Source organism: Stenotrophomonas sp., assembly GCF_059505245.1.
Genome location: NZ_JCACKF010000014.1, coordinates 92,195 through 139,874, shown reverse-complemented (window position 1 = coordinate 139,874; position 47,680 = coordinate 92,195). Strand labels below are relative to the sequence as shown.

37 protein-coding genes are annotated in these 47,680 nt (G+C 67.5%); 18 read left to right on the top strand and 19 right to left on the bottom strand.

Annotation, left to right across the window (positions count from 1 at the left end):
* Positions 1-181 precede the first annotated feature (181 nt).
* Genes AC5JLE_RS05835 through AC5JLE_RS05825 form a run of 3 tightly spaced genes read left to right on the top strand, consistent with a single transcriptional unit; the run spans position 182 to position 2,839 of the window.
* Complete coding sequence (locus AC5JLE_RS05835; protein ID WP_032960744.1) at positions 182-1,069, top strand: carbon-nitrogen hydrolase; 888 nt, start codon at positions 182-184, stop codon at positions 1,067-1,069.
* A gap of 14 nt (positions 1,070-1,083) precedes the next feature.
* A complete protein-coding gene (locus tag AC5JLE_RS05830; RefSeq protein ID WP_049447852.1) occupies positions 1,084-1,614 on the top strand; it encodes a GNAT family N-acetyltransferase in 531 nt (176 codons plus the stop codon).
* Between the two features lie 4 nt (positions 1,615-1,618).
* Positions 1,619-2,839 (top strand): TraB/GumN family protein, encoded by a 1,221-nt coding sequence (locus AC5JLE_RS05825; protein ID WP_481445862.1) that lies wholly within the window; start codon positions 1,619-1,621, stop codon positions 2,837-2,839.
* 158 nt (positions 2,840-2,997) lie between these two features.
* On the opposite strand, the gene AC5JLE_RS05820 is transcribed toward AC5JLE_RS05825, so the two are convergent.
* From AC5JLE_RS05820 to AC5JLE_RS05810, 3 genes are read right to left on the bottom strand one after another with little or no spacing between them, the layout of a single operon-like run.
* A complete protein-coding gene (locus tag AC5JLE_RS05820; protein WP_481445863.1) occupies positions 2,998-6,078 on the bottom strand; it encodes an efflux RND transporter permease subunit in 3,081 nt (1,026 codons plus the stop codon).
* Positions 6,075-9,536 (bottom strand): efflux RND transporter permease subunit, encoded by a 3,462-nt coding sequence (locus AC5JLE_RS05815; RefSeq protein WP_238381442.1) that lies wholly within the window; start codon positions 9,534-9,536, stop codon positions 6,075-6,077. The genes AC5JLE_RS05820 and AC5JLE_RS05815 overlap by 4 nt, the downstream gene beginning before the upstream one ends.
* 56 nt (positions 9,537-9,592) lie before the next feature.
* Positions 9,593-10,738: an efflux RND transporter periplasmic adaptor subunit gene (locus tag AC5JLE_RS05810; protein WP_481445864.1), complete on the bottom strand. Its 1,146-nt coding sequence runs from the start codon at positions 10,736-10,738 to the stop codon at positions 9,593-9,595.
* Between the two features lie 205 nt (positions 10,739-10,943).
* On the opposite strand from AC5JLE_RS05810, the gene AC5JLE_RS05805 reads away from it, so the two are divergent.
* Positions 10,944-11,333 carry a c-type cytochrome gene (locus tag AC5JLE_RS05805; RefSeq protein ID WP_014646842.1) on the top strand — a complete coding sequence of 130 codons (390 nt, stop codon included), beginning with the start codon at positions 10,944-10,946 and terminating at the stop codon, positions 11,331-11,333.
* Positions 11,334-11,342: 9 nt separating this feature from the next.
* A complete protein-coding gene (locus tag AC5JLE_RS05800) occupies positions 11,343-11,804 on the top strand; it encodes a c-type cytochrome (RefSeq protein ID WP_005416218.1) in 462 nt (153 codons plus the stop codon).
* Positions 11,805-11,979: 175 nt separating this feature from the next.
* On the opposite strand, the gene AC5JLE_RS05795 is transcribed toward AC5JLE_RS05800, so the two are convergent.
* Together AC5JLE_RS05795 and AC5JLE_RS05790 are read right to left on the bottom strand one after the other, a co-directional pair.
* A complete protein-coding gene (locus tag AC5JLE_RS05795) occupies positions 11,980-13,863 on the bottom strand; it encodes an ATP-binding cassette domain-containing protein (RefSeq protein ID WP_481445865.1) in 1,884 nt (627 codons plus the stop codon).
* Between the two features lie 356 nt (positions 13,864-14,219).
* On the bottom strand, positions 14,220-15,095 hold the full coding sequence (locus tag AC5JLE_RS05790) for a LysR substrate-binding domain-containing protein (RefSeq protein ID WP_496065108.1): 876 nt from the start codon (positions 15,093-15,095) through the stop codon (positions 14,220-14,222).
* A gap of 101 nt (positions 15,096-15,196) precedes the next feature.
* Here AC5JLE_RS05790 and AC5JLE_RS05785 point away from each other — a divergent pair, with 101 nt between their 5' ends.
* A complete protein-coding gene (locus AC5JLE_RS05785; RefSeq protein ID WP_046430181.1) occupies positions 15,197-16,276 on the top strand; it encodes a YeiH family protein in 1,080 nt (359 codons plus the stop codon).
* Positions 16,277-16,459: 183 nt separating this feature from the next.
* A complete protein-coding gene (gene dbpA, locus AC5JLE_RS05780; RefSeq protein WP_032960452.1) occupies positions 16,460-17,836 on the top strand; it encodes an ATP-dependent RNA helicase DbpA in 1,377 nt (458 codons plus the stop codon).
* Positions 17,837-18,010: 174 nt separating this feature from the next.
* On the opposite strand, the gene AC5JLE_RS05775 is transcribed toward dbpA, so the two are convergent.
* The 4 genes from AC5JLE_RS05775 to AC5JLE_RS05760 form a co-directional block, all read right to left on the bottom strand.
* The gene (locus tag AC5JLE_RS05775) at positions 18,011-18,547 is read right to left on the bottom strand and encodes an adenine phosphoribosyltransferase (RefSeq protein ID WP_014646837.1); all 537 of its coding nucleotides are present in this window, start codon (positions 18,545-18,547) and stop codon (positions 18,011-18,013) included.
* Positions 18,548-19,149: 602 nt separating this feature from the next.
* Positions 19,150-20,715 (bottom strand): protein adenylyltransferase SelO, encoded by a 1,566-nt coding sequence (locus tag AC5JLE_RS05770; RefSeq protein WP_496065107.1) that lies wholly within the window; start codon positions 20,713-20,715, stop codon positions 19,150-19,152.
* Positions 20,716-20,747: 32 nt separating this feature from the next.
* Positions 20,748-21,437, bottom strand: a complete 690-nt coding sequence (locus tag AC5JLE_RS05765) for a glutathione S-transferase family protein (RefSeq protein ID WP_111205980.1) — start codon at positions 21,435-21,437, stop codon at positions 20,748-20,750.
* A gap of 189 nt (positions 21,438-21,626) precedes the next feature.
* Positions 21,627-21,836: a cold-shock protein gene (locus AC5JLE_RS05760; protein WP_005416210.1), complete on the bottom strand. Its 210-nt coding sequence runs from the start codon at positions 21,834-21,836 to the stop codon at positions 21,627-21,629.
* 303 nt (positions 21,837-22,139) lie between these two features.
* On the opposite strand from AC5JLE_RS05760, the gene AC5JLE_RS05755 reads away from it, so the two are divergent.
* Positions 22,140-22,628 carry a YaiI/YqxD family protein gene (locus AC5JLE_RS05755; RefSeq protein ID WP_496065106.1) on the top strand — a complete coding sequence of 163 codons (489 nt, stop codon included), beginning with the start codon at positions 22,140-22,142 and terminating at the stop codon, positions 22,626-22,628.
* Positions 22,629-22,641: 13 nt separating this feature from the next.
* Here AC5JLE_RS05755 and AC5JLE_RS05750 read toward each other — a convergent pair whose 3' ends face one another.
* A complete protein-coding gene (locus AC5JLE_RS05750; protein WP_496065105.1) occupies positions 22,642-23,511 on the bottom strand; it encodes a pseudouridine synthase in 870 nt (289 codons plus the stop codon).
* Positions 23,512-23,635: 124 nt separating this feature from the next.
* Between AC5JLE_RS05750 and AC5JLE_RS05745 the strand changes: the two genes are divergently transcribed.
* The 3 genes from AC5JLE_RS05745 (at position 23,636) to AC5JLE_RS05735 (ending at position 27,526) form a co-directional block, all read left to right on the top strand.
* Entirely contained in the window at positions 23,636-24,184 is a 549-nt protein-coding gene (locus AC5JLE_RS05745; protein WP_496065104.1) for a YaeQ family protein, read from the top strand.
* Entirely contained in the window at positions 24,181-25,365 is a 1,185-nt protein-coding gene (locus tag AC5JLE_RS05740) for a BaiN/RdsA family NAD(P)/FAD-dependent oxidoreductase (protein WP_496065103.1), read from the top strand. The genes AC5JLE_RS05745 and AC5JLE_RS05740 overlap by 4 nt, the downstream gene beginning before the upstream one ends.
* A 91-nt stretch (positions 25,366-25,456) precedes the next feature.
* Positions 25,457-27,526 (top strand): EAL domain-containing response regulator, encoded by a 2,070-nt coding sequence (locus tag AC5JLE_RS05735; RefSeq protein ID WP_049404199.1) that lies wholly within the window; start codon positions 25,457-25,459, stop codon positions 27,524-27,526.
* 114 nt (positions 27,527-27,640) lie between these two features.
* Here the strand turns inward: AC5JLE_RS05735 and fabV are convergent, their stop codons facing one another.
* From fabV to queA, 6 genes are all read right to left on the bottom strand, one after another.
* The gene (gene fabV / locus AC5JLE_RS05730; protein WP_041863324.1) at positions 27,641-28,900 is read right to left on the bottom strand and encodes an enoyl-ACP reductase FabV; all 1,260 of its coding nucleotides are present in this window, start codon (positions 28,898-28,900) and stop codon (positions 27,641-27,643) included.
* A 722-nt stretch (positions 28,901-29,622) separates the two neighbouring features.
* Positions 29,623-30,603 carry a protein translocase subunit SecF gene (gene secF / locus AC5JLE_RS05725; RefSeq protein WP_014646828.1) on the bottom strand — a complete coding sequence of 327 codons (981 nt, stop codon included), beginning with the start codon at positions 30,601-30,603 and terminating at the stop codon, positions 29,623-29,625.
* Between the two features lie 16 nt (positions 30,604-30,619).
* Positions 30,620-32,476 (bottom strand): protein translocase subunit SecD, encoded by a 1,857-nt coding sequence (secD, locus tag AC5JLE_RS05720; protein ID WP_075077178.1) that lies wholly within the window; start codon positions 32,474-32,476, stop codon positions 30,620-30,622.
* Positions 32,477-32,537: 61 nt separating this feature from the next.
* Positions 32,538-32,882 (bottom strand): preprotein translocase subunit YajC, encoded by a 345-nt coding sequence (yajC, locus tag AC5JLE_RS05715; protein WP_014036867.1) that lies wholly within the window; start codon positions 32,880-32,882, stop codon positions 32,538-32,540.
* A gap of 133 nt (positions 32,883-33,015) precedes the next feature.
* On the bottom strand, positions 33,016-34,146 hold the full coding sequence (gene tgt, locus AC5JLE_RS05710; RefSeq protein ID WP_014646826.1) for a tRNA guanosine(34) transglycosylase Tgt: 1,131 nt from the start codon (positions 34,144-34,146) through the stop codon (positions 33,016-33,018).
* A 97-nt stretch (positions 34,147-34,243) separates the two neighbouring features.
* Positions 34,244-35,311: a tRNA preQ1(34) S-adenosylmethionine ribosyltransferase-isomerase QueA gene (queA, locus tag AC5JLE_RS05705; RefSeq protein WP_496065102.1), complete on the bottom strand. Its 1,068-nt coding sequence runs from the start codon at positions 35,309-35,311 to the stop codon at positions 34,244-34,246.
* A 209-nt stretch (positions 35,312-35,520) separates the two neighbouring features.
* Here queA and AC5JLE_RS05700 point away from each other — a divergent pair, with 209 nt between their 5' ends.
* Positions 35,521-37,017, top strand: a complete 1,497-nt coding sequence (locus AC5JLE_RS05700) for an aminotransferase class III-fold pyridoxal phosphate-dependent enzyme (protein ID WP_496065101.1) — start codon at positions 35,521-35,523, stop codon at positions 37,015-37,017.
* A 193-nt stretch (positions 37,018-37,210) separates the two neighbouring features.
* Positions 37,211-37,804 (top strand): LOG family protein, encoded by a 594-nt coding sequence (locus AC5JLE_RS05695; protein ID WP_014036864.1) that lies wholly within the window; start codon positions 37,211-37,213, stop codon positions 37,802-37,804.
* 19 nt (positions 37,805-37,823) lie between these two features.
* Here AC5JLE_RS05695 and AC5JLE_RS05690 read toward each other — a convergent pair whose 3' ends face one another.
* Positions 37,824-40,664 carry a bifunctional diguanylate cyclase/phosphodiesterase gene (locus AC5JLE_RS05690; protein WP_069117163.1) on the bottom strand — a complete coding sequence of 947 codons (2,841 nt, stop codon included), beginning with the start codon at positions 40,662-40,664 and terminating at the stop codon, positions 37,824-37,826.
* 247 nt (positions 40,665-40,911) lie between these two features.
* Here AC5JLE_RS05690 and AC5JLE_RS05685 point away from each other — a divergent pair, with 247 nt between their 5' ends.
* The 5 genes from AC5JLE_RS05685 (at position 40,912) to AC5JLE_RS05665 (ending at position 45,092) form a co-directional block, all read left to right on the top strand.
* Positions 40,912-41,430, top strand: coding sequence for an RNA polymerase sigma factor (locus AC5JLE_RS05685; RefSeq protein WP_229653773.1), 519 nt, complete (start codon positions 40,912-40,914; stop codon positions 41,428-41,430).
* Positions 41,427-42,425, top strand: coding sequence for a hypothetical protein (locus tag AC5JLE_RS05680; RefSeq protein WP_496065100.1), 999 nt, complete (start codon positions 41,427-41,429; stop codon positions 42,423-42,425). Before AC5JLE_RS05685 ends, AC5JLE_RS05680 begins: the two co-directional genes overlap by 4 nt.
* Positions 42,426-42,465: 40 nt before the next feature.
* Positions 42,466-43,062, top strand: coding sequence for an IMPACT family protein (locus AC5JLE_RS05675; RefSeq protein WP_032960562.1), 597 nt, complete (start codon positions 42,466-42,468; stop codon positions 43,060-43,062).
* Positions 43,055-44,827, top strand: coding sequence for an ABC transporter transmembrane domain-containing protein (locus AC5JLE_RS05670; protein WP_032960563.1), 1,773 nt, complete (start codon positions 43,055-43,057; stop codon positions 44,825-44,827). The genes AC5JLE_RS05675 and AC5JLE_RS05670 overlap by 8 nt, the downstream gene beginning before the upstream one ends.
* Before the next feature lie 70 nt (positions 44,828-44,897).
* Positions 44,898-45,092, top strand: a complete 195-nt coding sequence (locus tag AC5JLE_RS05665; protein ID WP_014646818.1) for a hypothetical protein — start codon at positions 44,898-44,900, stop codon at positions 45,090-45,092.
* Between the two features lie 219 nt (positions 45,093-45,311).
* Here the strand turns inward: AC5JLE_RS05665 and AC5JLE_RS05660 are convergent, their stop codons facing one another.
* A complete protein-coding gene (locus AC5JLE_RS05660) occupies positions 45,312-46,436 on the bottom strand; it encodes a prephenate dehydrogenase (protein ID WP_100449882.1) in 1,125 nt (374 codons plus the stop codon).
* Entirely contained in the window at positions 46,433-47,341 is a 909-nt protein-coding gene (pdxY, locus tag AC5JLE_RS05655) for a pyridoxal kinase (protein ID WP_043035460.1), read from the bottom strand. The genes AC5JLE_RS05660 and pdxY overlap by 4 nt, the downstream gene beginning before the upstream one ends.
* Positions 47,342-47,680 lie beyond the last annotated feature (339 nt).

The window sequence follows — 47,680 nt, the reverse complement described above, 5'->3', positions numbered from 1 at the left end:
GCCGGGCTGTGGATGGCGGACCGGTGGTGCCGGCCGCGGGCCGCCACCCCTGCAAGCCCTGAGGGATCAACGGGGTTGCCGGCCCGCGGCCGGCACTACCCGCTGCGCCATTCAGCGCGCGACACGCCGTCGCCGCCCATCCGCGCTAACATGCTGGTTTTCCCCCGCAGGAACGCCCCGCATGAACTCGCGCAGCCCCCTTACCGTCGCCCTGATCCAGGAGCGCAACCACGGTGATGCCGCCGCCAACCTGGCGGTGATCGAAGCACGCGTGGCCGAGGCGGCTGCGCAGGGTGCCAAGCTGGTGCTGCTGCAGGAACTGCATAACGGCCCGTACTTCTGCCAGCACGAATCGGTGGACGAGTTCGACCTGGCCGAGCCGATTCCGGGCCCGAGCACCGAGCGCCTCGGCGCGCTGGCGAAGCAGCATGGCGTGGTGCTGGTCGGCTCGCTGTTCGAGCGCCGCGCTGCCGGGCTGTACCACAACACCGCCGTGGTGTTCGAGAAGGACGGTACCCTGCTCGGCAAGTACCGCAAGATGCATATCCCGGACGACCCGGGCTTCTACGAGAAGTTCTACTTCACCCCGGGCGACATCGGCTTCAAGCCGATCGATACCTCGGTGGGCCGCCTGGGCGTGCTGGTGTGCTGGGACCAGTGGTACCCGGAAGCGGCGCGCCTGATGGCGCTGGCCGGCGCCGAGCTGCTGCTGTATCCGACTGCGATCGGTTGGGATCCGGACGACGTGCAGGACGAGAAGACCCGCCAGCGCGACGCCTGGGTGCTGAGCCATCGCGGCCATGCGGTGGCCAACGGCCTGCCGGTGCTGAGCTGCAACCGCGTCGGCCACGAGGCCTCGCCGCTGGGCGCGTCGGGCATCCAGTTCTGGGGCAACAGCCACGTGCTCGGCCCGCAGGGCGAGTTCCTGGCCGAGGCCGGCACCGAGGCCACCGTGCTGCTGTGCGACGTCGACCTGCAGCGCAGCGAGCATGTGCGCCGCATCTGGCCGTTCCTGCGTGATCGCCGCATCGATGCCTACGGCGACCTGCTCAAGCGCTACATCGACTGAGCCGGAGCCCGCGCATGGCCGTCCTCATCCGTGATGCCGGCCCGGCCGACATCGACGCGATCACCGCGATCTATGCGGTGGAAGTGACTGACTTCGTCAACACCTACGAGTACGACATTCCGGACGCGACCGAGATGCTGCGCCGCATGCGCGACATCATCGACCGCGGCTTCCCCTACCTGGTCGCCGAGATTGACGGCCAGGTGGCCGGCTATGCCTACGCCAACACCTACCGCACCCGCGTTGCCTACCAGTGGACCGTGGAAAACTCGGTCTACGTCGATGCCGCGTTCCAGGGCAAGGGCGTCGGCACCGGCCTGCTGCAGGCGTTGATCGACGCCTGCGTGGCGCGTGGCTACCGGCAGATGGTGGCGGTGATCGGCGAACCGACCAATACCGCTTCAATCAAGCTGCACGAACGCTTCGGCTTCGAACTGGTGGGCGTGTTCCGTGGCCTCGGCCGCAAGCATGGCCGCTGGCTGGACACCGTGCAGATGCAGCGCGCGCTCGGCGATGGCGCCGACACCGCACCTTCCAATGAATGAACCCATGACCGAAACCCTTCCCGAGACCGGTGACGACCTGTTCGCCGGCCAGCCGGTGCGCGTCGTCGAACGCGACGGCGTGCGCTACACCTTGCTGGGCACCGCCCACGTCTCCCGCGCCAGCGTCGAGGCCGTGGAAAAAGCCATCGACAGCGGCCGCTTCGATGCAGTGGCCGTCGAGCTGGACCCGCAGCGCCTGCAGGCGCTGAGCGACCCGGACACGCTGGCCAAGCTCGACCTGGTCGAGGTGATCCGCAAAGGCCGCGTCGCCCTGTTCGCCGCCAACCTGGCCCTGTCCGCCTACCAGCGCCGCCTGGCCGAACAGCTCGACATCGAGCCCGGTGCCGAGCTGAAGCGTGCGGTGGAGCTGGCGCGCGAGCGTGACCTGCCGGTGCACCTGATCGACCGCGAGGTCGGCCTGACCTTCCGCCGGGCGTCGCAGCGGCTTGGGTTCTTCGGCAAGCTGAAGCTGGTTGCCGGGCTGGGCGCGGGCCTGTTCTCGTCCGAGGAAGTGGGCGAGAACGAGATCGAAAAGCTCAAGCAGGGCGACATGCTGGAATCGAGCTTCGGTGAGTTCGCCAGCGAGAGCCCGGCGCTGTACGAGACCATCATCGGTGAGCGCGACCGCTACATGGCCACGCGCCTGCGCGAAGCGCACGACCCGCAGCAGCGAGAAGTGCTGGCGGTGGTCGGTGCCGGTCACCTGGCCGGGCTGGCGCGCTACCTGGAAACCGACACCGAGGCACCGGCGCCGCTGCGCGCCGAGCTGGAGGCGGTGCCGAAGAAGCGCAACATCCCGTGGTTCACGCTCGGCATCCTGGCGATCGTGGCGACCGGCATCGGCGTGGGCTTCTACCGCGGCGGCCTGGGCGTGGGCACCGAACTGCTGGCGACCTGGGCAATGTATACCGGCGGCCTGGCGGGCCTGGGCTGCCTGCTGGCAGGCGGTCACCCGCTGAGCATCCTCACCGCGATCGCGGTGGCCCCGTTCAAGCCGTTCCGCCTGAGCATCCCGACCGGCGCATTCTCGGCGCTGGTGGAAGCGCGCCTGCGCAAGCCGGCCTACGAGGACTTCCTGAAGCTGCGCGACGATGCGCAGAGCCTGAAGGGCTGGTACCGCAATCGCGTTACCCGCGTGGTGCTGACCTTCATGCTGACCAACATCGGCAGCATGCTGGGCCTGTGGCTGACCACCTTCAAGGTCTGGGGCAAGGTGGCGGGGTAAGCCTCTCAACCGGCCACAGAATCTGTAGCGCCCGAGCCCATGCTCGGGCGACGCCGCGACGCGGCGAACAGAAAAAAAGGGGGAGACCGCCCCACTACGACCGGCCTCCCCCACACCACAACACGTTGGCGCTCCTTACGGTCGAGCAAGCTCGACCACTACACTGGGGTACCCGCCACCATCTCCAGCCCGCGTGCACGGCGGATCAACCGCGTCACGGCCGAGCGCAGGTCATCCAGCACCGCATAGATGGTCGGCAGGAACAGCAGGCTGACCACCGTCGAGAACGCCAGCCCGCCCGCAATTGCACGCGCCATCGGCGAATACTCCGGACCGTTGCCAAACATCTGCGTATCGGTCAGCGAGATCGGGATCATCGCCAGGATCGCCGTGCCCATGGTCATCATGATCGGGCGCAGGCGTTCGCGTGAGCCTTCCACCAGCGCCTGGGTGCGGCCCATGCCGCTGCGCCGCAGGTTGTTGATGTGCTCGATCATCACGATGCCGTTGTTCACCACCACGCCCATCAGCACCAGGATGCCGATGAAGGACATGATCCCGAACGAGGTGCCGGTGATCCAGAACAGCCAGAACACGCCGAAGATCGAGAACAGCACGCCGCTCATGATCGCCGCCGGGAACAGCAGCGACTCGAACACCGCCGCCATCACCACGTAGATCATCACCAGTGCGATCAGCAGGTTGAACACCATCTGCTGCATGGCCTCGTCGTCGTTGCCGTAGTCGCCGCCGTCGAAGGTGAAGCCATAGCCGGCCGGGAAGTTCATCGGCTTGAGCACGGCTTCGATCGCCTTGCGCCCGTCCGGCGCGGTGACCTTCTCGGCCAGGTTGGCCTTGATGGTCAACGTGGTCTGGCGGTTGGTGCGGCCGATCTGGGTGGCCGACGAACCAACGTCCACGGTGACCAGGCTCAGCAGCGGCACGCTGCGGCCATCGCCGGTGCGCACGCTGAAACCGGCCAGGTCTTCCGGGCTGCTCTGCTCGGCGCCGGCAAAGCGCACCCACACCGGCACTTCGTTGTCACCGCGGCGGAACTCGCGCATCGGCGCGCCGCGCAGCGCCAGGCCGACGAAGCTGGCCACCTGCTCGGCATTGAAGCCGAACGCTGCGGCACGCTCGCGGTCGACGCGCACCTTCAGCTCGCCGCCCTTCTCGCCGTTGTCGATGCGCACGTCACGCAGCTCGGCACGCTGCGCCAGCAACGGCACCACTTCCTGGCCGATCTCCTGCAGCATCGAGCTGGAGTCGCCCACCAGCTGCACCTGCACGCCCTGGTTGCTGCCGCCACCGCCATCGCCACCCTGGTTGCCGACGAAGTAATCGGTGCGGGCCGACTTCGGTAGGCCCTTGCGCAGTTCCTCCTGCAGCGACTTGATGTCCTTGGCGTACTCTTCGTCCAGGGTGACCACCGTGGAGCTGCCTTCCTGCTCGCTGTACCAGGAATACACCTGCTTCACGTGCAGGCGTTCGCGGTTCTGGTCGATCCAGTTCTCCACCCGCGCCACTTCCTCGGACATCTGGCGGTAGGTGTAGGCGCCCTTCCACATGTAGCCGATGAAGATGTCCTTGCCCCCCTCACCACCGAACATGTCGACCTTGGTCAGCTTCATCGGCACCAGGCTGACCAGCACCACCAGCAGGATGCCGAGCAGGCTCCAACCGCGGTGATGCAGTGACCAGTCCAGCAGCTGCGCATAGCGTCGCTGCAGGCGCGCGATCAGGCCGGTCTGCGAGTGCACCAGCTTGGGCGTGGCCATGCGCGCGGACAGCATCGGGATCAGGCTGACCGCGACCAGCCACGAGGCCAGCAGCGAGACCGAGATGGTGATCGCGATCTGCGCCATGAAGATGCTGATGTTGTTGGTCTCGCCGAACAGGTTCGGCACGAACACGATGCAGTGGCACAGCGTGCCGGCGCTGAGCGCGATGGCCACGTTGCGGGTGCCGATGATCGAGGCCAGCCGTGGCTGCCCCGGCATGCGCTCGCGCTCCTGGTAGATGCTCTCCACCACCACCACCGCGTTGTCGACCAGCATGCCGACGGCCAGCAGCAGGCCCATCATGGTCAGGATGTTGAGTGTCACCCCGACGAAGTACATGAAGCCGAGGGTGATGGTGAAGCAGATCGGAATGGCCAGGGTCACCATCAGCGTCGACGGCCAATGGCGCAGGAAGAAGAACAGCACGGTGACCGACAGGATCAGGCCGACCGCGCCGGCCTCGGCCAGCTCCAGCAGCGAGGACGTCACTGCCTTGCCCTGGTTGTCGATCACCTTGATCTGCACGTCGCGCATCGACGGCTGCGCGCGGATCGCCTCGACTTCGGCCAGCGCCGCACGCGAAACGTCCACCAGGTTGGCGCTGCGTTCCTTGAAGATGTCCAGGCCCACCGCCGGGTTGCCGTCCAGGCGGCGCCCGTAGTTCATCCGCGCCGGCTTCAGGCGGACATCGGCGATATCACCCAGGCGCAGTCCCTTGGCGTTGATCACCAGGTCGCGCATCTCCTGAAGGTCGGTGATCTCGCCTACCGGCTGCACGCGCACGCGCTGGCCGTTGTCGTCGATCTGCCCGGCCGAGATCGAGAAGTTCAGCGTGCGCAGGCGCTCGCTCAGCTCGTTGATGCTCAACCCATGCGCGTTGAGCCGGTTCGGATCGATGGCGATCTCCACCTCGTTCGGCGGCGCACCGGTGATATCGACGCGGGCCACACCGGGAATACGCTCGATGCGCCGCTTGAACTCACGATCGAGCATGTCATAGGCGGTGGTCAGGTCGGTGGTGCTGGCCAGCCGCACCTTCAGCACGGGCTGGTCGCTGCTGGACCACTTGAACACGTTGTAGCGCTGCAGGTCGTCGGGCAGGTCGCTGCGGATCGCGTCGATACGCTCGCGCGCGTCCGACGCGGCAATGGCGATGTCGCGGTCCCAGTCGCTGAACTCGATGTAGATCAGCGCCGCCTCGGAGGTGGCCGACGAGCGCATGCGCTTGATGCCGGTCATCGTCGCCAGCGATTCCTCGACTGGACGGATGATGGTCCGTTCCACTTCTTCCGGGGTCGAGCCGGTGTAGGGAATCTGCACGAACAGGAACGGCGCGGAGATGTCCGGCAACGCCTCCAGCGGCAGCCGGAACGAAGCGATCAGGCCGATCACCACCAGCGACACGAAGCACATGATGGTGGTGACCGGACGGCGGATGGAGAACTCGGCAACACTCATGCCGGTTCCTCCACACCCGCTGTGCCGCCCTCGTCGCCATGCAGGCCTTCACCGGCGTGCTTGCGGCCGCGCTCACGGTAGTAGGCGTCGCCGCGACGATCCATCAGGTCGTACACCACCGGGATCACCAGCAGCGTCAGCAGCGTCGACACCAGCAGGCCACCGATCACGGTGATCGCCATCGGTGCACGCACTTCGGCGCCCTCGCCCATCGCCACCGCCAGCGGCAGGAAGCCGAACAGCGTGCACAGCGTGGTCATGATGATCGGCCGCAGGCGCGAGCGCGCACCCTCCACCAGCGCCTCATGCTTGGCCACGCCGGCCTCGCGCAGCTGGTTGACCTTGTCGATCAGGATGATCGCGTTCTTGGTGACCAGGCCGACCAGCAGGATCAGGCCGATGAACACCACCACCGAAATGGGCTTTCCGGTCAGCATCAGCGCCAGGATCGCGCCGACCAGCGCCAGCGGGATGGTGAACAGGATCACGAACGGGTGCAGCAGGGATTCGAACTGCGAGGCCATCACCAGGTAGACCAGGAAGATCGCCAGGCCGAAGGCGAAGATCAGCGACTTCGCCGCCTGCGCCAGTTCCTCGCCCTGGCCGCCGATGTGCAGGCCGACGCCCGCGCCCAGCGGCTGCTCGGCCACCATCTGCTGCACTTCGCGCATGGCGGCGCCGAGGTCGATGTCGCGCAGGTTGGCCGATACCACCGCGACCCGGGTCTGGTCGGCACGATGGATCTCGCTGGGGCCGGTGGTGGCGACCACGTCGGCCACCGCGTCCAGGGTCACCGGGCGGGTGCTGCCCGGATTGACGATCAGCCGGCGGATGCTCTCCACGCTGGCGCGGTCACCTTCCTGGGCGCGCACCAGCACGTCGATCTTGCGGTCACGGAAGCTGTAGCGGGTGGCGACGTCGCCACGCACCTTCTTCACCACCACGTCGGCGATCTGGCGGGTGGTCAGGCCCAGCGCACCGGCGCGCTCCTGGTCGAAGCGGATCTGGATTTCCGGGAAGCCCTCTTCCACCGTCGACTTCACGTCGGCGTAGTGGGCATTGCCGCGCAGCATCGCCGCCAGGCGCTGGCCGGCCACTTCCAGGGTCGCCATGTCCTGCCCGCGCAGTTCGATTTCCAGCGGCGTGGAAAAGCTGAACAACGCCGGCCGCGCGAAGTCGACCTGGGCACCCGGGTGCTGGCTCATGGTGCCGCGCAGGCGCTCGGTGATCGCCGCTTCAGTGTGCGCATTGCCGCCACCTTCCATCACCACGGTCAGCTTGCCGATGTTCTCGCCGCTTTCGGTCGGGCTGGCATCCAGCCGGGTGCCGCTGCCACTGACGCCATACAGCGAGGCCACACCTTCGCCCTTGCCATGCGCCAGCTGCAGCTCGCGCACCAGCGCATCGGTCTGCTTGAGCGGCGTGCCGGCCGGCAGCTTCACCGTCATTTCGAAACGGTCCTGCGCCAGCTGCGGGATCAGGTCGGCGCCAAGCATCGGCACCAGCGCCATGGTCGCCACGAAAATGATGGCTGCCACGCCCAGCACCTTGCCGGGATGCGCCAGCGCACTCGGCAGCAGGCGCAGGTAGCCTCGCTCGGCGCCTGCATAGGGCTTCATCGCCAGGTCGCTGGCCTTGCGCATCACCGGGCCGACCACCGCCACCACGCCGCGCCACAGGCGCACCACGAGCCAGGCCAGCGCATAGAAGCTCCAGCGCACGCTGGCGAGCACGCCACGGCGGCCCAGTGCAACCGGCTTCTGCCAACGCTTCTGCGGCTGCCATGCTGCGTTCGGCGCCTCTTCCGGGAACGCCAGCGGCGGCCGCCCCTTCAGCGAGCTCAGCATCGGGATCAGGGTCATCGACACCAGCAGCGAGATCGCGATGGCGATCGCCACGGTCAGCGCCTGGTCGCGGAACAGCTGCCCGGCGATGCCATCGACGAACACCAGCGGCAGGAACACCGCGATGGTGGTCAGGGTCGAGGCGACCACGGCCATGCTCACTTCACGGGTGCCGGCGATCGCCGCCTGCAGGATGCCCAGGCCACGCTCACGGGCCTTGGCGATGCTCTCCAGCACCACGATCGAGTCATCCACCACCAGGCCGGTGGCCAATGCCAGGCCACCCAGCGACATCACGTTCAAGCTCAGGCCGAGCTGGCCCATGAAGAAGAACGTGGCGATGATCGAGACCGGCAGCGACAGGCTGATCACGAACGTGCTCCAGCCGTCGCGCAGGAACAGGAAGATGATCAGGATCGCCAACAGGCCACCGATCACGGCATCCTTCTTGACGTCGGCAATGGCGTGCTCGATGAAGCGCGACTGGTCCTCGATGGTGGTCAGCTCGACATCGGACGGGAACGTGCCCTTGATCTGCTCCAGGCGCTTGCGCAGCGCTTCAGCGGTGGACACGGTGTTGGCGTCGCCTTCCTTGTAGATGGCCAGCTCGACCGACTCCTTGCCGCCCAGGCGGATGATCGCTTCGCGCTCCTTGTAGCCCTGGCGCACGGTGGCCACGTCCTTCAGGCGCACCGGCACGCCGTTGGCAACCACGCTGGAGCCACCACCGGACGACGCGCTCTGTGCCGCCGACGCCGCCGCGATGGCGGCCGCCGAACCGGTCGACGCGGCGATGTTGAACATCTGCTGCAGCGCCGAGTCCGCGGCGCTGCCATTGGCGGCCTGGGTGGTCACCAGCAGGTTGCGGATCTCCTCCAGGTCGGCGAACTGGTTGACGGTACGCACCAGGAAGCGCTGCGAGCCCTCCTCCAGGCGGCCGCCGGAAATGTTGATGTTCTCGTCCTTCAGGCGCTTGATGACGGTGTCGATCGGCAGGTTCAGCTGGGCAAGCTTCTGCTGGTCGATGTCGACCTGGATCTCGTCCTCCAGGCCGCCGCCCACCTTCACTGCCGCCACACCGGTGACCGGCTCCAGCTTCTTCTTGAGGTCTTCATCGGCATAGCGGCGCAGGCCGGTCAGCTCGCGCACCGCATCGGCATCGCTGGTCGGCGCCGTCTTGTTCGACAGCACCAGGCGCATGATCGGCTCGGTTGACGGATTGAAGCGCAGCAGCACCGGGGCCTTGGCCTCCAGCGGCAGGTTCAGCGCTTCCATCTTGTCGCGCACCTCCAGGCTGGCCTGGTCCATGTTGGTGCCCCAGGCGAATTCCAGCACCACGTCGCTCTGGCCGGTGCGCGAGACCGACTTCAGCTTGCGCAGGTTCTTGACCACGCCGACCGCTTCTTCGACCGGCTGGGTGATCAGGGTTTCGATTTCAGTCGGCGCTGCACCGGTGTATTCGGTGCGCACGGTCAGCGTCGGGTAGCTCAGGTCGGGCAGCAGGTTGACCTTGAGATTGCCCAGCGCGATCAGGCCGAACAGCAGCAGCGTGACCGTGCACATGGCGATGGTCACGCGGCGGCGGGTGGCAAACTCCACCAGGCCGCCGCGCATGCCGCCGGCGGCGCCGTCGCTCGCCGGCGAGGCACCGTGGTCGTGGCCCGGGGCGGTCATTGCTTGCTCCCGGCCTTGTCTGCGGGCTTGGCGGCCGCAGCGACCGTCTTCGCCTTCGGATCGGCAATCACCTGCACCGTGGTGCCGTCGCGCAGGGCGACCTTGCCGGCGGTGACCACCTGATCACCGGCCGCCAGGCCATCACGGATCTCCACCCACGGGCCCTCGGCGTAACCCAGCTTGACCGGAACGCGTGCGACCTTGCCTTCGCGCACGCGGAACACCGCCGGCTCACCGTCGTCGAGCAACGCCAGGCGCGGTACGACCAGCGCATCGGCACGCTGGTCGTAGTCGATGCGGATGCGACCGAACATGCCGGGCTGCAGCGCGTGTGCGGCGCCGTCGAAGGCGCTGACCACGCGAAACGTGCCGCTGCCCGAATCCACCACCGGCGCGATGCGGTCAACGGTGCCGGTGAAGCTCTGCCCCTGCAACGCGTCGGCCGCCAGCGTCACCGGCTGGCCGGCGCGCAGGGTGGCCAGTTCACGCTCGGGCACGTTGAGGGTGGCTTCCAGCCGCGAGTTGTCGACGATGCGGAAGATCGGCGTGTTGATCTGCACGAAGTTGCCGGTCTTGATCGAGCGCGATGCGATCACGCCGGAGATCGGCGCCACCACCGTGGTGTAGGACAGCTCCAGCGTGGCCAGCCGGTACTGCGCGCGGACGTTTTCCAGGTCGTAGCGCAGCTGGTCGACATCGGCGGCGCTGACCATCTGCTGGCCGACCAGCTTCTGTGCGCGCTGGTAATTGTTTTCCAGCTTGCGCATCTGCGCTTCGCTCTGCGCAACGGCCAGCCGTGCACGATCCGGGTCCAGCCGCACCAGCGGTTGGCCGGCGGTGACCCGCTGCCCTTCCTCGACCAGCACCGCCAGCGCCACGCCGGAGGTCTTGGCGACCACCTGCGACTCGGCGCGTGGTTCCAGCGCGGCAGTGCCGGTGTAGCTGGCCGCGACGGCACGATGGCTGGCCACCGCCACTTCGACCGGGACTGCGTCGACCTTCTTCTCCTCCTTGGTCTCGGCAGCCTTGGCTTCGGAATTGGGCCCTGCGGCGCAACCGCCCAGCAGCAGGGAGGTGGAGATCAGCAGTGCGGCAGCGCAGATTCCGCTGCGACGGCCGGACAGGAAGGTTGGGTGCGACATCGTCGGGTCCCTGGAGGATGCGTGGACAGGTGTGGTAGCAAAGTAATGCACCACTTCACGGCAACACCATATCCCAAAGGTCATGGTGTCTTCACCCCGCTGGTCGGCGCACCCCCATTTCAGCTAGATGAAACCTGGGGCTATACTCGGGTCGTTCCGTACCCCACGCCGGAACGACCAGACCCGAATCCCCGGAAACGACACCATGCGCCCGCAGCCGCTCGCCGCTTGTCTCGCTCTGGCCGTCCTCCTGCCCCTTGGGGCCGCCGCACAGCCCGCTCCTGCTCCTGCCACACCCGCCCCGGCCCCGGCTCCCGCCGTTGCGCCAGCGCCCGCCGCACCCACCGGCAACTTCGACAATGGCCGCGTCCTGGCCTACACCTGCCAGGGCTGCCACGGGATCACCGGCTACAAGAACGCCTACCCCAGTTACCGGGTGCCGAAGATCGGCGGCCAGACCCAGCAGTACCTGGCCCAGGCCCTGACCGAGTACCGCCAGGGCAAGCGCCGGCATCCGACGATGCAGGCGCAGTCGATGAGTTTCAGCGAACAGGAGATCGCCGATCTCTCTGTTTACCTGTCCACCGTCAAGTAAGGCCCGCCCATGTCGAAAGCCGCGCATCCGATGCGTCACGCCATCGCCCTGTCCGTTGCCCTGCTGCTGGCCGCCTGCTCACAGTCGCAGGTGGAAAACAGCGAAAAATCGGCCGCCGACCCGGGCCATGCCAGCGGCGAGCACGGCTCATCGTCCTCCGCCGGCCTGCCGGCAGGTCGCGAGGCCGCCGGTGAAGCCCGCGCCAAGGTGAAGGGCAAAGCCACCAATCAGAGCTGCATCGACTGCCATGGGGCCGACGGCAATGCGCCGATCGATCCGACCTATCCGAAGCTGGGTGGGCAGTACGGTGACTACCTGGCGCACGCGCTGCAGGCCTACCGCGCCGGTGACCGCCAGCATGCGCTGATGACGCCGCAGGCGAAGGACCTGAGTGATCAGGACATCGCCGATCTGGCGGCGTACTTCGGCAGCCGGCCGAGCCAGCTGCGGGATCTGCACGGGGTCAAATGACGGCCGCCCCCCCGGTCGGTGCGGACCGTCGGTTGGTAGGTGCGGACCGTCGGTTGGTGGGTGCGGACCGTTGGTCCGCACAGGTGCCGGATATCCACGCATGGCGTGGATCTGCTGAGCCGAGCGTGGGCTCGGCTCTACATCAATCGGCGCGATCGCCGGCGCCGGTCAACGCTCAGCCTTCCAGCTCTTCCCAGCGCGCGTAAGCGGCATCCAGTTCGGCCTGCACCTTGGCCAGCTGCTGGGTGTGCGCCGTCACTTCAGCACTGCTGCGGGTGTAGAACGACGGGTCGTTCATCGCCGAGGTCAGCCCTTCGACATCGCCTTCCAGCTTCTCGATGGTCTTTGGCAGCTGCTCCAGCTCGCGCGCTTCCTTGTACGCCAACTTGCGCTTGGGGGCTGCGGGAGTCGCGGCCGCAGCAGCGGCCGGTGCAGCAGTCGCCGGCTTGGCAGCCGGGGTCGCGGCAGGCGCAGCCACGCTGGCCGCATAGCGCTGCCAGTCGCTGTAGCCACCGACGTACTCGCCGATCACGCCGTCGCCTTCCATCACCAGCGTGGAGGTCACCACGTTGTCGATGAAGTCACGGTCGTGGCTGACCAGCAGCAGCGTACCGGTGTACTCGCCCAGCAGCTCTTCCAGCAGCTCCAGGGTTTCCACGTCGAGGTCGTTGGTCGGTTCGTCCATCACCAGCAGGTTGGACGGCTGCGCGAACAGCTTGGCCAGCAGCAGGCGGTTGCGCTCGCCACCGGACAGGCGGGTGATCGGCGCACGCGCGCGCTCGGGGGTGAACATGAAGTCCTGCAGGTAGGCATGCACGTGCTTGCGCTTGCCGTTGAACTCGAGGAAATCGCGGCCTTCGGCCACGTTCTCGATCGCGCTCCAGTCTTCGCGCAGCACCGCGCGGTACTGGTCGAAATAGGCGATCTGCAGGTTGGTGCCCGCATTGACCTCACCCTTGGCCGGCTGCAGTTCGCCCAGCAGCAGCTTCAGCAGCGTGGTCTTGCCGCTGCCGTTGGGGCCGATCAGGCCGATGCGGTCGCCACGCAGGATGGTGGTGGTGAAATCGCGGACCATGGTGCGCTCGCCGAAGGCGAACGAAATGTCCTTGACGTCGATGACCTTCTTGCCGGAGCTGACGCCCTGCGCGGCTTCCATCTTGACGTTACCGCTGAGGTCGCGGCGCTGCGAGCGTTCGGTGCGCATCGCCTTGAGGCGGCGCACGCGGCCCTCGTCGCGGGTACGACGGGCCTTGATGCCTTGGCGGATCCAGACTTCTTCCTGCGCCAGCAGCTTGTCGAAGCGGGCATTTTCCTGCGCCTGCGCATTGAGGCGTTCCTCGCGGCGGCGCTCGTAGTTGGCCCAGTCGCCCGGCCAGCTGGTGACCTGGCCGCGATCGATCTCGACGATGCGGGTGGCCAGCGCACGCAGGAAGCGGCGGTCATGGGTGACGAACACCACGCTGCCGCTCCAGCCCTTCAGGAACGCTTCGAGCCAGTCGATGGCTTCGATGTCCAGGTGGTTGGTCGGTTCGTCCAGCAGCAGCACGTCCGGGCTGGAGACCAGTGCACGGGCCAGCAGCACGCGGCGCTTCATGCCGCCGGACAGGCGGCCGAATTCGGCATCGCCGTCGAGGTCGAGCTTGGTCAGCGTTTCGCTGACGCGCTGGTCCAGGCCCCAGCCGTTGGCGGCGTCGATCTTGGCCTGCACATTGCCGAGGGCTTCACCATCGAAGACCTCGGCATGGCTGAGATGGTGGAACTCGGCCAGCCACTGGCCCAGTTCACCGAGACCATCGGCAACGACGTCGAACACCGAGCCGGCGGCGCCGTGTGGCACTTCCTGCTCCAGGCGGGTGACGCGCACGCCCTGCTGCACGCGGACTTCGCCGTCATCGGGCTTGTGGTCGCCGGACAGCAGCTTGAGCAGGGTGGATTTGCCGGCGCCGTTGCGGCCGATCAGGGCGATGCGTTCGCCCGGCTCGATCGACAGTTCGGCCTTTTCCAGCAACAACGGGCCGCCGACGCTGAAGTCGACGTTCTGCAGAGTAATCAGAGGCATCCGGATATTGTACGGGTTGGGGGCGTCGGCCGGGTTGCACCCGGCACCCGCGGTAGTGCCGGCCGCTGGCCGGCAACCTCAACGGCAACGTCAAAAGCTGGTTTCCTGTGGGATGGCGGGATGGGTCCGGTCGCGGGGGACGCCGTAAACCCGTCCCTGGGGGCTTGGCCGCGGCATCCATGCCGCGGACACCCCCGCCACCGGACCCATCCCGCCTTCGACAGATTCCTGCAATCTGTCGGAACTACATTCTGCTCTGGTGGGTGTCGACCTTGGTCGACACGGTAGATCCACGCCATGCGTGGATGAGCGCTACAAGAAGGGTCGATGGATGGAGTCGACTGGAAATCTGATGGCTACCCCACCTCCCCCAGCAACGCCTGCAACCCCGGCAGCCATTGCTTGCCGGGGTGGCGCACCAACCACAGGGTGCGCTGCAGGGCCGGCAGCGGAGTCTCGAGCACGCGCAGGCGGCCCAGGGCCAGCGGCTCTTCCAGCGCGTGGCGCGACAGGCAGGCCAGGCCGAGGCCGGCGATGGCGGCCTGCTTGATCGCTTCGGTATTGCCCAGCTGCAGGGTCTGCGCGAAGCCACGCAGGTGCGGCAGCAGGGCCTGTTCCACGGCTTCGCGGGTGCCGGAGCCGGGCTCACGCAGCAGCCAGCGTGCGCGGCGCAGCTCATCCAGCGACCAGCGTGCGCGGACATCGGCGGCAGCCACGATCACCAGTGGGTCCTGCTGCCAGGCGGTCACCTGCAGGCCACGCTCATGGCACGGGCCTTCGATCAGGCCGGCGTCGACGTCCAGGCGCTGTACCGCGGCGACCACGCCGGCACTGTTGTCGATGCGCAGATCGACCTCGGCCTGCGGCGCCTGCCGCAGCAGTTCGGCGATGCGTGGCGGCAGCAGGTAGTTGCCGATGGTGGTACTGGCGGCCAGCACCAGCCGCAGCGGTGCGCCCTGCGACGGGTTGCCGCCGGCGGCCAGCTGCCGCTCCAGATCGGCGGCGTTGACCAGCAAGGTGCGCGCCGGCTCCAGCAGTGCGCGGCCGTGCCCGTTCAGCGCCAGGCGGCGGCCGATGCGGTCGAACAGCGGGGTGCCGAAGTGCGCCTCCAGCTCCTGCAGGGCGGCGCTGCTGGCCGACTGCGAGAGCGCGACGGCCTGGCCGGCGGCAGTGGTGGTGCCATGGTCGGCGATGGCGACGAAGACCTGCAGCTGGCGCAAGGTCAGGCGCATCGAATGTACCCGCTTTATAGGTAGGTTTCACCCATATTATTCGTTTTACAGGTCAGTGACACAGGCGCACGCTTGGCCCATCACTCCAGTCCTGTCGCGCCATGAACGCCACCGCTCTCTCCTCCTGGTCCCTGCCCGCCCTGCGCCAACGCTGGCAGCCGCGCCTGCCCGGCCTGCTGCTGGTGGGCCTGATCGCGGCGGCGTCGCTGTACCTGGCGGAGCTTCCCTGGCTCCAGGCGCATGGCCTGAGCGCGCTGACCGTGGCCATCGTCGCCGGCATCGTGGTCGGCAACACCCTTTACCCGCGGCTGGCGCCGAGCAGCGCGGCCGGTGTCGGCTTCTCCAAGCACTGGCTGCTGCGCGCCGGCATCGTGCTGTACGGCCTGCGCCTGACCTTCCAGGACATCGGCCACGTCGGCGTGGCCGGCGTGCTGATGGACGTGCTGGTGGTCGCCAGCACCTTCGGGCTGGCCTGCTGGCTGGGCATGCGCGTGTTCAAGATGGAGCGCGAAGCGGCGATGCTGATCGGCGCCGGCAGCGCGATCTGCGGCGCGGCGGCGGTGATGGCCGCCGAGCCGGTGGTGCGCGGCCGCGCTGCGCAGGTCACCGTCGCGGTCTCTACGGTGGTGGTGTTCGGCACGCTGGCGATGTTCCTGTACCCGGCGCTGTATGCACTGGTGCAGTCGCACGGCTGGCTGGCAATGGACGCGCGGCAGTACGGCCTGTTCACCGGTGCGACGGTGCATGAAGTGGCACAGGTGGTGGCGGCAGGCCGCGCGGTCAACGAAGCAGCGGCCGACACGGCGGTGATCACCAAGATGGTGCGGGTGATGCTGCTGGCGCCGTTCCTGGTCGCGCTGTCGCTGTGGCTGGCGCGTGGCGGCAAGGCCAGCGCCGACGGCAGCAAGGCGCGCATCGTGGTGCCGTGGTTCGCTTTTGGTTTCGTGGCGGTGGCCGGGTTCAACTCGCTGCATCTGCTGCCGGCGGGCCTGCAGGCGGGGCTGGTGCAGCTGGATACCGTGCTGCTGGCGATGGCGATGGCCGCGCTGGGCCTGACCACCCACGTCTCGGCGCTGCGCCAGGCCGGGCTGAAGCCGCTGCTGCTGGCGCTGATCCTGTTCGCCTGGCTGCTGTTCGGTGGCCTGGCGATCCATCAGGGTGTACTGGCGGTGCTTGGCTGAGCAGGAGCGTGCCGACCCAGGTCGGCATCCACCCGTAGATCCACGCCATGCGTGGATGCCCCCCGGTGTATTCACGCCCTGCGTGGATGACGACTCCGATGGGGTCAGAGCCCTTTCCTGCGGAAAGGGATCCGACCCCATCCGATCAGGCGGGACCGGCCGCGCAGGCAGGTACAATGCGCCATGACTGACTTCTCGACCCTGCCGCTGAGCCCGGCCCTGCAGCCCGGCCTGGATGCCCTCGGCTACACCACCCTCACCCCCGTGCAGGCGCAGAGCCTGCCGGCCATCCTCGATGGCCGTGATGTGATCGCACAGGCACCCACCGGCAGCGGCAAGACCGCCGCCTTCGGCCTTGGCCTGCTGCAGTCCATCGACCCCAGCCTGATCCGCGTGCAGGCGCTGGTGCTGTGCCCGACCCGCGAACTGGCCGACCAGGTCGGCAAGCAGATCCGCAAGCTGGCCACCGGCATCCCCAACCTGAAGCTGTTGCTGCTGGTGGGCGGCGTGCCGCTGGGCCCGCAGCTGGCCTCGCTTGAAGGCCACGATCCGCATGTGGTGGTCGGCACGCCCGGCCGCGTGCAGGAGTTGGCACGCAAGCGCGCGCTGAACCTGGGCGCGGTGCGCACGCTGGTGCTGGACGAGGCCGACCGCATGCTCGACATGGGCTTCGAGGAGCCGATCCGCGAGATCGCCGGCCGCACCCATAGGGACCGCCAGAGCCTGCTGTTCTCCGCCACCTTCCCCGACAGCATCCGCGCCATGGCGCGTGACCTGCTGCGCGACGCGGTGGAAGTGACCGTGGAAGGCGCCGACCAGGCACCGGCCATCCGCCACCTGTTCTGCGAGGTGGAACCGGCGCATCGCCAGAAGGCGCTGGCCGGCCTGCTGCTGAAGTACACGCCGGAATCGGCGGTCGTGTTCTGCAACACCCGCAAGGACGTGGACGAAGTGGCCAACTCGCTGCAGCAGTTCGGCTTCTCCGCACTGGCCCTGCACGGCGACATGGAGCAGCGCGACCGCGAGGAAGTGCTGCTGCTGCTGGCCAACCGCAGCTGCAACGTGCTGGTCGCCAGCGACGTCGCCGCGCGCGGCCTGGACGTGGAAGAGCTGGCGGCGGTGATCAACTACGAACTGCCGACCGACGTGGAGAGCTACCAGCACCGCGTGGGCCGTACCGGGCGCGCCGGTGCCAGCGGCCTGGCGATCAGCCTGGTGGCCGGCCGCGAGAAGACCCGCGCCGACGCCATCGAAGCGCAGATGGGTCAGCCACTGGACTGGCAGAAGACGCCGCTGGCAACCTCGCGCCCGGCCGAACTGCCGCAGGCCGCGATGCGCACGCTGCGCATCGACGGTGGCAAGACCGACAAGCTGCGCCCGGGCGACATCCTCGGTGCGCTGACCGGTGATGCCGGCCTGTCGAGCAAGTTCATCGGCAAGATCGCGATCTTCCCGACCCGCTCCTATGTGGCGATCGCGCGTGAGCAGGCCAACAAGGCCGTGGCCAAGCTGGAAGCCGGCAAGATCAAGGGCCGTCGTTTCCGCGTGCGGATGATGTGATTGAAGCAGCGTTGCCAACCACGGTTGGTAACGATCTGGCCTGGTAGCGGCCAACCTTGGTTGGCCCGTCCATGGCACCCGTCGCGAAAAGTGCTGCCAACCAAGGTTGGCAACTACCGGCTCCCGGCCATTCGCTCTGGTAGATGCCAACCTTGGTTGGCACCTGCCCTCCGATCAGAACACCAGTTCGGTGTGCAGCGGCAGGTCCGTTTCCCAGCGCGCACGGCCACCGAGGCCGTCCAGTTCGACCAGTACACCGGCGCCGACCACTTCAACGCCCAGGCGGCGCACCAGCGACAGCGCAGCGACCAGCGTGCCGCCGGTGGCCAGCACGTCGTCGATGATCACCACGCGGGCGCCGGCCGGCAGCGCATCGGCATGCACTTCGATGCAGTCGCTGCGGTATTCCAGCGTGTATTCTTCGCGCAGGACCTGGCCCGGCAGCTTGCCCGGCTTGCGCACCGGCACGAAGCCGACGCCCAGCTCCAGCGCCATCGCGGCACCGAGGATGAACCCACGCGATTCGATGCCGACCACTGCGTCCAGCTTCTGGTCGCGCCAACGGTCGGCCATCGCGGTGATCGCGCCGCGGAAATCCTCGCCATGGGCGAGCAGCGGCATGATGTCCTTGAACAGGATGCCGGGCTTGGGGAAGTCGGCGATGTCGCGCAGGCGGGAGGCCCACTGCGGAGCGACGATGGCGTCGGTCATGTCACATTGGCTATCTGATGGCGGCATAGGGTACCTGTTCCGGGCGCCGCCTGCCTGCTGGTGGTGTCCGGCCGGGCTGCGCCCGGCATCTGCGGTAGTGCCGGCCGCTGGCCGGCAACCTCAACAGCAACTGCAACTGCAACTGCAACTGCCTGCATCCCGAGGGATGGCGGGGCGGGCCCGGTTGCGGGGGACGCCGTAGATACGTCCGCGTAGGCTCGGTCGCGCCATCCATGGCGTTCACGCCCCCGCAACCGGACCCACCCCGCCTTCGACAGATTCCTGCGACCTGTCGGAATTGCTCATGGGGTCAGATCCGTTTTACGAAGGAAAACGGATCTGACCCCGGAATTTCATTCGATATCTGACAGATGTGTCGACCAAGGTCGACACCTACCAACAGCCGCGGCCATCTGTCAGAGGTGGGGCGGTGTCGGAGTGCGGGGTGTCAGCCGCATGGATGCGGCTGCCAAGCTTACAGGGACGTACTTGCAGCGTCCCCGCACTCCGACACCGCCCCGCCAAACCACGGAATCCGCTTTTGCTCTGGCTGTTGATCTGGCCTCCGCAGGTGCAGGGCGCAGCCCTGCCGAAACCCACCCTCAGGAACTGCAGGACAGCATCGAGCAACCGGCGCGATTGTCGGCCCACGCCGGGCGCTTGCCAGCGAAGTGTTCCAGGCCGGCACGCTCGGTGTACGGGTCGCGCAGCACGTCCTGCAGTGCATGGACGCCGCCGAGATCCCCCTGCTCTGCGCGGTCGATCGCTTCCTGGGCCAGCCAGTTGCGCAGCACGTACAGCGGGTTGGCCGCTGCCATCTTCGGCTGGCGTTCGCTGGCCGCCAGCGGATCGCGGCGCAGGCGCGCTGCGTAGTCCTGCAGCCAGTGCTGCAGCGGTGCCTGCACTGCCTGTCGCCGCGCCTCGTCGTAGTACACCGCGTCCAGAACCGTCGCATCTGCTGCCGCCGGGTCGATGCGCATCAGTGCGCGCCAAGCCAGGGTCATGTCCATTGCGCCCTCCTGCATCAGCTGTTGCCAGCGCTGGTAGAGCTGCAGGTCATCATCGTCGGCAGCAGCCAGCCCCAGCTTCGCTGCAGCATCGCGACGCGTGCAGGCCACGAACGTGGACTGGTAAGCCGCCAGGCCTGCCTGCAGCGGTGCGACATCGGCGAACAGCGGCGACAGCGCCTGCGCCAATCGGCTCAGGTTCCAGTACGCCACCTGCGGCTGGGTGCCGAAGCGGTAGCGGCGCCCCTGGGCGTCGGTGGTGTTCGGCGTCCAGTCCGGATCGAAGTCCTCGACCCAGCCATAGGGGCCGTAATCCAGCGTCACACCGAGCACGGACAGGTTGTCGGTGTTCATCACGCCGTGCACGAAGCCGACACGCATCCAGTGCGCGATCATCTCGGCGGTGCGCACCGCGATCTGCGCGAACCAGTCGCCGTACAGCGCCTCGCCCTGCCCCTGCAGTTCGGGGAAGTCGCGGGCGATGCAGGCATCCACCAGCTGCTGCAGCAGGGCGGTTTCACCGCGCGAGGCCGGCAGTTCGAACGAACCGAAGCGCAGGAACGACGGCGAGACCCGGCATACGATGGCGCCTGGCTCGGCACGCGGATGGCCGTCATAGAACATGTCGCGCACCACGTCCTCACCGGTGCCGACCAGTGACAACGCGCGCGTAGTCGGCACGCCAAGGTGATGCATCGCCTCGCTGCACAGGAATTCGCGGATCGATGAGCGCAGCACTGCCCGTCCATCGGCCCCCCGCGAGTACGGCGTTGGCCCGGCCCCCTTCAACTGCAGCTCCCAGTGCTGGCCATCCGGCGCAACCAGCTCACCCAGCGAAATCGCACGCCCGTCGCCGAGCTGGCCGGCCCAGTGGCCAAACTGATGGCCACCGTAGTTGGCTGCCCACGGCTGCATGCCGGCGTACAGCGCATTGCCGCCGAATACCTGCGCGAAACCTTCGCTTTCGACTTCAGCGGTATCGAAGCCAAGCATTTCGGCGACGTCCGGCGCCCAGGCCAACAGCGTGGGCGCCGTCACCGGCGTCGGCATCACGGGCGACCAGGCGGCGCCCAGCACTTCGCGCCTGCGCGGGCCGGATTCGGGGTCGCCCGGCAGGGTGTGCAGCAGGCGGTTGTCGAAACGGGGAGTGTCGGTATCCATGGTGCTGGAGATGAGGGCGACGGCCGCCCTCCTCAATTGCCGCCGAGCGCCTGCAGGTGGCCGCCGTGGGCCTCGGCACGCTGGTAGGCCGGGCGTTCACCGATACGCTTGAGGAAGCCACGCAGTGCCGGTTTGTCGTCCAGGCCACCACCGCGCGCGGCAGCGGCCTGGATCGGGAAGCTCATCTGGATGTCGGCCGCACTGAAACGCTCGCCGGCAAACCACGGGCTTTCGGCTAGGCGGCGCTCCATCCAGTCCAGGTGCAGGCGCCGCTGCGGGCCGATGAAGCCGCGCTCGGCCTTGTCGGCAATGCTGCGTGCGATCGGGCGCGCGAAGAACGGCATCGGCGCGTTGCGTATGCGGCCCATCACCAGGGTCAGCAGCAACGGTGGCATCGCCGAGCCTTCGGCGTAGTGCAGCCAGTAGCGGTAAGCGATGCGTTCGGCCCCGTCGGCCGGCATTGGTGACGGCGACAGCTGGCGTTGCGTGTCGTAACGGTCAGCGAGGTAGTCGAGGATCGCGCCGGACTCGGCCAGTACCAGCTCACCATCCTGCAGTACCGGCGACTTGCCGAGCGGATGCACGCTGCGCAGTTCCGGCGGCGCCAGCAGCGTCTTCGGATCGCGCGGATAGCGGCGCAGTTCGTAGTCCAATCCCAGCTCCTCCAGCATCCACAGCACGCGCAGCGAACGGGAGTTTTCCAGGTGGTGGACGATGCGCATGGGGGTGATCCCTTGGGGAGACGCGCATCGTACCGCGCCGGCTGCATGTCCTTTGTAGAGTCGAGCCATGCTCGACTGTCTTTGGGCGCAGTCCAGCATGGCTCGACTCTACAAAAAAAACGGCGGGCAATAAAAAACGCCGGAAGCTTTCGCTTCCGGCGTTCTGGCTACCCAACGGTAGCAGACGGATTAGACCGCCTGCACCTGGTCAGCCTGCATGCCCTTCTGACCCTGGACGGCGATGAAGGTAACCTTCTGGCCTTCCTGCAGGGTCTTGAAGCCGGTGCCCTGGATCGCGCGGAAGTGCACGAACAGGTCCGGGCCGCTTTCCGGGGTGATGAAGCCGAAGCCCTTGGCGTCGTTGAACCACTTGACGGTACCGGTCTGACGTTCAGACATTTTTACTAACTCCTGAAACACATGTTGAAAAAAATCGCAGCCACCGGGTATCGGGGCCGAGACTGAGTTGCAGGCGTTGGTAAAGCGGATCGATGAGCGGATCGTGAGATCAACTGCACCAGGCCACGATTCACGGTGACCCTAGCAAACACAGTGGGTCGCACGATACGCGTGTTTTCTGCAAAAAGCGATAGCCCCGACGTTCATGGGAATACGTCACCCGCTAGGCGTGACAAGGGTTGGCAGCCTCTCGCGGCTAACTCCGAGTCCCCATTCAGGTTTTTCCTACCCTACACTGGGTAAATGACTGAAGCTGAAACCCCCGCTGAACACGCCTCTCCCCGCATCTGGGTGGATGCGGACGCCTGTCCCACCGTCATCCGCGACATCCTGTTCCGTGCGGCTGAACGGGTCGGGATCGAACTGACCCTGGTCGCCAACCAGTGCATCCGCACCCCGCCCTCGCGCTGGCTGCGCTCGATCCAGGTGCCGCAGGGGCTGGACGTGGCCGACAGCGCCATCGTCGAGCGGGTCGCCGCGGGGGACCTGGTGGTCACCCAGGACATCCCGCTGGCCGCGCTGGTGCTGGAGAAGCAGGCCGTCGCGCTGAACCCGCGCGGCCAGTTGTACACACCGAACAACATGGCCGAGCGACTGTCGATGCGCAATTTCATGGAGGAACTGCGCGGCGCCGGGGTCCAGACCGGCGGACCGCCGCCCCTGGGCCCCCGCGACCGGCAGCTGTTCGCCGCCGAGCTGGACCGCTGGCTGGCGCGACGCCCGGCCCGCTGAGCGCCTGGCCGCCCTAAGCCGGAAGGCTCAGGCTGCGGCCGCTGTTGAACATCCGTCGTGCACCACTCAACGGGTCATCGAACGCCAGGGCCCGCGCCAGCAGCTGCAGCGGCGCCTCGGCTACGTCCGGTGCCCGTTGCCGAAGCTGCGGGTACAGGTCGTCACCCATGATCGGCGCCCCCAGCATGGCCATGTGCACGCGCAGCTGATGCTTGCGGCCGGTTTCCGGCAGCAGCCGGCAGCGCCAGATCGGCCCTTCGGCCTCGATCAGCTCGATCCGGCTGCGCGCATTGGCCTCGCCGGGCACTTCGGCCATGCGGAAGAACGGCTCGCCCGGCACCAGGCGGCTGTCCCGCTGCAGCGGAAACTCCCGCCCCGGCAGCGCCGGTGCCAAGGCCTCATAGGTCTTTTCGATGCGCCGCTCACGGAACAGGCGCTGGTAAGCATCGCGCGACGCACGCTGGGTCGAGAACAGCACCAACCCGGCCGTCAGCCGATCCAGCCGGTGCAGCGGCACCAGATCGGCATTGCCGGTGCGGGCGACCAGCCGCGCCAGCAGCGTCTCGCGTACATGCCCGCCCGCCGGTGTCACCGGCAGGAAATGCGGCTTGTCGGCCACCAGCAGGTGCGCATCCAGATGGACGATGGTTTCGGTGAAGGGGATCACCGGTTCGCCGGCCACCTCGCGGAAGTACTGGATGTCCAGCCCGACCTGCCAGGGCATGTCCGCGGTGAGCGCCCTGCCCTGTGCGTCCAGCACGCGGCCGCGCGCGAAGCGATCCTGCCATTGCGCGCGCGCGATGCGCGGAAAACGTGCACACAGGCCATCCAGCAGGGTGGCCCAGGGGCCGGGCGGCAGCTGCAACCGGCTGGGCAAGCTCATGGCGTCCACTCCGGCCACGGGAAAGAGCGCAAGAGTGCCACCGTTGACGGTGCGCAGACAGTCCGGCCACGGACACCCCCGGAGCAAACCTCTATCATTGTCCTCTTTAGTCCACGGATCCCCCATGGCTCTTACCGCCACCATCCGCAAGGCCGAACTGCAGATCAGCGACATGGATCGCAGCTACTACGCGACCCACAACCTGACCCTGGCCCAGCATCCGTCCGAGACCGACGAGCGCCTGATGGTGCGCCTGCTCGCCTTCGCGCTGAACGCCGGCGATCGCCTGGAGTTCGGCCGCGGCCTGAGTACCGATGACGAGCCCGATCTGTGGGAACACGACTACACCGGCGACATCCTGCAGTGGATCGACCTGGGCCATCCGGACGAATCGCGCATCCGCAAGGCCAGCAATCGCAGCCGCCAGGTGCAGGTGGTCAACTACGGCGGCAACGCCTCGGAGATCTGGTGGGGCAAGCAGGGCAAGGGCCTGGCGCGCTTCGACAATCTTTCGGTGGTCGCTCTGGACGGCGAATTCGTCGAGCGCTGGGGCCAGCAGATCCAGCGTGCCATGCGTTGGAGCGTGCTGATCCAGGACGGCGAAGTGCAGCTGCTCAACGACCAGATCCAGCTCGACGTGATCCCGGACTGGCGCAAGCGCGCCAAGGCATGAGCACCATCCGTTGCGATGTGGTGGTCATCGGTGCCGGCGCAGCCGGGCTGATGACCGCGATCACTGCCGGCCAGCGCGGCCGCCAGGTGCAGGTGATCGACCATGCCAACAAGGTCGGCAAGAAGATCCTGATGTCCGGCGGTGGCCGCTGCAACTTCACCAACACCGGCACCACCCCGGCCAACTTCCTGTCGGCCAACCCGCACTTCTGCAAGTCGGCGCTGGCCCGCTACACGCCCTGGCATTTCATCGAGCTGGTGCACAAGCACGGCATCGCCTATCACGAAAAGGAACTGGGGCAGCTGTTCTGCGATATCTCGTCCAAGCAGATCGTGAAGATGCTGGTGGACGAGTGCCAGGCGGCCGGCGTACAGATCCGTACCGACTGCAGCGTGCAGCGCATCGAGCACGGCAGCGATGGTTTCCGCGTGCACACCACCCAGGGCCTGTTCCATTGCGCCTCGCTGGTGGTTGCCACCGGTGGCCTGTCGATTCCCAGCATGGGGGCCAGCGGTTTTGGCTATGAGGTGGCCCGCCAGTTCGGCCACCAGGTACTGCCGACCCGCGCCGGGCTGGTGCCGTTGACCCTCAGCGGCAAGCACCAGGAGCGGCTGGCCGACCTCAGCGGCGTCGCACTGCCGATCGAGGCGCGCTGCAACGGAAAGAGTTTCCAGAACTTCATGCTGCTGACCCACCGTGGCGTAAGCGGCCCGGCCATCCTGCAGATTTCGTCGTTCTGGCAGCCCGGCGATGCGCTGGAGCTGGACCTGTTGCCGGGCCAGGATGCCGGCGAGTGGTTGCGCCAGATGAAGCGCGACCGCCCGGCCGCCGAGCTGCGCACGGTGCTGGGCGAGGTACTGCCGAAGCGGCTGGCGCAACGCCTGTGCGAGCACTGGCTGCCCGACCGGCCCGTGCGCCAGCTGGACGAGCCGGTGCTGCGCCAGGCCGCGCAGCTGCTGGGCGCATTCCCGCTGGTGGCCAGCGGCACCGAAGGCTACCGCACCGCCGAGGTCACCCTGGGCGGCGTGGACACCGCCGAAGTGTCATCCTCGACGATGGAATCCAAGCGCATGCCCGGCCTGCACTTCGTTGGCGAGGTGCTGGACGTGACCGGCTGGCTGGGCGGCTACAACTTCCAATGGGCCTGGGCCAGCGGCCACGCAGCGGGCGGCGTGGTGTGAACCACTTCGCCGTTCGACGCGCGCCAGGGGTGCGCGCATGGACGGTTCGCCGCGCATCGTGTATCTAGATTCGCAGATTGGGGAGCAGTGAATGCAGAACGCGAACGACATCACCATCCGCCTGCTGATCGTCGATGACAGCGGCGAGAATGCCGAAGCCATCGTCAGCACCCTGCGCAACAGCGGCATCGCGGTACGCCCGTGGCGCCCGCAGGATGCGGCCGAGCTGGCCCAGGTGCTGGCCAGCCAGGCCATCGACCTGGTGCTGGCCTCGCCTTCGCAGGGCATCCCGCTGCAGCTGGCGGCCCAGCACATCGCCGCCAGCGGCAAGGACATCCCGCTGGTGCTGCTGGCCGAGCGCATCGACGAGGACGAACTGGTGCAGGCCAGCAGCCATGGCATCCGCGCCCTCGCCCTGCGCCAGCGCCCCGAGCATCTGCTCGCCGTGGTCCGCGACCAGTGGGTCGACCTGCAGGCGCGTCGCGGCCTGCGCCGGATCGAGGCGCAGATGCGCGAGACCGAGCGCCGCTGCGACGCGCTGATCGCCTCCTCGCGCGACCCCATCGCCTATGTGCATGAAGGCATGCACATCCGCGCCAACGACGCCTATCTGGAGATGTTCGGCTACGAGCATTTCGAGGACATCGAAGGCATTTCGCTGCTGGACATGGTCGCCGCCCAGCACGTGGAGGGCTTCAAACAGCTGCTCAAAGGCCTCAGCCGTGGCGAGGCGCCGCCGCCGCAGTACCAGCTCGACGCGCGCCACGAGGACGGCAGTTCCTTCCCGGCGACGATGGAATTTGCCGCGGCCACCTACGAGGGCGAGTCCTGCCTGCAGGTGGTGCTCCGCCGCCGCATGGAGTTCGACCCCGAGCTGGCACGCGAGGTCGAGGACCTGCGCCAGCGCGACCAGGTCACCGGCCTGCTCAATCGCCCGACCTTCATGCTGCAGCTGGAAAGCGCGGTGGCCCAGGCCGGGCGCAGCGAGGGTCAGTTCGGCCTGCTGCTGATCGAGCCTGACCACTACGCGCGCCTGCTGCCGGATATCGGCCTGGCATCGGCCGACATCCTGATCGGCGCTCTCGCCGCCCTGCTGGCCGAGGTGGTCGGCGAGGACGCGCAACTGGCCCGCTTCGGCGAACACAATTTCGCCGTGCTGCAGGCCGGGCCCTACGCGCAGACCGTGGCGCTGGCCGAGCGCATCCGCGAAGCCTATGCCGCACATGTCTTCAGCATCGGCGCACGCTCGGCCACGGTGACGGTCAGCATCGGTGGCGTGCAGGTGGGCGAGAAGATCGCCAGCATCGGCCAGGTGCTGGCGCGCGCCAGCGACTGCACCCAGGCCGCCGCCGAACTGGGCAACACCTGCCGCATCTTCGACCCGGCTGCCGCCGACCGTGTCGAGGAAGAACGCGTACAGCGCTGGGTTGCGCGCATCCGCGAGGCGCTGTCTGGCGACGGCTTCCAGCTGCACTACCAGCCGGTGCTGAACCTGCAGGGCGAGCCACTGGAGCTGTACGAGGCCTACCTGCGCCTGGAGAACAATGGCGAGCTGCTGAGCCCGACCGCGTTCCTGGGCATCGCCGAGGAACACGGCCTGCTGGCCGACATCAACCGCTGGGTGGTCTCGCAGGCCATCGCGGTGCTCGGCCAGCGGGCACGCGAAGGCAACGCCACCCAGGTGCTGGTGAAGGTGACGCCGGAATCGTTCGAGGACCCGCAGATGATCGCCACGCTGCGCCGCGAACTGCAGGCACAGGGCGTGCCCGGCGAACGGCTGTGGCTGCATGCGCCGGAAGCGAAGGTTTTCACCCACCTGCGCAGTGCGCAGCAGTTCCTAGCCGAAGTGGCGCCGCTGGGCTGCCGCATCGGCCTGGAGCAGTTCGGTTCGGGGCTGGATTCATTCCAGCTGCTGGCCCACTTCCAGCCGCAGTTCCTCAAGCTGGACCGGGGCTTCACCAGCGACCTGGCCGCCACGCGCGAGAACATCGACCGCATCAGCCAGATCACCGCGCGCGCACAGGAAGCGGGTATCCGCACCATTGCCGAGTTCGTCAGCGATGCCAACTCGATGACGCTGCTGTTCAGTGCCGGCGTGGATTACGTGCAGGGCGACTTCGTCGGCCCGGCGCTGCCGGAGATGGGCTTCGAGTTCGGGTGACGCCTCTCTGTAGAGCCGAGCCACGCTCGGCTGCGGGACTCAAGCGAAGAGCAGCCGAGCATGGCTCGGCTCTACACAAACGAGAAGGCCGGCGTTCGCCGGCCTTTTCGTTGATCAGGTCATGTCGACCAGATTTTCGATCTTCACGTCCGGATTGACGTCGGCCTCGTAGTCCACGCCCTCCACGCCGAAGCCGAACAGGCGCAGGAAGTCGGCCTTGTAGCCGGCCAGGTCGCTGATCTCGTACAGGTTCTCGTTGGTCACCTGCGGCCACAGCGCGACCACCCTGCCCTGCACATCTGCGGCCATTTCCTTGTAATCGGCGCGCAGGCGGCCTTCCTCATCGATCAGCGCAACGGTGCGGCCATCGCCATCGACCAGGTCGTGGCGCAGGCGATCGATCGCCACGCCGTCGGCCTTGCCGCCGTAGAGGATGTCGTACAGCACGTCCAGCTGTTCGATGCAGCCTTCGTGGGTGCCCTTTTCCTTCATTACCTTGAACAGCAGCGACAGGTACAGCGGCATGGTCGGAATGGCCGAGCTGGCCTGGGTCACCACCGCCTTCAGCACCGATACGCGTGCATCGCCACCGATCTTGGCCAGCTTCTCGCGCAGGCCCAGCACCTTGGTGTCCAGGTCCTTCTTGGCCGCACCGATCGAGCCATTCCAGTAGATTGCCTGGGTGATCTCTTCGCCCACGTAGGTGAAGGCGGTGGTGGTGCAGCCGTTGGCCAGCACGCCGGCATCGGCGAGCGCGTCGATCCACATCTGCCAGTCTTCACCGCCCATCACCGCGACGGTACCGGCGATCTCTTCCGGGGTAGCCGGCTGCAGGTGGGTCTCGGTCAGCACTTCCTTGTCGGTATCCAGGCCACGCAGGGTGATCGGCTCGCCGATCGGCTTCAGCGAGGAGCTGATGATCTCGCCGGTCTTCGGATGCTTGCGGCGCGGCGCCGCCAGGCTGTAGACAACCTGGTCGACCTGGCCGAGATCGGCCTTGATCATTTCGATAGTCTTCGCCTTCACTTCATCGGAGAAGGCATCGCCGTTGATGCTCTTGGCATACAGACCGGCTTCGTCGGCATACTTGTGGAACGCAGCCGAGTTGTACCAGCCCGCCGTGCCCGGCTTGGTCTCGCTGCCCGGCCGTTCGAAGAAGATGCCGAGGGTGGCGGCGCCACTGCCAAAGGCAGCGGTGATGCGCGCGGCCAGGCCGTAGCCGGTCGAGGCACCGATCACCAGCACCCGCTTGGGACCGTTCTGGATCGGTGGGCGCGCGCGGATGTAGTCGATCTGCTGCTTGACCGCAGCCTCGCAGCCGGTCGGGTGGGTGGTGACGCAGATGAAGCCGCGGACGCGCGGTTTGATGACCATGGATACCTCGGGTTGGCAGATGCGGCGCACGGGGCGCTCAGCAGGAATACGGGCGCGCGCCTGCGCGCGCGAACCGCAGGATCGTAGTGCGCGGGGGACGATTGCACAACCGACGCTGGCGTAGGGTGGGGTTTCTCTTTGCAGGGTTGCACCCTGCACACGCGGTAGTGCCGGCCGCTGGCCGGCAACCTCAACAGCAGCGTCAAAAGCGGGGTTCCTGTGGGTTGGCGGGGTGGATCCGGTTGCGGGGGGCGCTGCAAGTACGTCCATGTAAGCTCGGTCGCCGCATCCATGCGGCTCACGCCCCCGCAACCGGACCCACCCCGCCTTCGACAGATTTCCGCGACCTGTCGGGACAGCATTCTTCTCTGGTGGGTGTCGACCTTGGTCGACACGGTAGATCTGATTCCAGTTTGATTATCGATATCTGACAGATGTGTCGACCAAGGTCGACACCTACCAACAGCCGCAGGAATCTGTCAGAGGCGGGGCGGTGTCGGAGTGCGGGGTGTCAGCCGCATGGATGCGGCTGCCAAGCCTACACGGACGTACTTGCGGCGTCCCCGCACTCCGACACCGTCCCGCCCAACCACGGAATGCACTCTGTTGCTGTTGCTGTTGCCGGCCAGCGGCCGGCACTACCGTGGGTGCAGGGCTGCAAGCCCTGCACACAAAAAACCCCGCTTGCGCGGGGTTCTCTGTGTGCCGCATGCAGCAGATGCTTACGGGCGACGGGCCAGGGCCTCGACGTCCTTCGCCTTCGGCAGCAGGTCCTGCTTGCTGACGCGCAGGAAGCCGATCGTCAGCATCGGCACCGCGACCAGGATCGAGGACAGCACCACGATCACCGCACCGATCATGTGCGTCTCGGCCAGGCCTTCCATCGACGCACCACCGTACAGGTACAGGGCAAGCGCCGACAGGAAGAACATCACCGCGGTGATCACCGTACGCGACAGCGTCTGGTTGATCGAACGGTTCAGCACCTCCATCGAGTCCACGCGCAGGCTGCGGAAGTTCTCGCGGACGCGGTCGAACACCACGATGATGTCGTTGATCGCAAAGCCCATCACCGACAGCAGGCCGGCCAGCACGGTCAGGTCGAACTCACGGCCCAGCAGGGACACGTAGGCGACCGTCACGATCAGGTCGAACATCGCCACGATGCTGGCGGTGACCGCGAACTTCCATTCGAAGCGCACCGCGATGTAGATCAGGAAGCCGGCCAGCATGAAGATGGTGGCGTACAGGCCGTTCTTCGCCAGGTCCTTGCCGATCTGCGGGCCGACGAATGCGGTACTCATCACCGTGGCCTGGTTGTCGGCGCTGGACAGCACCTTCACCACGGCCGCGGCGGTGGCCTTGTCCTCGGCAGCGGCATCACCGGTGCCCGGCGCATGCTCGCCGTGCGGCGCCAGGCGGATCAGCAGGTCGGTATTGCCACCGACGCTCTGCACCTGGGCACCGTCGAAGCCGTTCTGCTCCAGCTTGGCGCGGACCTGCTCGACGTCCACGGCCTTCTCGAAACGCGTTTCGATCAGGGTGCCGCCGGTGAAGTCCAGTGCGTAGTTGAAGCCCTTGATGCCGATGATGGCGACCGAGGCCAGGAACACCACGATGGTGACTGCCATGGCGACATGGCGCCAGCGCATGAAGTCGATCTTGGTGTCGTTCGGGAGGATGTGCAGCGGAAACAGTTTCATTGTGCGTGTCGTCCCGTCAGATGGCCACGTTCTGGAGCTTCTTGCGACGGCCGTAGATCAGCGTCGCCAGCGCACGCGACACGGTGATCGCAGTGAACATGGAGGCGAAAATACCGATGATCATGGTCAGCGCGAAGCCCTTCAGCGGACCGGTACCGAATGCGAACAGCGCCACGCCGACGATCAGGCCGGTCAGGTTGGCGTCGAGGATGGTGCCCGAGGCACGCTCGTAACCGGTCACGATCGCGGTCTTGCCCGGCACGCCGGCGCGCAGTTCTTCACGGATACGCTCGTTGATCAGCACGTTGGCGTCCACCGACAGGCCCACCGACAACGCCAGGCCGGCGAAGCCCGGCAGGGTCATGGTCGCGCCGAACAGCGACATCACCGCCACCACGATCAGCAGGTTGAACAGCATCGCCGCCGAGGTGATCACACCGAACATGCGGTAGTAGATGCTGAAGAACACCAGGGTGAACAGGAACGCGAACACCACCGCGCGCATGCCGTTCTTGACGTTCTCGGCGCCCAGGCTCGGGCCGACCACGCGCTCTTCGACGAAGTCCATCGGCGCGGCCAGCGAGCCGGACTTCAGCAGCTTGGCCAGGTCCTCGGCTTCCTTCTTCTGCAGGCCGGTGGTCTGGAAGTTCTTGCCGAACACGCCGTTGATGTTGGCCACCGAGATCACTTCCTCGTTGACCTTGAAGCCACGCACTTCCTGGCCGTCGACGACGGTCACGGTCGGCACGCGTTCGGTGTAGACCACCGCCATCGGCTTGTTCACGTTGGCGCTGGTGAAGTCGAACATGCGCTGGCCGCCGACATTGTTCAGCGTCACGCTGACGGCCGGGGAGCCACTGTTCGAATCGGTCACCGCCTGCGCGCCGACCATCTGGTCACCGGTGACGATCACGCGCTTGTTCAGCAGGATCGGGCCGCGGCCATCACGCTGCTGGTAGACCTTCGCTTCCGGCGGGATGCGGCCGGAATTGATGGCGTCCTGCGCATTGCCCTCGACCACCGCGCGGTACTCCAGGGTGGCGGTGGCGCCGATCATGCGCTTGGCTTCGGCGGTGTCCTGCACGCCCGGCAGCTGCACGACCACACGGTCGGCACCCTGGCGCTGGATGATCGGCTCGGCCACGCCGAGCTGGTTCACGCGGTTGCGCAGGGTGTTGATGTTCTGCTCGATGGCGCCGTTGGCGATCTGCGTGATCTCGGTCTCCGGCACGGTGACCGTGATGCGGTTGCCGCTGACGTCATAGCCGAGCGTCGGCTGTGCCTTGACCAGGGCGGCACGGGCACGCTGCGCGGCGTCGTCACCGGCGGACGGGCTCAGGTTGGCCACGATGCTGTTGTCCGCACGGCGCTCCACCGACTGGTAGGCGATGCGGGCGTCACGCAGGGTGCTGCGCACGTCTTCGGTGTAGGCATCCAGGCGCTTGTCGAGGGCGGCCTTCTGGTCGACCTGCAGCACGAAGTGCACGCCACCCTGAAGGTCCAGGCCGAGCACCATCGGGCGACCGCCCAGCCGGGCCAGCCAGTCCGGCACGGTCGAGGCCAGGTTCAGGGCCACCGTGTACTTCTCGCCGACGGTGTCGCGCAGGGCATCGCTGGCCGCAGACTGCGACTTCAGGTCCGGCAGACGGACGATCAGGCTTTCCCCTTCCTTTTCGGCACCGATGGCAGTGACCCCGGCCTTCTTCAGGTCGGCCAGCACACGGTCGCGCAGCGCATCGTCGATCTGCCCGCCACGGTTGGCGGTGATCTGGAGGGCCGGGTCCTTCTGGTAGATGTTGGGCAGCGCGTACAGCGCACTGAGCGCCAGTACGATCAGGATGACGACGTACTTCCAGCGTGGAAATTCGAGCATTGCTTGGGTCCCGCGCGGCGCCATCCCCGGCGCCGCGGTTGTGCTTCGGAAAGGGAGTGGCTTACTTGGCCGAATCCAGGGTGCCGGTCGGCAGCACGCTGCCGACAGCGCCCTTCTGCACGCGGATGCGCACGTTCTCGGCCACTTCGATGGTGATGAAGTTGTCGCCGATGTCGGTGACCTTGCCGGCGATGCCACCGTTGGTCAGCACTTCGTCGCCACGCTTGATCTTCTCCAGCATGGACTTGTGTTCCTTCTGCCGCTTCATCTGCGGGCGGATCATCAGGAAGTACATGATGGCGATCAGGATGATCGGGAACAGCAGCGTGGTCAGGCCCATGCCCTGCGGTTGGCCGCCGGCGGCCTGGGCGTGGGCGGCGGGAATCAGGAAAGCAAGCAGGTTCATCGTTGGTCCTTTGGTTGGGCGGCGCTCCCGTCCCTTCAGGGACGGGGGTGTCGACCGCGGATCTGGGTCAGCCTTGAAGTATGCCACGGCCCCGGGCGTTCGTCCTTGGGCCGTTTGGCAGGGGGCGTTCGGGTTACAGCGGCGGGGCCACCGCCCCGCGTGCCGCGTAGAAGGACTCACGGAAGGCCAGGAAGGTTCCCGCCTCGATCGCCGCGCGGATGTCGGCCATCAGCTTTTCGTAGTAGAACAGGTTGTGCAGGGTGCCCAGCATCGGCGCCAGCATCTCGTTGCAGCGGTCCAGGTGGCGCAGGTAGGAACGGGTGTAGCCGCCGGTGCAGGCCACGCAGCCACAACCCGGCTCGATCGGGTCCATGTCGCGCGCGTACTGGGAGTTGCGGATGCGGACGGTGCCGAACGAGGTGAAATAGTGGCCGTTGCGGGCGTTGCGGGTCGGCATCACGCAATCGAACATGTCCACGCCACGTGCGACACCCTCGACCAGGTCCTCTGGCCGGCCCACGCCCATCAGGTAGCGTGGGCGGTCGCCCGGCAGCTCCGGGTCCAGGTGGTCGAGCATGGCGTTGCGCTCGTGCTCCGGCTCGCCCACGGCCAGGCCGCCGATGGCGTAGCCGTCGAAGCCGATCGCCTGCAGGGCATCGGCCGAGCGGCTGCGCAGGTCGGTATGCACGCCGCCCTGGACGATGCCGAACAGGGCCGCGTCGTTGCCCAGTTCGTCATGCGCGTTGCGGCTGCGCTGCGCCCAGCGCAGGCTCAACTCCATCGAACGGCGGGCAACGTCCTCGGTGGCCGGGTACGGGGTGCATTCGTCGAAGATCATCACGATGTCCGAATCGAGCACCTTCTGGATCTTCATGCTCTCCTCGGGACCGAGGAAGACCCGTGCGCCGTCGGTCGGCGAGGCGAAGGTCACGCCCTGCTCGGTGATCTTGCGGCGGTGCGCCAGCGAGAACACCTGGAAGCCGCCGGAGTCGGTCAGGATCGGGCCATCCCACCGGCAGAAGCCGTGCAGGCCGCCGTGGTCGGCGATGATGTCCAGGCCCGGGCGCAGGTACAGGTGAAAGGTGTTGCCGAGGATGATCTCGGCGCCCAGCGCGCGCACCTGGTCCGGCAGGATGCCCTTGACCGAGCCATAGGTCCCCACCGGCATGAAGGCCGGCGTTTCCACCGTGCCACGCGGGAAGGTCAGGCGGCCACGGCGGGCACGGCCGTCGCGGGTCTGGAGCTGGAACTGCAGTCGGGACATGGAGCGGTCATTGAGGCAAATAGTTGCCTATTGTCTCCCAAGAAGGCGTGCGCACCAAGGTGCGCACCCACAGGGGCCCCTGCCCTCCCGGGGCGCGCTACCCCGCCTGCGGGAACAGCAGCATCGCGTCGCCGTAGCTGAAGAAGCGGTAGCGCTGCTCGATCGCGTGCTGGTAGGCCTCGAACACGCGCTCCTTGCCGGCAAACGCGGAGATCATCATCAGCAGCGTGCTTTCCGGCAGGTGGAAGTTGGTCACCATCGCGTCGACGCTGCGGATGCGGTAGCCGGGGGTGATGAAGATCTGCGTCTCGCCGGCGAACGGCAGCAGCTCGCCATCGCGCATCGCGCTTTCCAGCGCGCGCACCACGGTGGTGCCGACGCCGATCACGCGGCCGCCGGCGGCGTGCGTGCGCCGCACCTGCTGCACCAGTTCGGCACCGACATTCAGCCACTCGCGGTGCATCACGTGGTCCTTCAGGTCTTCGGCACGCACCGGCTGGAAGGTGCCCGCGCCCACGTGCAGGGTGACGTGGCCGAACTCCACGCCCTTTTCCTTCAGTGCGGCCAGCAACGGTTCGTCGAAATGCAGGCCCGCGGTCGGTGCCGCCACCGCGCCCACTTCACGCGCGAACACGGTCTGGTAGCGCTCGCGGTCGTCCACGCCCGGCTCGCGCTGGATGTACGGCGGCAGCGGCAGGCGGCCGGCATGCAGCAGCCACTGCTCCAGCGACTCGGGCACGTGGAACTGCAGCACGTAGAACTCGCCATCGCGGCCCAGCACCTCGGCTTCGCCACCGGCATCCAGCGCGATGCGGCTGCCGGCCTTCGGCGACTTGCTGGCGCCCACCTGGGCACGGGCCTGCTGGCCGCCGAGCAAGCGCTCGATCAGGATCTCCACGCGGCCGCCGCTGGCCTTCTGCCCGAACAGGCGCGCCGGGATCACCCGGGTGTCGTTGAACACCAGCAGGTCGCCCGGCTGCAGCAGCGACGGAAGGTCACGCACCTGCAGGTCGGTGAACGCGGCGGGGGCTTGCGGCACCAGCAGCAGGCGGCTGGCGGAACGCTCGGCCAGGGGCGCCTGCGCGATCAGTTCGGCCGGCAGGTCGTAGTTGAAATCGGACTTCTTCAAGGCAGTGGGCGGCAACAGGTCGACAATGGCGCGCATTGTACGTCCAGCGTCTGCGAGCCGGCGTGCTTCGCGGCGAACGTCGCGCAAAATGCTGCTATGCAGCAGGTTTTTGCGGGGTTATCGCGCAAAAAAACAAGTGCTAGCATCGAGTCGGAAGTCCGCTGCACGAGCCTGCCCCCAAGCGCGCGTTGACGCGCGTTTTGCTTTTGAAGGCCCGTGCGACCCATCGTTTCAGGAGATCTGCAATGAGCTTCATCGAACGCCTCGCCCCCCTGCGCACCCAGCCCGGCACCCGCCTCACCACCGGCCTGGACGACGCCACCCTGACCGCCCTGTCCGTCCGCCACCCGCAGCTGATCGCCGCAGTGGATGCCGCCGCCGAGGAGTTCGCGCGCGTGCAGGCCGACCTGGGGCCGCTGCTGGCGCAGGACGAACAGGCGCAGATCGACGCGATGCAGGACGGCTTCGTCAATTTCTACGCCGATGATGCAGTGACCCCGTACGTGGCGCTGGCCGCGCGTGGCCCCTGGGTGGTCACCCTGAAGGGCGCGGTGCTGTACGACGCCGGCGGCTACGGCATGCTCGGCTTCGGGCATACCCCGGATGCCGTGCTGGATGCGATGGCACGCCCACAGGTGATGGCCAACATCATGACCCCCAGCCTGTCGCAGCAGCGCTTCATCACGGCCCTGCGCGCCGAGATCGGCCACCGCCGTGGCGGCTGCCCGTTCGCGCGCTTCATGTGCCTGAATTCCGGCTCCGAGGCGGTCGGCCTGGCCGCGCGCATCGCCGACGTCAACGCCAAGCTGCAGACCGACCCGGGCGGGCGCCACGCCGGCGCCACGATCAAGCGCGTGGTGGTCAAGGGCAGCTTCCATGGCCGTACCGACCGCCCTGCCCTGTATTCCGATTCCAGCCGCAAGAGCTACATGCAGCACCTGGCCAGCTACCGCGGCGAGGATTCGGTGATCACCGTGGCGCCGTACGACGAGACCGGCCTGCGCAAGGTGTTCGAGGACGCCGCACGCAACCAGTGGTTCATCGAGGCGGTGTTCCTGGAACCGGTAATGGGCGAAGGCGACCCGGGCCGTTCGGTGCCGCCGGCGTTCTATGCCGTGGCCCGTGAGCTGACCCGTGCGCACGGCAGCCTGCTGCTGCTGGACTCGATCCAGGCTGGTCTGCGCGCGCATGGCGTGCTGTCGGTGGTCGATTACCCGGGCTTCGAAGGCCTGGATCCGCCGGACATGGAGACCTACTCCAAGGCGCTCAACGCCGCGCAGTACCCGCTGTCGGTGCTGGCGGTGACCGAGCACGCCGCGCAGCTGTACCGCAAGGGCATCTACGGCAACACCATGACCAGCAACCCACGCGCGCTGGACGTGGCCTGTGCCACCCTGGCGCAGCTGACCCCGCAGGTGCGTGCCAACATCGCCGAACGCGGTGCCGAGGCAGTGCGCAAGCTGGAACAGCTCAAGAGCGAACTGGGCGGCCTGATCACCAAGGTGCAGGGCACCGGCCTGCTGTTCTCCTGCGAGCTGGCCCCGCAGTTCAAGTGCTACGGCGCCAATTCCACCGAGGAATGGCTGCGCCAGCACGGCATCAACGTGATCCACGGCGGCGAGAATTCGCTGCGCTTCACCCCGCACTTCGGCATGGACAGCGATGAGCTGGACCTGCTGGTCGGCATGGTGGGCCGCGCCCTGCGTGAAGGCCCGCGTCGCGAACAGGCGGCTGCCGCGTAAGCCTGCTTGGCGTTTGTAGAGTCGAGCCATGCTCGACTCAGCCTTTGCCGCGATCTGAACGAAGCGCAGCCGAGCGTGGCTCGGCTCTACAGAAGGCCTGTCAAGGCCTCATAATCCACCGACACCCCGTCCCTGACCGCCCTGCGGTTGGCGACGGGGCGTTTTCGTTTCCGGCCAAGAGACAGGAAGATCCATGAAATCGATCTGTGTGTACTGTGGTTCCAACGCTGGCAGCAAGCCGGCCTACACCGAACGCGCCATTGCCCTGGGTGATCGCATCGCCCGTGACGGCCTGCGCCTGGTGTATGGCGGCGGCAACGTCGGCCTGATGGGAACCGTGGCCAATGCCGTGCTCGCCGCCGGCGGGGAGGTGACCGGCGTGATCCCGCGCCAGCTGGCCGACTGGGAAGTGGCCCACCGCGGCCTGACCGAACTGGAGATCGTCGGTTCGATGCATGAGCGCAAGTCGCGCATGTTCGACCTCGCCGATGGCTTCGTCGCCCTGCCCGGCGGCTTCGGCACCATGGAAGAGATCTTCGAGATGCTGACCTGGCGCCAGCTGGGCATCGGCAACAAGCCATGCGCCTTCCTCGACGTGGAAGGCTTCTACGCCCCGCTGATCGGCATGATCGATCGCATGGTGGAAGAGCGCTTCCTGCATCCGGACCAGCGCCAGGACCTGTGGTACGGCTCGGACATCGAGGAAATGCTGGAGTGGATGCAGAACTATCAGCCGGCCCAGGCTTCCAAGTGGATCGACGAGAAGCGTCGCTCCGCCCTGCGCTGAGGCGACCCGGCGCGGTGGCTCAGGCCACCGCGCCGTCCCACGGCGCCGGGCGGCCCAGCAGGTAGCCCTGGCCGTAGTCGCAACCAAGTTCGCGCAGCGTCTGCCGCTGCGCTTCGGTCTCGATGCCTTCGCCGATGGTTTCGATGCCCAAGGTGCGGGCCAGTGACAGCACGCCCTCGACCAGCGCGCGCGTGCTCTGCACTTCCGGCCCATGCAGGCCGGCGATGAAGCTCTGGTCGATCTTCAACGTGCTGATCGGGAAGCGGTGCAGGTAGGACAGCGCCGAGAAGCCGGTACCGAAATCGTCCAGCTGCACCTGGATGCCACGCTCGCGCAGGCCCTGCAGGATGCGCAGCGTGTGCGGGCCATCATCCAGCAGCGCCACCTCGGTAATCTCCAGGCGCAGCCGGCGCGGGTCGGCACCGCATGCATCGAGCAGGCCGAACAGGCGGCCACTGAACTCGGCCGAGCGGAAATGGCGTGGCGATACGTTCACCGAGACATAGCCGTGGCCGCCTTCGGCCAGTCCCGCGATGACCTGTTCGTAGATCAGCCAGTCGACCTGCTCGATCAGGCCGCTTTCCTCGCCCAGCTCCAGGAACGCCCCGGGCAGCAACAGGCCACGACGCTCGTGGCGCCAGCGCAGCAAGGCCTCGTGCCCCACCACTTCGCCATCGGACAGGCGCACGATCGGCTGGTAGAACGGCACGAAGTCGCGGTTGTTGATCGCACGTCGCAGATCCGCTTCCAGGTCCAGGCTGCGCATCGCTTCTTCGCGCATGTCTTCGTCGAAGATCGCGCAGCGGTCATGACCCTGCGCCTTGGCCCGGTACATCGCCGCGTCTGCGTCGCGCAGCAGTTCTTCACCGGTCCGGTAGCGCGGGTTCCACAAGGCGATGCCCAGGCTGCCGGACGGGAACAGTTCGCGCCCGGCGATCCACATCGATTCCTGCAGTGCCAGCAACAGCCGCTGGCCGAACTCCAGCGCCTGTGCCAGCCCCTGCGGACACTGCAGCAGCACCGCGAACTCATCGCCGCCCAGCCGCGCCACCACGTCATCGGTGCCGGCCATCGATACGATGCGCTTGGCCACCTCCACCAGCATGCGATCGCCGGCAGCGTGGCCGATGCTGTCATTGACCAGCTTGAAGCGGTCCAGGTCGAGGAACAGCACGGCAAACACCGGCCCACCCTCGCGCTTGGCCAGCGCCAGCGCATCCTGCAGGCGATCGAGCAGGTGCAGGCGGTTGGGCAGGCCGGTCAGCGCATCGTGCATGGCCTGATGGGTCAGGCGCTGCTCGGCACGCAGGCGCTCGCCGATCTGCCCGAGCAGCTTCTCGTTGACCTCGGCCAGCTCGCGGGTACGTTCCTCCACGCGCTTTTCCAGCTCGGCATGCGCCGAACGCAGCTGCTGCTGGTCGCGCTGGCGCGCCAGCCCGGTTCCGATGTTCTGTGCAACGAAGGTCAACAAGCGCTGATCGTGCACGCTGAACGTGCTGTTCTCGCTGTAGCTCTGCACCACGATCGCGCCGACCACCTCGTCATCGCGAAGCAGCGGCACACCCAGCCAGCAATGCGAACGTGCGCCCGATTCGCGCACTTCACCGCTGGCCAGCAGTGCGTCGATCTGCTGCCGCGAAGCCAGCAACGGACGCCGGTTGCGCACTACGTACTCGGTCAGGCCGCGGCTGAACGGGCGTGGCGCACGGCTGGCGTTGTGCTCGTCCACCGAGTAGACGAAGTCCAGGCCGCTGCCGGCCCCGTTCACCAGCGCGATGTAGAAATTGCGCGCGTCAAGCAGGCGCCCGACCACGCCATGCACCTGCCCGTAGAACTGGGCCAGGCTGTCGGCCGACATCGCCATCTCGGCGATGTTGTACAGCGCGGTCTGCAGCTGCTCTGCGCGGCGGCGCTCGGCCACTTCATCCTGCAGGCTGTGGTTGGCACGCTGCAGCTCCAGCGTGCGCCGCTCCACCTGCTGTTCCAGCCGGACCTGCGCCTGGCGCCGGTCCATCGCGGTCTGCACGTGCTGCGCGACAAAACCCAGCAGCGCCCGCTCGGCCTCGCCATAACGGGCCGCCAGCTCATAGCTCTGCACCACGATGGCGCCGCATACCCGGCCATCGCGCAGCATCGGCACGCCCAGCCAGTCCAGGCTCTCCGGTCCACGCTGCGGGTCGTGCTCCTGCTCGACCACGCGCGCCAGCAACTCGCGCGAGGGGCCGCTGAGCGGCTTGCCGTGGCGCAGCAACGCCACGGTCAGGCTGCGCGGCATCTCGTCGGCGTCATGGCTCTGCGACGGATCGGCGACGAAGTCATCGACCTGGTCGGCGAAGTACAGGAAGCGGATCTGGTCGCGGACATCGTCGTACTCGACGATGTAGCAGTTTTCCGCGTACATCAGCGTGCCAAGCACGCCGTGCACGTGACGCAGCATCTCCGACATCTCCAGGTCGGCGCCAGCCAGATCGGCGATCTGGAACAGCGCCTGCTGCAGCCGTTCAGCTTCTTCCAGCGCCTTGATCTGCCCGGCCTGGCGACCGCGCTGCAGCGCCAGCTCCATGGCCTGCCGGGCCAGCCCCCACCACGCCGCTGAAGGCACGGCACCTTCGACCGACAACTGCAGGCGGGCACCGTCATATTCCCAGCCATGGCAACCGTTGCCCACGCCGGGCACCGTCAACGCGTCGGCCGCCGCGACAGCCGGCCAGCCGCCCTGTCCGCGGCCCAGCTGCGGGTCATCCCAGCCAACGCGGACCACGGCCGAGTCCGGCAGCAGCGCATGCAATGCGCGCACCAGCGCCGTGCTCAGCACGGCCTCGTGTGGTGGCTCTTCCGCCGGTTCAACGTGCGTGGACAAATGACAATCTCTCGGCGCCGTCTGTGCGTCGCCTCCCCTGAGCCGCCGAGCATAGCGCGCCACCCGGGGGGCAATGGAAGCCCGTAAACCCCGAATCGTGCGCCCGTACGTTTTTCCTCCTGCCCGTAGCCGCTTCCACGCCATGAACCTCGCCCTGCCCGCCCCCGTCACCGGCTATGCGCCACCGCCTGCAGGCCTTACCCTGTACGCCGTGGAAGCCAGCGCACTGCCAACCGATGAAGCCTTGATGCTGGCCTGGGCCGGTGGCGACCTGCGCGCGTTCGAAAGCCTGTATGCACGCCATCGCAAGCGCCTGTTCGGCTTCCTGCTGCGGCAACTGCGCGACAACGCGTTGGCCGAGGAGATCTTCCAGGATGTCTGGCAGCGGGTGATCAGCGCGCGCGCGGGCTGGCAGCCTGACGCTGCATTCAGCACCTGGCTGTTCCGCATCGCCCACAACCGCCTGAACGACCACTGGCGGGCCGCTCGCCATCGCCCTGCCGCACCGGCCGACGCCGACCTGCGCCTGGCCGCGATCGAGGACGGGCAGACCCCGGAAGCCGAGCTTTCCGAATTCGAACAACGTCGCCGCATCCAGCTGGCGATGGAGCAACTGCCGCCCGAGCAGCGCGAAGTGCTGCAGCTGCGGCTGGATCAGGAACTGAGCCTGGAGGAGATCGGCCAGATCACCGGCGTAGGCCGGGAAACCGTGAAATCGCGGCTGCGCTATGCGATGGACAAGCTGCGTGCGGGATTGAACGCATGAACCGAGACGAACCGCTGACGCCGGAAGAACGCGAGCTGGCCCGGCTGCTCGGCCGTCGCGCCGAGCAGGCTCCGCCCGCCGCACTGGACGCTGCCATCCTGGCCGCGGCCCGCGCTGCCGTGGACGCGCCGGCGGCCGATGCTGCTGTCTCCGCCGAGGGGCCGCGCAGGCAGCGCACACGTCCGCGTTGGCCGGCGGTGTTCGGCATCGCCGCCTCGATGGTGTTCGCCATCGGCATCGCCTGGCAGCTGCGCCCGGAACCGCCGCCGGTTCCGGCAGGCGAGGCCGCTGTTGCTGCGGCACCCGCTGCGGCAGACGTCGCGGCCGCCGATCAGGCCGCTGGGAGCAGTCCAGCCGACAGCGCGGCTGCGGCATCGGAAACGGCCACCGAACCTGCAGCACCCGAGGCGGCCCCTGTTGCTACTCCCCCGGCGCCGCCCGTCGCGCGGGTAGCCAAGCCTGCGCCGACCGAGACTGCTGAAGCTCCGGCCCAGGCTGCACGATCGATGGCGGCGGATGCGGCCGCCGATACGTCCTTTGCGGCGCTCCCGCCTGCTCCGGCCGCCGCACCGGCAGCGGCACCGCCCGCGCCTCCCGCACCGGCTGCCTATTCGGCACCTGCACCGGCATTGGCGCCGGCCCCGGCAGGGGCGCTGAAAGCACGCACCGCCGAGGCGCCAATGGCCAACGCTGCCGATGCGGAACGGGCGCAGGCACTGGATCGGGTAGAGATCACCTCGATGAAGCGGCAGGCCCCGAGCCGCTCCGCGCCCGGCGTCATGCGCCGCGGCGCCGACGCGCGGCTCAGTGCGGATGCCGTGCAGGCCGAGGTGGACGCCGATGCACAGCTGCCGCGACGGCAGTGGCTGCAGAAGATCCGCGCGCGCCGCGATGACGGCCAGCGCGACCTGGCCCGCGCCAGCCTGGAGCGCTATGTGCAGCAGTATCCGGAAGCACGCCTGCCGCGCGACCTGCGCCCGCTGCTGGACGACTGAAGCGGGCAGTGACCTCCGGCGACCCCGTAGAATGGCGGGAATGCCCGATACCCTCGCCCAGCCGGTAAGCCACACGCTGGAAGTCAAACACAGCCGCTTCATTGCCCATGCCGCGCCGATCGATGGCGCCGCGGCAGCATTGGCGTTCCTGCAACAGGTGGCCGTAGCCGACGCAACCCACAACTGCTGGGCCTACCGGCACGGCCAGGACTACCGCTCCAGTGACGATGGCGAGCCCGCCGGCACCGCTGGGCGGCCGATCCTGGCTGCGATCGACGGCCAGGGCTTCGACCGGGTGATGGTGGTCGTGACGCGCTGGTTCGGCGGTATCAAGCTGGGCGCCGGTGGACTGGTGCGCGCCTACGGTGGCGCCGCCGCCGAATGCCTGCGTACCGCCCCGCGCTTGCCGCTGGTGGCGATGGCCCGGCTGCAGCTGTTGGCCGGCTTCGAGGATCTGGGCACCCTGCATGCCACCCTTCCCAGCTTCGGCGCTGTGAAGCGCGATGAACAGTTCGATGCCAACGGCGTGTGCCTGCGGGTCGAATTGCCGGCCGATCAGGTCGATGCATTGAAAATCCGCCTGCGCGACGCCACCCGTGACCGTATCCGCATACAAGACGACGACCAGGATGACTGACAAGGACGACGCCCCCGCCTCGGCCCCACCGCTGCGCCGCCTCGGCAGCCTGCGGACGCTGTGGCCGTTCGTGCGCCGCCACAGCGGGCTGTTCACCGCCTGGCTGCTGGCGCTGGCGGTCTCTTCGGCCGCCACGCTGAGCCTGCCCCCCGCCGTAAAGCAGATGATCGACCACGGCTTCACCAGCGGTGGCCAGATCAACCGTGCCTTCGCCCTGCTGATGCTGGTGGCGGTGGTGCTGGCACTGGCAACGGCCGCACGGTTCTTCTTCGTGTCGCTGCTTGGCGAAAAAGTCGTGGCCGACCTGCGCAGCCGCCTGTACGCACACCTGATCCAGCTCGGTGCCGGTTTCCATGACCGCAGCCGCAGCGGCGAACTGGTCTCGCGCCTGACCGCTGACAGCGAACTGCTGCGCAGCGTGGTCGGCTCGACCATGTCGGTCGCCCTGCGCAGCAGCGTCACCGTGGTCGGCAGCCTGGCCATGCTGTTCGTCACCAGCCCCAGGCTGGCGGCATGGTCGCTGCTCGGCATCCCACTGGCGGTACTGCCGATCATCATCGGCGCGCGCAAGCTGCGCACGGTTGCACGCAGCAGCCAGGACCGCATCGCCGATGCCAACAGCCTGGCCAGCGAGACGCTGGGCGCCGTGCGCACGGTGCAGGCACATGCACGTGAGCCTTACGAGCGCGGACGCTTCGACAAGGCACTGGGCGATGCCATCGGCGCCGCGCGCCGACGCATCGGTGCGCAGTCGCTGGTCACCGCCAGCGCCATCCTGCTGGTGTTCGGCGCCATCGTTGGCGTGCTGTGGCTGGGCGCGCACGATGTCATCGACGGGCGCCTCAGTGCCGGCACGCTGGGGCAGTTCGTGCTGTACGCGCTGATCGGCGGCGGCTCGGTGGGCGCGCTGGCCGAAGTGTGGAACGAACTGCAGCGTGCAGCCGGTGGCATGGGCCGCATTGGCGAACTGCTGCAGGAAGACATCGAGATCCGTGCGCCGGCGCAGCCGCACGTTCTGCCGCAACCATTGCGCGGCGAAATCCAGTTCGACGACGTGGTGTTCCACTATCCGCAACGTCCGGACCAGGCCGCGCTGGACCACTTCAACCTGCATGTCCGCCCGGGCGAGACGGTGGCCCTGGTCGGCCCGTCGGGCGCGGGCAAGAGCACGGTGCTGTCGATGCTGCTGCGCTTCCACGATCCGGCCAGCGGCCGCATCTGCGTGGATGGCATCGACGTACGCCAGGTCGATCCGGCCGAGCTGCGCGCGCAGCTGGCGCTGGTGCCGCAGCAGCCGACGCTGTTCGCGGCCAGTGCGCGCGACAACATCCGCTATGGCCGCCTGCAGGCCAGTGACGCCGAGGTCGAAGCTGCCGCGCGTGCGGCCGAGGCCGATGGCTTCCTGCGCGCGTTGCCGCAGGGCTACGACAGTGAGCTGGGCGAACGCGGTGCGCGCCTGTCCGGTGGCCAGCAGCAGCGCGTGGCGATTGCCCGCGCACTGCTGAAGGACGCGCCGATCCTGCTGCTCGATGAAGCCACCAGCGCGCTGGACGCACAGAGCGAGCACAGCGTGCAGCAGGCGCTGGAGCGGCTGATGGCCGGTCGCACCACGCTGGTCATCGCCCACCGCCTGGCCACCGTGCTCAAGGCCGACCGCATCGTGGTGATGGACCAGGGCCGCATCGTGGCCGAAGGTACCCATGCCCAGCTTCTGGCCGAAGGCGGACTGTACGCTGAACTGGCACGACTGCAGTTCATCGATTGATGACGGCCGGCTAACATCGGCCGGACCAAGCTGGCCTCGCATCAGCAGCATCCGCTGAAGGAGGTACGCGATGTCGTTCCGTCAGTTCCCTGCAGTCGACAGCAATGGCGAAAGCCACATCATCATCGAGTTCAAGCCCGAGGCGAATGGCAGCGGGCATCACTCTGAATCCACGCCGCGTTACGAGCTGGATGACGGGCGTCATCTGGTTCGCAATGGCCGCGAATTCACCACCAGCGGCGGCGAACTGCGGTTGATGATCTAGCGCTGCCCACCTTGGTGGTCACTGGCCGTGTCGCCCTGCTCTGGTAGGTGTCGACCTCGGTCGACACGCTCTTTGCCAAGGGCAGTCGAGCACGGCTCGACTCCACAAGAAGGCGTGATCAATTTTTCACCAAGCATCTTGACAGCCTTGCCTGACAAGGGCTGCGCAGGGTTATCCACACGTTTGCTCAGAAACCATCCACACCGCCTGTGGATGAATTCAGCCCAGCACCCGTCCGATGCCGCTGGCGTCCACGTCGGCCGCCGCCCGACGGATCGCCGTCGGATCACTGCCGGCCACGAATCCGATGCGGAAATGCACCTCGCCCCCGGGCGTGCGTGAGGAATGGATCGAGGCCAGGCTGATGCGGTGCTGCTCGAACACGTTCAACAGCTCGCGCAGCGAGCCAGGCCGGTCCTCCGGCAGGTGCACCGACAGCGCGTTGCGCTCGGTCAGATCGGCCAGCAGATACCCCACGCGTTCGAACGTGTAGTTGCCATCCGCCAGGGCCTGCTCGCCGAAGGCACTGCGATTGGCTGACAGCAGCTGCTCACGGAATGCAGCCCGTGCGCCGTCGTCGCCCTGTCCGACCTGCACCTGCAGGGCCTGCAGCTGCCCCACCAGCCGCTCCAGCATCGGCGCCACGTACGGGTTGCCGAACTGGATGTCTTCGTAGATCGCCGGATTCAGCGACAGGATGCGCGAGATGATCGCCGTATCCAGCTCGAACGACGCCGAACGGTACGGCATCATCGCGGCCAGATCGCCCAGCTGCGGCTGGTACTGGCGCAGCACGCCTGCCTGCGCCAGGTGGGTGGCATGCACCATCGCCTGCACCAGCGCCATCATCTGGTCGTGGTGCTGCGGCGTCGCGCGCACGCACTCGGCCTGCAGCGCGGTGCACAGCGTATCGACCCATGCCCGCCAGTGCTGCAGCCGCGCTTCGCAGACCACCATCACCCGCCCCTTCAGGGTCGGCGCCTTGGGTGGCGCGGTCATCGGGTGCAGTCCGACCACTTCGGCCTGCGAGGCCAGCATCGCCTGCACCGGTGCCTCCTTTACCGAGGTCACATCCAGCCACAGCCTGCCCTGCTCGCGGCCCGCCGATTGCCGCACGTACTCGGCGATCAACGCCGGCGTGTGCCGGATCGGTGCCGAGAACACCAGTACATCGGCCTGCGCCAGCAGGTGTTCCGGCGTGTGCGAGTCCGGGTCGGCCGGGTCATGGCCGATCACCTGCAGCTGCAGGTGCTGCTGGAAGAAGCGGCACAGCCAGCGCCCATAGGCACCAGCGCTGCCGACGATGCCGACCGTGCGCGGCGTGCGTGGATCCAGGCCGCTCATGCCACGCGTTCAGCGCGGAAGCGCGTTCCTTCGGCCAGCGCCGCCGGCGCGGCAGCGATCACGTCAAACTCCTCGAAGCCGTTGTCCAGGGTCGCCTCCAGCGCCGCATGGGTGCCGGCAATCGCGCGCGAAATCGCCTGCTGCATCGACTCACCGCGCAGCAGGAACGACACCACCAGCGACATCAGCACGTCACCGGTACCGGCCACGTCCACCGGCAGCAGCGGTGAGGTCCAGCGCCAGGTTTCCTCGCGCCCGACCGCCAGGGTGACCAGCTCACCCGGGTTGCCGCCTACGCTGTGCGCGATCACCCAGTGCGGGCCACGATCCAGCAGCGTGCGCGCGGCGGCGATGGCATCGGCCTCGGCCAGTGCCGGCATGCCGGTCAGGCGATTCAGTTCGAAGGCATTGGGCGTCACCAGCCAGGCGTGCGGCAGCAGGCGCTCGGCGAAGATCGCTTCCAGGCCCGGTTCCACGTAGGGTCCGGTATGGGTATCACCGATCACCGGGTCCAGGCAGTAACGCAGCTGTGGGCAGGCCGGCAGGATGTTGTCCAGCCAGTCGGCGAAGGCCGCACCGTTGGCGGTGCTGCCGAAGTAACCGGACACCAGCATCTTCGCCCGCTGCGGCAGGCCACGCTCGTGGGTACCCAGCAGCAGGTCGGCAAACCAGTCGGCGGGCAGCACGCGGCCCCGCGTAGTGTCGTAGAACGGCGCATTGCTCAGCAGCACGGTCGGGATTTCGGCGACGCGCACGCCCAGTGCGCGCATCGGCGGGACGGCGGCACTGTTGCCGGCGTGGCCGTACACAAGTTGCGACTGGACCGAGATGACATCGATCGGCGACGGCCCATCCGGCCGCTGGCGGCGGCCGTGGACCAGGTGGTTATCAAGGGATTCGCTCATGGCCGCATTCTACGCCCAAGGGAGTTTTCGGCAGGGCTTGCAGCCCTGCACCTGCCGAAGGCGAAGCCGAAGCAATATCAAGAGCCGCATTCCGTGGGATGGCGGGGCGGTGTGGGTGCCGACCGTTGGTCGGCACATCTGTGGGATACCGAAATAAATCGGGGTCAGATCCGTTTTCCTTCGGAAAACGGATCTGACCCCAAGAGCTGTTCCGACAGATCACGGAAAACTGTCGAAGGCGGGGTGGGTCCGGTTGAGGGGGGGTGCGCGGCCAGGGTTGCGCGGCCCAACCCCCCCGGGTTGGGTTTAGGCGTGCCCAGCAAACCAACCCACCCCCCC

Bases quoted from the DNA above. Each gene is read 5' to 3' on its own strand.
- AC5JLE_RS05835 (WP_032960744.1), top strand. From the start codon at position 182: ATGAACTCGCGCAGCCCCCTTACCGTCGCCCTGATCCAGGAGCGCAAC.
- AC5JLE_RS05830 (WP_049447852.1), top strand. From the start codon at position 1,084: ATGGCCGTCCTCATCCGTGATGCCGGCCCGGCCGACATCGACGCGATC.
- AC5JLE_RS05825 (WP_481445862.1), top strand. From the start codon at position 1,619: ATGACCGAAACCCTTCCCGAGACCGGTGACGACCTGTTCGCCGGCCAG.
- AC5JLE_RS05820 (WP_481445863.1), bottom strand. From the start codon at position 6,078: ATGAGTGTTGCCGAGTTCTCCATCCGCCGTCCGGTCACCACCATCATG.
- AC5JLE_RS05815 (WP_238381442.1), bottom strand. From the start codon at position 9,536: ATGCGCGGCGGCCTGGTGGAGTTTGCCACCCGCCGCCGCGTGACCATC.
- AC5JLE_RS05810 (WP_481445864.1), bottom strand. From the start codon at position 10,738: ATGTCGCACCCAACCTTCCTGTCCGGCCGTCGCAGCGGAATCTGCGCT.
- AC5JLE_RS05805 (WP_014646842.1), top strand. From the start codon at position 10,944: ATGCGCCCGCAGCCGCTCGCCGCTTGTCTCGCTCTGGCCGTCCTCCTG.
- AC5JLE_RS05800 (WP_005416218.1), top strand. From the start codon at position 11,343: ATGTCGAAAGCCGCGCATCCGATGCGTCACGCCATCGCCCTGTCCGTT.
- AC5JLE_RS05795 (WP_481445865.1), bottom strand. From the start codon at position 13,863: ATGCCTCTGATTACTCTGCAGAACGTCGACTTCAGCGTCGGCGGCCCG.
- AC5JLE_RS05790 (WP_496065108.1), bottom strand. From the start codon at position 15,095: ATGCGCCTGACCTTGCGCCAGCTGCAGGTCTTCGTCGCCATCGCCGAC.
- AC5JLE_RS05785 (WP_046430181.1), top strand. From the start codon at position 15,197: ATGAACGCCACCGCTCTCTCCTCCTGGTCCCTGCCCGCCCTGCGCCAA.
- dbpA (WP_032960452.1), top strand. From the start codon at position 16,460: ATGACTGACTTCTCGACCCTGCCGCTGAGCCCGGCCCTGCAGCCCGGC.
- AC5JLE_RS05775 (WP_014646837.1), bottom strand. From the start codon at position 18,547: ATGACCGACGCCATCGTCGCTCCGCAGTGGGCCTCCCGCCTGCGCGAC.
- AC5JLE_RS05770 (WP_496065107.1), bottom strand. From the start codon at position 20,715: ATGGATACCGACACTCCCCGTTTCGACAACCGCCTGCTGCACACCCTG.
- AC5JLE_RS05765 (WP_111205980.1), bottom strand. From the start codon at position 21,437: ATGCGCATCGTCCACCACCTGGAAAACTCCCGTTCGCTGCGCGTGCTG.
- AC5JLE_RS05760 (WP_005416210.1), bottom strand. From the start codon at position 21,836: ATGTCTGAACGTCAGACCGGTACCGTCAAGTGGTTCAACGACGCCAAG.
- AC5JLE_RS05755 (WP_496065106.1), top strand. From the start codon at position 22,140: ATGACTGAAGCTGAAACCCCCGCTGAACACGCCTCTCCCCGCATCTGG.
- AC5JLE_RS05750 (WP_496065105.1), bottom strand. From the start codon at position 23,511: ATGAGCTTGCCCAGCCGGTTGCAGCTGCCGCCCGGCCCCTGGGCCACC.
- AC5JLE_RS05745 (WP_496065104.1), top strand. From the start codon at position 23,636: ATGGCTCTTACCGCCACCATCCGCAAGGCCGAACTGCAGATCAGCGAC.
- AC5JLE_RS05740 (WP_496065103.1), top strand. From the start codon at position 24,181: ATGAGCACCATCCGTTGCGATGTGGTGGTCATCGGTGCCGGCGCAGCC.
- AC5JLE_RS05735 (WP_049404199.1), top strand. From the start codon at position 25,457: ATGCAGAACGCGAACGACATCACCATCCGCCTGCTGATCGTCGATGAC.
- fabV (WP_041863324.1), bottom strand. From the start codon at position 28,900: ATGGTCATCAAACCGCGCGTCCGCGGCTTCATCTGCGTCACCACCCAC.
- secF (WP_014646828.1), bottom strand. From the start codon at position 30,603: ATGAAACTGTTTCCGCTGCACATCCTCCCGAACGACACCAAGATCGAC.
- secD (WP_075077178.1), bottom strand. From the start codon at position 32,476: ATGCTCGAATTTCCACGCTGGAAGTACGTCGTCATCCTGATCGTACTG.
- yajC (WP_014036867.1), bottom strand. From the start codon at position 32,882: ATGAACCTGCTTGCTTTCCTGATTCCCGCCGCCCACGCCCAGGCCGCC.
- tgt (WP_014646826.1), bottom strand. From the start codon at position 34,146: ATGTCCCGACTGCAGTTCCAGCTCCAGACCCGCGACGGCCGTGCCCGC.
- queA (WP_496065102.1), bottom strand. From the start codon at position 35,311: ATGCGCGCCATTGTCGACCTGTTGCCGCCCACTGCCTTGAAGAAGTCC.
- AC5JLE_RS05700 (WP_496065101.1), top strand. From the start codon at position 35,521: ATGAGCTTCATCGAACGCCTCGCCCCCCTGCGCACCCAGCCCGGCACC.
- AC5JLE_RS05695 (WP_014036864.1), top strand. From the start codon at position 37,211: ATGAAATCGATCTGTGTGTACTGTGGTTCCAACGCTGGCAGCAAGCCG.
- AC5JLE_RS05685 (WP_229653773.1), top strand. From the start codon at position 40,912: ATGCTGGCCTGGGCCGGTGGCGACCTGCGCGCGTTCGAAAGCCTGTAT.
- AC5JLE_RS05680 (WP_496065100.1), top strand. From the start codon at position 41,427: ATGAACCGAGACGAACCGCTGACGCCGGAAGAACGCGAGCTGGCCCGG.
- AC5JLE_RS05675 (WP_032960562.1), top strand. From the start codon at position 42,466: ATGCCCGATACCCTCGCCCAGCCGGTAAGCCACACGCTGGAAGTCAAA.
- AC5JLE_RS05670 (WP_032960563.1), top strand. From the start codon at position 43,055: ATGACTGACAAGGACGACGCCCCCGCCTCGGCCCCACCGCTGCGCCGC.
- AC5JLE_RS05665 (WP_014646818.1), top strand. From the start codon at position 44,898: ATGTCGTTCCGTCAGTTCCCTGCAGTCGACAGCAATGGCGAAAGCCAC.
- AC5JLE_RS05660 (WP_100449882.1), bottom strand. From the start codon at position 46,436: ATGAGCGGCCTGGATCCACGCACGCCGCGCACGGTCGGCATCGTCGGC.
- pdxY (WP_043035460.1), bottom strand. From the start codon at position 47,341: ATGAGCGAATCCCTTGATAACCACCTGGTCCACGGCCGCCGCCAGCGG.